Source organism: Asticcacaulis currens, from assembly GCF_028550395.1.
GTDB lineage: Bacteria > Pseudomonadota > Alphaproteobacteria > Caulobacterales > Caulobacteraceae > Asticcacaulis > Asticcacaulis currens.
This window is the reverse complement of the sequence record NZ_JAQQKW010000008.1, coordinates 57,672-113,227: the sequence shown is the minus strand read 5'-3', so window position 1 is coordinate 113,227 and position 55,556 is coordinate 57,672. Positions and strand designations below refer to the sequence as shown.

At 61.2% G+C, this 55,556-nt stretch carries 61 protein-coding genes, 2 tRNA genes and 1 pseudogene (1 of these 64 only partly in view); 15 read left to right on the top strand and 49 right to left on the bottom strand.

The window, feature by feature from the left end; genetic code table 11:
- Together PQU94_RS13905 and PQU94_RS13900 are read left to right on the top strand one after the other, a co-directional pair.
- Window positions 1–452 carry the 3' portion of a superoxide dismutase gene (locus PQU94_RS13905; RefSeq protein ID WP_272742037.1) on the top strand. Its footprint begins 160 nt before the window's first position, so only the last 452 of its 612 coding nucleotides appear in the window; its start codon lies off the left edge, out of view; it ends in the stop codon at window positions 450–452.
- A gap of 72 nt (window positions 453–524) precedes the next feature.
- Window positions 525–1,028, top strand: a complete 504-nt coding sequence (locus PQU94_RS13900; protein WP_272742036.1) for a CinA family protein — start codon at window positions 525–527, stop codon at window positions 1,026–1,028.
- Here the strand turns inward: PQU94_RS13900 and PQU94_RS13895 are convergent.
- Together PQU94_RS13895 and lipA are read right to left on the bottom strand one after the other, a co-directional pair.
- On the bottom strand, window positions 1,025–1,480 hold the full coding sequence (locus PQU94_RS13895) for a type II toxin-antitoxin system RatA family toxin (RefSeq protein WP_272742035.1): 456 nt from the start codon (window positions 1,478–1,480) through the stop codon (window positions 1,025–1,027). The genes PQU94_RS13900 and PQU94_RS13895 overlap by 4 nt on opposite strands.
- Before the next feature lie 3 nt (window positions 1,481–1,483).
- Window positions 1,484–2,461, bottom strand: coding sequence for a lipoyl synthase (gene lipA / locus PQU94_RS13890; RefSeq protein WP_272742034.1), 978 nt, complete (start codon window positions 2,459–2,461; stop codon window positions 1,484–1,486).
- Between the two features lie 137 nt (window positions 2,462–2,598).
- On the opposite strand from lipA, the gene PQU94_RS13885 reads away from it, so the two are divergent.
- From PQU94_RS13885 to PQU94_RS13865, 5 genes are all read left to right on the top strand, one after another.
- Window positions 2,599–3,525 carry an alpha/beta hydrolase gene (locus tag PQU94_RS13885; RefSeq protein WP_272742033.1) on the top strand — a complete coding sequence of 309 codons (927 nt, stop codon included), beginning with the start codon at window positions 2,599–2,601 and terminating at the stop codon, window positions 3,523–3,525.
- Between the two features lie 263 nt (window positions 3,526–3,788).
- Window positions 3,789–5,345 carry an AMP-binding protein gene (locus PQU94_RS13880; protein ID WP_272742032.1) on the top strand — a complete coding sequence of 519 codons (1,557 nt, stop codon included), beginning with the start codon at window positions 3,789–3,791 and terminating at the stop codon, window positions 5,343–5,345.
- 32 nt (window positions 5,346–5,377) lie between these two features.
- Entirely contained in the window at window positions 5,378–5,791 is a 414-nt protein-coding gene (locus PQU94_RS13875; RefSeq protein WP_272742031.1) for a hypothetical protein, read from the top strand.
- A gap of 63 nt (window positions 5,792–5,854) precedes the next feature.
- On the top strand, window positions 5,855–7,930 hold the full coding sequence (locus tag PQU94_RS13870; RefSeq protein ID WP_272742030.1) for a TonB-dependent receptor family protein: 2,076 nt from the start codon (window positions 5,855–5,857) through the stop codon (window positions 7,928–7,930).
- A 1-nt stretch (window position 7,931) separates the two neighbouring features.
- Window positions 7,932–9,263 (top strand): PepSY-associated TM helix domain-containing protein, encoded by a 1,332-nt coding sequence (locus tag PQU94_RS13865; RefSeq protein WP_272742029.1) that lies wholly within the window; start codon window positions 7,932–7,934, stop codon window positions 9,261–9,263.
- 203 nt (window positions 9,264–9,466) lie between these two features.
- Here the strand turns inward: PQU94_RS13865 and lpdA are convergent, their stop codons facing one another.
- The 8 genes from lpdA to rpmF all read right to left on the bottom strand — a co-directional run bounded on the left by lpdA (window position 9,467) and on the right by rpmF (window position 17,591).
- The gene (gene lpdA, locus PQU94_RS13860; RefSeq protein ID WP_272742028.1) at window positions 9,467–10,867 is read right to left on the bottom strand and encodes a dihydrolipoyl dehydrogenase; all 1,401 of its coding nucleotides are present in this window, start codon (window positions 10,865–10,867) and stop codon (window positions 9,467–9,469) included.
- 14 nt (window positions 10,868–10,881) lie between these two features.
- Window positions 10,882–12,168, bottom strand: a complete 1,287-nt coding sequence (locus PQU94_RS13855; RefSeq protein ID WP_272742027.1) for a pyruvate dehydrogenase complex dihydrolipoamide acetyltransferase — start codon at window positions 12,166–12,168, stop codon at window positions 10,882–10,884.
- 12 nt (window positions 12,169–12,180) lie between these two features.
- On the bottom strand, window positions 12,181–13,548 hold the full coding sequence (locus tag PQU94_RS13850; RefSeq protein ID WP_272742026.1) for a pyruvate dehydrogenase complex E1 component subunit beta: 1,368 nt from the start codon (window positions 13,546–13,548) through the stop codon (window positions 12,181–12,183).
- Window positions 13,549–13,554: 6 nt separating this feature from the next.
- Complete coding sequence (gene pdhA, locus PQU94_RS13845; protein ID WP_272742025.1) at window positions 13,555–14,571, bottom strand: pyruvate dehydrogenase (acetyl-transferring) E1 component subunit alpha; 1,017 nt, start codon at window positions 14,569–14,571, stop codon at window positions 13,555–13,557.
- Window positions 14,572–14,834: 263 nt separating this feature from the next.
- The gene (locus PQU94_RS13840; protein ID WP_126423803.1) at window positions 14,835–15,149 is read right to left on the bottom strand and encodes an FtsB family cell division protein; all 315 of its coding nucleotides are present in this window, start codon (window positions 15,147–15,149) and stop codon (window positions 14,835–14,837) included.
- 194 nt (window positions 15,150–15,343) lie between these two features.
- Entirely contained in the window at window positions 15,344–16,621 is a 1,278-nt protein-coding gene (eno, locus tag PQU94_RS13835; RefSeq protein WP_272742024.1) for a phosphopyruvate hydratase, read from the bottom strand.
- A gap of 85 nt (window positions 16,622–16,706) precedes the next feature.
- Window positions 16,707–17,336, bottom strand: coding sequence for an HAD-IA family hydrolase (locus PQU94_RS13830; RefSeq protein WP_272742023.1), 630 nt, complete (start codon window positions 17,334–17,336; stop codon window positions 16,707–16,709).
- Window positions 17,337–17,408: 72 nt separating this feature from the next.
- A complete protein-coding gene (gene rpmF, locus PQU94_RS13825; RefSeq protein WP_013480386.1) occupies window positions 17,409–17,591 on the bottom strand; it encodes a 50S ribosomal protein L32 in 183 nt (60 codons plus the stop codon).
- A 284-nt stretch (window positions 17,592–17,875) separates the two neighbouring features.
- Here rpmF and PQU94_RS13820 point away from each other — a divergent pair, with 284 nt between their 5' ends.
- Window positions 17,876–18,418, top strand: coding sequence for a YMGG-like glycine zipper-containing protein (locus PQU94_RS13820; protein ID WP_272742022.1), 543 nt, complete (start codon window positions 17,876–17,878; stop codon window positions 18,416–18,418).
- A gap of 259 nt (window positions 18,419–18,677) precedes the next feature.
- Here the strand turns inward: PQU94_RS13820 and PQU94_RS13815 are convergent.
- From PQU94_RS13815 to PQU94_RS13780, 8 genes are all read right to left on the bottom strand, one after another.
- Window positions 18,678–18,754: transfer RNA gene (locus tag PQU94_RS13815), tRNA-Pro, on the bottom strand.
- Window positions 18,755–19,122: 368 nt separating this feature from the next.
- Window positions 19,123–19,199 (bottom strand) — tRNA-Pro (locus PQU94_RS13810).
- A gap of 108 nt (window positions 19,200–19,307) precedes the next feature.
- Window positions 19,308–19,832: a MerR family transcriptional regulator gene (locus tag PQU94_RS18255; RefSeq protein WP_368407081.1), complete on the bottom strand. Its 525-nt coding sequence runs from the start codon at window positions 19,830–19,832 to the stop codon at window positions 19,308–19,310.
- Window positions 19,833–19,857: 25 nt separating this feature from the next.
- Entirely contained in the window at window positions 19,858–20,160 is a 303-nt protein-coding gene (locus tag PQU94_RS13800; RefSeq protein ID WP_126423809.1) for an integration host factor subunit alpha, read from the bottom strand.
- Between the two features lie 122 nt (window positions 20,161–20,282).
- Window positions 20,283–21,263 carry a beta-ketoacyl-ACP synthase III gene (locus PQU94_RS13795; protein WP_272742021.1) on the bottom strand — a complete coding sequence of 327 codons (981 nt, stop codon included), beginning with the start codon at window positions 21,261–21,263 and terminating at the stop codon, window positions 20,283–20,285.
- Between the two features lie 2 nt (window positions 21,264–21,265).
- Window positions 21,266–22,411: a phosphate acyltransferase PlsX gene (gene plsX, locus PQU94_RS13790; RefSeq protein WP_303651470.1), complete on the bottom strand. Its 1,146-nt coding sequence runs from the start codon at window positions 22,409–22,411 to the stop codon at window positions 21,266–21,268.
- Between the two features lie 149 nt (window positions 22,412–22,560).
- Window positions 22,561–23,097 (bottom strand): YceD family protein, encoded by a 537-nt coding sequence (locus tag PQU94_RS13785; protein ID WP_272742020.1) that lies wholly within the window; start codon window positions 23,095–23,097, stop codon window positions 22,561–22,563.
- Window positions 23,098–23,100: 3 nt separating this feature from the next.
- Window positions 23,101–23,700: a ubiquinol-cytochrome C chaperone family protein gene (locus tag PQU94_RS13780; protein WP_272742019.1), complete on the bottom strand. Its 600-nt coding sequence runs from the start codon at window positions 23,698–23,700 to the stop codon at window positions 23,101–23,103.
- 115 nt (window positions 23,701–23,815) lie between these two features.
- Here PQU94_RS13780 and PQU94_RS13775 point away from each other — a divergent pair, with 115 nt between their 5' ends.
- Window positions 23,816–24,307 carry an outer membrane protein assembly factor BamE gene (locus PQU94_RS13775; protein ID WP_272742018.1) on the top strand — a complete coding sequence of 164 codons (492 nt, stop codon included), beginning with the start codon at window positions 23,816–23,818 and terminating at the stop codon, window positions 24,305–24,307.
- A 311-nt stretch (window positions 24,308–24,618) separates the two neighbouring features.
- Here PQU94_RS13775 and PQU94_RS13770 read toward each other — a convergent pair whose 3' ends face one another.
- The 15 genes and pseudogenes from PQU94_RS13770 to hemA form a co-directional block, all read right to left on the bottom strand.
- The gene (locus tag PQU94_RS13770) at window positions 24,619–26,769 is read right to left on the bottom strand and encodes a sodium-translocating pyrophosphatase (RefSeq protein ID WP_272742017.1); all 2,151 of its coding nucleotides are present in this window, start codon (window positions 26,767–26,769) and stop codon (window positions 24,619–24,621) included.
- Between the two features lie 232 nt (window positions 26,770–27,001).
- Window positions 27,002–27,418: a hypothetical protein gene (locus PQU94_RS13765; protein ID WP_272742016.1), complete on the bottom strand. Its 417-nt coding sequence runs from the start codon at window positions 27,416–27,418 to the stop codon at window positions 27,002–27,004.
- Window positions 27,419–27,561: 143 nt separating this feature from the next.
- Window positions 27,562–28,524, bottom strand: coding sequence for a thiamine-phosphate kinase (thiL, locus tag PQU94_RS13760; protein ID WP_272742015.1), 963 nt, complete (start codon window positions 28,522–28,524; stop codon window positions 27,562–27,564).
- Between the two features lie 7 nt (window positions 28,525–28,531).
- On the bottom strand, window positions 28,532–29,065 hold the full coding sequence (nusB, locus tag PQU94_RS13755; RefSeq protein WP_126423818.1) for a transcription antitermination factor NusB: 534 nt from the start codon (window positions 29,063–29,065) through the stop codon (window positions 28,532–28,534).
- Window positions 29,058–29,528, bottom strand: coding sequence for a 6,7-dimethyl-8-ribityllumazine synthase (locus PQU94_RS13750; RefSeq protein ID WP_013480399.1), 471 nt, complete (start codon window positions 29,526–29,528; stop codon window positions 29,058–29,060). Before PQU94_RS13750 ends, nusB begins: the two co-directional genes overlap by 8 nt.
- Window positions 29,529–29,612: 84 nt before the next feature.
- Window positions 29,613–30,752 (bottom strand): 3,4-dihydroxy-2-butanone-4-phosphate synthase, encoded by a 1,140-nt coding sequence (gene ribB, locus PQU94_RS13745; protein WP_272742014.1) that lies wholly within the window; start codon window positions 30,750–30,752, stop codon window positions 29,613–29,615.
- A 56-nt stretch (window positions 30,753–30,808) separates the two neighbouring features.
- Window positions 30,809–31,399 (bottom strand): riboflavin synthase, encoded by a 591-nt coding sequence (locus PQU94_RS13740; protein ID WP_272742013.1) that lies wholly within the window; start codon window positions 31,397–31,399, stop codon window positions 30,809–30,811.
- 43 nt (window positions 31,400–31,442) lie between these two features.
- Window positions 31,443–32,093 carry a RibD family protein gene (locus tag PQU94_RS13735; protein ID WP_272742012.1) on the bottom strand — a complete coding sequence of 217 codons (651 nt, stop codon included), beginning with the start codon at window positions 32,091–32,093 and terminating at the stop codon, window positions 31,443–31,445.
- Window positions 32,094–32,201: 108 nt separating this feature from the next.
- Window positions 32,202–32,675 (bottom strand): annotated as a pseudogene (nrdR, locus tag PQU94_RS13730) (transcriptional regulator NrdR); the annotation flags it as partial.
- A 65-nt stretch (window positions 32,676–32,740) separates the two neighbouring features.
- The gene (glyA, locus tag PQU94_RS13725; RefSeq protein ID WP_272742011.1) at window positions 32,741–34,036 is read right to left on the bottom strand and encodes a serine hydroxymethyltransferase; all 1,296 of its coding nucleotides are present in this window, start codon (window positions 34,034–34,036) and stop codon (window positions 32,741–32,743) included.
- Between the two features lie 118 nt (window positions 34,037–34,154).
- A complete protein-coding gene (locus PQU94_RS13720; RefSeq protein WP_272742010.1) occupies window positions 34,155–34,364 on the bottom strand; it encodes a DUF6898 family protein in 210 nt (69 codons plus the stop codon).
- 3 nt (window positions 34,365–34,367) lie between these two features.
- Window positions 34,368–34,667, bottom strand: coding sequence for a type II toxin-antitoxin system RelE/ParE family toxin (locus PQU94_RS18250; RefSeq protein ID WP_368407080.1), 300 nt, complete (start codon window positions 34,665–34,667; stop codon window positions 34,368–34,370).
- On the bottom strand, window positions 34,667–34,882 hold the full coding sequence (locus PQU94_RS13715; protein WP_013480407.1) for an addiction module protein: 216 nt from the start codon (window positions 34,880–34,882) through the stop codon (window positions 34,667–34,669). Before PQU94_RS13715 ends, PQU94_RS18250 begins: the two co-directional genes overlap by 1 nt.
- Before the next feature lie 51 nt (window positions 34,883–34,933).
- A complete protein-coding gene (locus PQU94_RS13710) occupies window positions 34,934–35,272 on the bottom strand; it encodes a VOC family protein (protein WP_272742009.1) in 339 nt (112 codons plus the stop codon).
- 7 nt (window positions 35,273–35,279) lie between these two features.
- Complete coding sequence (hemA, locus tag PQU94_RS13705; protein WP_272742008.1) at window positions 35,280–36,503, bottom strand: 5-aminolevulinate synthase; 1,224 nt, start codon at window positions 36,501–36,503, stop codon at window positions 35,280–35,282.
- A 300-nt stretch (window positions 36,504–36,803) separates the two neighbouring features.
- On the opposite strand from hemA, the gene PQU94_RS13700 reads away from it, so the two are divergent.
- Complete coding sequence (locus tag PQU94_RS13700; protein ID WP_272742007.1) at window positions 36,804–37,349, top strand: hypothetical protein; 546 nt, start codon at window positions 36,804–36,806, stop codon at window positions 37,347–37,349.
- A 66-nt stretch (window positions 37,350–37,415) separates the two neighbouring features.
- On the top strand, window positions 37,416–38,417 hold the full coding sequence (gene hemB, locus PQU94_RS13695) for a porphobilinogen synthase (protein WP_272742006.1): 1,002 nt from the start codon (window positions 37,416–37,418) through the stop codon (window positions 38,415–38,417).
- A gap of 38 nt (window positions 38,418–38,455) precedes the next feature.
- Here hemB and PQU94_RS13690 read toward each other — a convergent pair whose 3' ends face one another.
- The 3 genes from PQU94_RS13690 to PQU94_RS13680 form a co-directional block, all read right to left on the bottom strand.
- Window positions 38,456–38,824 (bottom strand): GxxExxY protein, encoded by a 369-nt coding sequence (locus PQU94_RS13690; protein ID WP_272742005.1) that lies wholly within the window; start codon window positions 38,822–38,824, stop codon window positions 38,456–38,458.
- Between the two features lie 70 nt (window positions 38,825–38,894).
- The gene (locus tag PQU94_RS13685; RefSeq protein WP_272742004.1) at window positions 38,895–39,758 is read right to left on the bottom strand and encodes an NAD(P)-dependent oxidoreductase; all 864 of its coding nucleotides are present in this window, start codon (window positions 39,756–39,758) and stop codon (window positions 38,895–38,897) included.
- An 8-nt stretch (window positions 39,759–39,766) separates the two neighbouring features.
- Window positions 39,767–40,276 (bottom strand): flavin reductase family protein, encoded by a 510-nt coding sequence (locus tag PQU94_RS13680; protein ID WP_272742003.1) that lies wholly within the window; start codon window positions 40,274–40,276, stop codon window positions 39,767–39,769.
- A gap of 143 nt (window positions 40,277–40,419) precedes the next feature.
- Here PQU94_RS13680 and PQU94_RS13675 point away from each other — a divergent pair, with 143 nt between their 5' ends.
- On the top strand, window positions 40,420–41,322 hold the full coding sequence (locus PQU94_RS13675; RefSeq protein WP_272742002.1) for a flagellar motor protein MotB: 903 nt from the start codon (window positions 40,420–40,422) through the stop codon (window positions 41,320–41,322).
- Window positions 41,323–41,370: 48 nt separating this feature from the next.
- Window positions 41,371–42,120, top strand: coding sequence for an arginyltransferase (locus tag PQU94_RS13670; protein ID WP_272742001.1), 750 nt, complete (start codon window positions 41,371–41,373; stop codon window positions 42,118–42,120).
- On the opposite strand, the gene PQU94_RS13665 is transcribed toward PQU94_RS13670, so the two are convergent.
- The 11 genes from PQU94_RS13665 to pyrE form a co-directional block, all read right to left on the bottom strand.
- On the bottom strand, window positions 42,106–42,747 hold the full coding sequence (locus PQU94_RS13665; RefSeq protein ID WP_272742000.1) for an exopolysaccharide biosynthesis protein: 642 nt from the start codon (window positions 42,745–42,747) through the stop codon (window positions 42,106–42,108). The genes PQU94_RS13670 and PQU94_RS13665 overlap by 15 nt on opposite strands.
- A 250-nt stretch (window positions 42,748–42,997) precedes the next feature.
- Window positions 42,998–45,214 carry a DNA topoisomerase IV subunit A gene (gene parC, locus PQU94_RS13660; RefSeq protein ID WP_272741999.1) on the bottom strand — a complete coding sequence of 739 codons (2,217 nt, stop codon included), beginning with the start codon at window positions 45,212–45,214 and terminating at the stop codon, window positions 42,998–43,000.
- A 71-nt stretch (window positions 45,215–45,285) separates the two neighbouring features.
- Complete coding sequence (locus PQU94_RS13655) at window positions 45,286–45,684, bottom strand: GFA family protein (RefSeq protein ID WP_272741998.1); 399 nt, start codon at window positions 45,682–45,684, stop codon at window positions 45,286–45,288.
- Window positions 45,685–45,752: 68 nt separating this feature from the next.
- Window positions 45,753–46,220 (bottom strand): hypothetical protein, encoded by a 468-nt coding sequence (locus tag PQU94_RS13650; protein ID WP_272741997.1) that lies wholly within the window; start codon window positions 46,218–46,220, stop codon window positions 45,753–45,755.
- Window positions 46,221–46,325: 105 nt separating this feature from the next.
- Entirely contained in the window at window positions 46,326–47,048 is a 723-nt protein-coding gene (gene recO / locus PQU94_RS13645; RefSeq protein ID WP_272741996.1) for a DNA repair protein RecO, read from the bottom strand.
- Window positions 47,049–47,194: 146 nt separating this feature from the next.
- Window positions 47,195–48,166 (bottom strand): GTPase Era, encoded by a 972-nt coding sequence (gene era / locus PQU94_RS13640; RefSeq protein ID WP_272741995.1) that lies wholly within the window; start codon window positions 48,164–48,166, stop codon window positions 47,195–47,197.
- Entirely contained in the window at window positions 48,163–48,891 is a 729-nt protein-coding gene (gene rnc / locus PQU94_RS13635) for a ribonuclease III (protein ID WP_272741994.1), read from the bottom strand. The genes era and rnc overlap by 4 nt, the downstream gene beginning before the upstream one ends.
- Entirely contained in the window at window positions 48,891–49,706 is an 816-nt protein-coding gene (gene lepB / locus PQU94_RS13630; RefSeq protein ID WP_272741993.1) for a signal peptidase I, read from the bottom strand. The genes rnc and lepB overlap by 1 nt, the downstream gene beginning before the upstream one ends.
- A gap of 103 nt (window positions 49,707–49,809) precedes the next feature.
- A complete protein-coding gene (gene acpS / locus PQU94_RS13625) occupies window positions 49,810–50,205 on the bottom strand; it encodes a holo-ACP synthase (RefSeq protein ID WP_272741992.1) in 396 nt (131 codons plus the stop codon).
- Window positions 50,202–50,951 (bottom strand): pyridoxine 5'-phosphate synthase, encoded by a 750-nt coding sequence (locus tag PQU94_RS13620; protein ID WP_272741991.1) that lies wholly within the window; start codon window positions 50,949–50,951, stop codon window positions 50,202–50,204. Before PQU94_RS13620 ends, acpS begins: the two co-directional genes overlap by 4 nt.
- Window positions 50,952–50,956: 5 nt before the next feature.
- Entirely contained in the window at window positions 50,957–51,547 is a 591-nt protein-coding gene (gene pyrE, locus PQU94_RS13615; RefSeq protein WP_272741990.1) for an orotate phosphoribosyltransferase, read from the bottom strand.
- A 145-nt stretch (window positions 51,548–51,692) separates the two neighbouring features.
- Between pyrE and PQU94_RS13610 the strand changes: the two genes are divergently transcribed.
- Entirely contained in the window at window positions 51,693–51,932 is a 240-nt protein-coding gene (locus PQU94_RS13610) for an AbrB/MazE/SpoVT family DNA-binding domain-containing protein (RefSeq protein WP_272741989.1), read from the top strand.
- A complete protein-coding gene (locus PQU94_RS13605; RefSeq protein WP_272741988.1) occupies window positions 51,929–52,330 on the top strand; it encodes a type II toxin-antitoxin system VapC family toxin in 402 nt (133 codons plus the stop codon). Before PQU94_RS13610 ends, PQU94_RS13605 begins: the two co-directional genes overlap by 4 nt.
- Before the next feature lie 7 nt (window positions 52,331–52,337).
- Here PQU94_RS13605 and PQU94_RS13600 read toward each other — a convergent pair whose 3' ends face one another.
- The gene (locus PQU94_RS13600; protein WP_438263744.1) at window positions 52,338–54,581 is read right to left on the bottom strand and encodes a RelA/SpoT family protein; all 2,244 of its coding nucleotides are present in this window, start codon (window positions 54,579–54,581) and stop codon (window positions 52,338–52,340) included.
- 428 nt (window positions 54,582–55,009) lie between these two features.
- Window positions 55,010–55,369 carry a DNA-directed RNA polymerase subunit omega gene (gene rpoZ / locus PQU94_RS13595; protein WP_013480428.1) on the bottom strand — a complete coding sequence of 120 codons (360 nt, stop codon included), beginning with the start codon at window positions 55,367–55,369 and terminating at the stop codon, window positions 55,010–55,012.
- Window positions 55,370–55,556 lie beyond the last annotated feature (187 nt).

Genomic DNA, 55,556 nt, shown 5'->3' with positions numbered 1-55,556 from the left:
TTGAGATCGTCAAGGCCTCGGAAGGCACGAACCCCGGCGTGTTTAACAATGCCGCTCAGGTGTGGAACCACACCTTTTTCTGGCACTCGATGAAGCCGAACGGCGGCGGTCAGCCGACCGGTGCCATCGCTGACAAGATCAATGACGATTTCGGCTCGTTCGACGCCTTTGTCGAAGCCTTCAAGACCGCCGGTGCGACGCAGTTCGGTTCGGGCTGGGCGTGGCTGGTTCTGGGGCAGGACGGCAAGCTGAAGGTCGTGAAGACCGGCAATGCCGAAACGCCGTTCACCAAGGGCGACAAGCCGATCCTGACGCTCGACGTGTGGGAACACGCCTACTATCTCGACTATCAGAACCTGCGTCCGAAGTTCATCGAAACCTACCTCACCTCGCTGGTGAACTGGGACTTCGCCAACAGCAATCTGGACGCCCCGCTGCATCCGGGCGTGTAATTTCTGCTTGAATTAGCTAGTTTACGGGGCGTGGAGTCTGTGACTCCACGCCTTTTCTTTTGGGAGCTTCTCATGGACGCCTCTGATCTGGCGACAGACATTCTCGCCCTGGCGCGCGCGCAGGGGCGCACGCTGACGACGGCCGAAAGCTGCACCGGCGGGCTGATCGCTGCGGCCCTGACGCGCATTTCGGGCGCGTCCGAGGCGTTCCACGAAGGCTATGTCACCTATTCCAACGCCGCCAAGACGAAGCTTCTGGGCGTACCGGAGGCGGTTCTGGCCGAACACGGCGCGGTCAGCCTGCCCGTGGCCCACGCCATGGCCGAAGGGGCGCTGACCTCGGCCGGAGCCGATCTGGCCCTGAGCGTCACGGGGATCGCCGGACCGACCGGTGGTTCCGCTGAAAAGCCCGTCGGCATGGTCTGTTTCGGGCTGGCCTTCCGCCTGCCCGATGGCGAGGTCCGATCCCAGGCCAATGTGAATGTGTTTGAAAATCTGGGTCGCGACTATATCCGCGAACAGTCGGTCATGTACGCCCTGCACTGGGCGCGGGAGCATCTGAAGGCCGAGGCTTAAGCCTTGTGGCCATAAAGCTGCTTCGCACGGGCCTCGAAGACGCTCATCAGACGATTGACGGCAATGTTGAGATTGGCTTTCAGCATGGCATTGAGGATCGGGTTTCGGAAATCCATATCCATGTCGAAATCGACCCGCGTGCCGCCCGCGACCTCGGTAAAGTGCCAGCGGCCATTGAGTTTGCGCAGCGGCCCGCGCAGCAGCCCCATATGCAGGCTGAGGTCGTCGGCGCGGCGCGTGACGCGCGTCGAAAAGCGCTCGGACAGCATCTTATAGCCCACCGACACGTCGGCATCGAAGACGTGCACGCCCTCTGACGGCGTGGTGGCATTATAGGCGCGCAAGGCCGTAATCCACGGAATAAAGTCCGGATATTTCGTCACGTCGCTGACCATGTCCCACAGGTCCGACGCCGCGTAGGGCAGGACGCGCTCAAGGTGAAACTGCGCCACGTGTCAGGCCCGCTTGCCCGCCAGTTGCGCGTCACGCGCCGCCCGCAGACGCTCGAAATCTTCGCCCGCATGGTGCGAAGACCGGGTGAGCGGCGAAGACGACACCATCAGGAAGCCCTTCGCGCGCGCGATCGACTCATAGGCCTTGAATTCATCCGGCGTGACGAAGCGGTCAATGGCGGCGTGCTTGCGGGTCGGCTGAAGATACTGACCAATGGTTATGAAATCGACGCCGGCGGAGCGCATATCGTCCATCACCTGCATCACCTCTTCCTTGGTTTCGCCCAGACCGACCATGATGCCGGACTTGGTGAACTGCGAAGGGTCGCGCTCCTTGACGCGCTCCAGCAGGCGAAGCGAATGGTAATAGCGCGCGCCGGGACGGATCTTCAGATAGTTACGGGGGACAGTTTCGAGATTGTGGTTGAAGACGTCCGGCTTGGCGTCGATGACGACTTCCGCCGCCCCGTCCTTACGCAGGAAGTCCGGCGTCAGGATTTCAACGGTGGTCTTCGGCGATTGCAGGCGAATCTGACGGATCACCTCGGCGAAGTGTTCCGCCCCGCCATCGGCCAGATCGTCGCGGTCCACCGAGGTGATGACGACGTGCGACAGGCCCATCTTGGCGACGGTCATGCCGACGCGGTTCGGCTCATCGGCATCGAGCGGCTGTGGCAGGCCGGTCTTAACGTTACAGAAGGCGCAGGCCCGCGTGCAGGTGTCGCCCATGATCATCAGGGTGGCGTGGTTCTTGGTCCAGCATTCACCGATATTGGGGCAGGCGGCCTCTTCGCACACAGTCACCAGCTTGGCGTCGCGCACGGTCTGGCGCGTCGCATTATAGCCTTCGGAGCCCGGTGCCTTGACGCGCAGCCAGTCCGGCTTCTTCAGAATCGGGGTGTCCGGACGATTCTGCTTTTCAGGATGGCGCAGGTCAGGCTTGGAAACCGCGGCGTCGAGCCGGTTGATCAGGGTAACCATGGGGACACTTTAATAAGGAAACAGTCCGTCCCTAATTGGGCTTTTTGCCCGCCATTATCAAGCCAAAAGGCCTTGTACCCCATAACATAGGGTAACAGGGGATGGCCGAACACCGGAATCTGTCCTAAGCTGAGGCCATGCTCACCGCCCTGCCGTTGCCGCCTTCCCTGTCCCGCCGCCGGTTACTGGCCGGTGCGGCAGTCGGCATAGGCGGTATATTGGCGGGCTGTACGCGCAGTGACGGTCCGGACCAGACGGGTGCCGCCTTTACCGACTCGCAAATCCCGCCCGGCCTGTCGCCCGATGCCTATCCGCCCGCCGGGTTCGTGTGGAGCGGTTTCAAATTCGGCACCCTTCCCGAAGCGCGTTACGGCGTTGCCGCCCCACCGCTCAATCCGCGTGGGCATCTGCTGATCCTGGCCGATGCGCGCTACCCCGCCGAAGTCTATTTCGGACTGGCGCAACAGGCGGTGTTGGATAAGCTGAGCGTATGGCTTTTCGAAGCACCGGGTCAGGGCGGATCAGGCAAGTATCTGCTGCAAAATCAGGATATTGTCCTGCCCGACTTCAGACACCCCATCAAGGCCGCCGAGGCCTTCGTGACCGAGGTCATTCGCCCCTCACCCACCAAGCCTCTTTATCTCTTTGGGCACGGGTCCGGGGCGCTGACGGCACTGGCTATGGACGCGCGCAACTGGCCGCTGCGCGGTGTGCTGGCCTATGCGCCTTGGGACGCCTCGCATTCGGCCTCACCCGCCGAATGGCACCGCGAAGACGAGCCCGCCGATGCGTGGGGCAAGGTGGCGCATCGCTGGCGCATGGCCAATCCCGATCTGCGTCGCGTCCACCTGAGCGAAGGCTGGATCAAGCAGATGGGCGAGGCGCGCCGGGCGCTCAGCGGCTTCCGGCTGGAGTTGGGCCGCGCCGCCGCCCCCGTGATTCTGGCGGGTACAGGCGATCTCAAGGCGCTGTGTAGCGGACACACTTCCTGCGAGGTGAAATCCGTTGTCAGCGAAGACGAATTAGGGCCCGTTTTTGAGACCTTTTTGAGCCTTGGCGGCTGACATAATACCAACGGCCGAAGATGCTGACCGCATCCGGCCGTTGAAAACTCGAGAATGTCTCATATGTGTCAGCGACATGAGACATTCTCGAAAGGAATACCAAGAGTCATTTTCAATGACCCTTGGTAAAACAGCCACCTCTCAATTATTTGAACAATGTTCAATTGACTTGTGGCGCGTAGGCTCATAGGGTGTAACCAGAATTGATCGGCAGCCGCAGTACAATGACGGCCCCTCAAGCCGGTCAAAGGGAGTGATCGCGCATGGTGCGCCCTTTTGATGTCGAAGCCGAAACGAAATCCCTGTTCGACGCGCTGCTCGACGCCGCAGATAAACACGGCAAGTCCAAGCTCATTATCGAGGATCAGGACCGCCAGCCCATCAGTTACAACGAATTTGTCCTGCGCACCTTCGTACTGGCGCGCCTGTTCGACAAGGCGCTGAAGAAGGAAACGCGCATCGGCCTGATGCTGCCGACCTCAATGGGCGGGGCTCTGAGCTTCTTTGCCCTGCACGCCCACGGCCGCACGCCGGTAATGATCAATTTCACCGCCGGCCCGGCCAATATCAAGACGGGCTGCCTGACCGCGAAGGTCAAGACGGTTATAACCTCGAAGCGCTTCGTCCAACAGGCCAAGCTGGAAGACCTGGTTGAGGCCATGGGGCACTTCGTCCGCATCCTCTATCTCGAAGACCTGCGCAAATCCCTGTCCCTGCCGGACAAGCTGTACGGACTGGCGGCCTCCAAACTGCCGCGGCGTTTTGCCCACCGCGCCCAGCCGTCCGATATCGGCGTCATCCTGTTCACGTCGGGGAGCTTTGGTACCCCGCGCGGCGTGGTGCTCACTCAGGCCAATCTGGTGCTCAACTGCGCCCAGATCGCCGCCCATATCGAGCTGAAGCCGGAATGGGTGTGCTTTAACCCCATGCCGATCTTCCATTCGCTGGGCCTGACCGGCGGCCTGATCCTGCCGCTGTTGCAGGGGATGCGCAGCTTTCAGTATCCGTCGCCGCTGCACGTCAAGCAGATCCCCGGCCTGCTCAAGGAAACGAAAGCGTCGCTGCTGTTTTCGACCGACACCTTCCTCAACCAGTACGCCCGTCAGGCGCAGCCGGACGATTTCGCGACGCTCGCCTTCGTGGTCTGCGGGGCGGAAAAGGTGCGCGACGAAACGCACAAGCTGTTCAGCGAACAGTACGGCCTGACCGTTATCGAAGGCTATGGCGTCACCGAAACCTCACCGGTTCTGGCGGTCAATCTGCCGACCGACAATCATTACGGCACGGTGGGCCGCGCCCTGCCCGGTATGCAGTTGCGCCTTGAGGTCGTCGAAGGCATCCCCGAAGGCGGACGCCTGCACGTCAAGGGCCCGAACGTCATGGCCGGCTATATCAATCTCGAAACGCCCGACGTTATCGAAGCCCCTAAAGATGGCTGGCACGACACCGGCGATATCGTCTCAATCGACCGGCATGGCTGCATCCGCATCCTTGGCCGCGCCAAGCGCTTCGCCAAGATCGCCGGCGAGATGGTGTCGCTGACCGCCGTTGAGCGGCTGGCCGAAGAGGTGTGGCCGGACCATCGCCACGCCGTCGTGTCGCTGGCTGATGACAAGAAGGGTGAGCGTCTGGTGCTCCTGACCGATCACGCGGCGGCGGACCTGTCCACCCTGTCGGATCAGGCAAAGGAGAAGGGCGTTCCGGCGCTGGCCATCCCCAAAAAGCTGGTCAAGGTCGAGTCGATTCCCGTCCTCGGTTCGGGCAAGACGGACTATGTCACCCTGCAAAAGCTGGCCGAGGTGGTGGCCAACGCCGCTTGACAGCCGGCACACGCCAGGGTTAAGGCGGAAACATGGCCATAGCCCGCACCCCGTCTCACGGCACCAAGGCCGGAAGCGAAATCCGCTTCTGGACGCTGATCGCCGTGGTCATGGGCCTGCTGGTTCAGGTGCTGTTTCCGCCGCACCTTCTGGCGGCATCGCGCGACGGGTCTGGCTTTGTCCTGTGTAACAGTCCGGTGCCGGTGGTCGATACGACCCTCAGTCAGGCCGTCGCTAAGGACAAGGTGCAAAAGGCCACTCAGGGCCTCAAATGCGCCGATTGCGTGCTGGCGGGCCTGACCGGCCTGCCGCAGCCCGACCTGACCGTCGCACCCGTTGTCTATATGCAAACCCTTGCGCCGCTGACGCCTGCGTCGGATGTGGCGCAACCGAAGGCCCGCGCCCCGCCGCGTCCGCATTCCTGCGGCCCCCCACACCTCGTCTGATCGCTTTTCCGCTCAGCGTGCATCACGCGCGCTGATACGTCGTGCTTTCAGACAGGTTATTTCATGAAAACCCGTATATTCGCGCTGTGCCTCAGCGCTTCCGGCCTCGCCCTGTGCGCCGCCCTGCCCGCTTTTGCCGCCCCCATCGCCTCCGACGCGGATGACATCCCCACCGTCATCGTCACCGGCCGCCTCAATCCCGAAGACCCGTCCGCCGTGCGCGACACCCGCGCCAAATTGTCGCGGACACCGGGCGCAGTGTCGGTCGTCGCCTCCGAAACCTATAGCAACAGCTATGCGGTCGGGATGTACGACACGCTGAAAAACGTCTCCGGCGTCTTCGCCCAAAAGAAGTTCGGCGAAGACAGCCGCTTCTCTATTCGCGGCTCCGGCATCGGTAACTCCGCCCACAATCGCGGGTCGTGGCTGTCCATCGACGGCGTACCCGTCAATCAGGCCGACGGCTCCGGCGATTATCAGGAGATCGACCCGCTGTCGGCGCGCTATATCGAAGTCTATAAGGGCGGCAATGCCCTGCGCTTCGGCGGCGCGCAACTGGGCGGTGCGGTCAACTACGTCACGACCAGCGGCCGCAATGCCGGTTACCGCACGCTGGTGCGGCTGGAAGGCGGCAGCTTTGGCACCACCCGTGGACAGATCGCCTATGCCGATGTCATCGGCGATTACGACCTCTATCTGTCGGCCAGCACCGTCCATGCCGACGGCTGGCGCGACAATTCCGAACAGAACGGTAAACGTGTGACGCTGAATATCGGTCGCCGCTTCGGTGAAGGCCGCTCGCTGCGTTTCATTTTTCAGGGCAATGACCTTGATCAGCGCATCGCCGGGGCTCTGACTCTCCAACAGGCCCTGACGACACCCAGGGTGACGACCGCCGCCAACTATCCGCTGCTGCGCTACGGCCGCAACGTCAAATCCGCGCGCAGCACGGTGCAGGGCGACTGGCAGATCAACGACAACTGGCGCGTCGAAGGCGGCGTCTATGCCGCGTGGAAGCAGCTCATCCACCCCATCTCCATCTATATTGACCAGCAATATCAGAACTATGGCGCCTTTGCCCGCCTCGACGGTCAGGGCACAGTGGGCGGCAAGCGCTACGACGTCTTTGCCGGGGTCAATTACCGAAGCGGCAATATCGACGCCCACACCTTCGCCAACAGCAATGGCCTGCCCGGCACGATGTCGGGTAATGCGGTGCAGAACGCCCAGAGCTGGGATGTGTTTGCCGAAGGCCGCCTGTTCGTCACGGAGCAACTGGCCCTGATCGCCGGCGGCTCCTACGGCTGGACCCGCCGCGACTATGTCAACTATCTCAATACGGCCAACAATGCCGACAAGGATTTCGACTGGTTTGCGCCGCGCGTCGGGCTTCTGTGGCAAAACGCCGGCGGTCAGCAGGTCTTTGCCAATATTACCAAGTCGGTCGAAGCCCCGACCTATGGCGCTCTGGTGCAGACGCCCCTGCCGCAGTTCACCAGCGTGCGGCCTCAGGAGGCCGTGACGGCGGAAATCGGCACGCGCGGCCGCTCGCAACACCTGACCTGGGATGTGGCGCTCTATCGGGCCGAAATCGACGGAGAAATGCTCAACTTCATCGTGTCGCCCGACATTCCCGCCGCCACCTTCAACGCCCAGAACACGATCCATCAGGGCCTTGAAGCCGCGCTCGACTGGCGCATCGGCAGCATCGGTAACTGGGCCGTCATGGCGCGTCAGACCTATACCTGGTCGGATTTCAAATTCGACCATGACAAGACCTATGGCAATGGTCGCCTGCCCATCATCCCCGAACACTACTACCGCGGCGAACTGGCCTTCAGCTCAAAGAGCGGCTGGCGCATTACGCCGTCGGTGGAATGGACGCCGTCGGATGTGTGGGTCGATTACGCCAATACGCAAAAGGCACCGGGCTTCACCGTGTGGAACCTGTCAGCCTCCAAAAAGATCAATGACGGGCTGGAAGTCTTCGTCGAAGGGCGCAATCTGGACGACACGCGCTATGTGTCGAGCGTCACGGCGGTGACCGACTTCACCAGGGTCGCGGCCAGCTCGCGGTCGGCCTTCTGGCCCGGCGAAGGTCGCGCCGTGTTCATCGGCTTCAAGCTGACGGGGCAATAGCATGAACCAGGCGGCGAACGACACGGTTCGCCGCCAGATTATCGACTACCGGATGATCTGGCGGTGGCACTTCTATGCGGGGCTGGTGTGCATCCCCTTCATCGTGATCCTGTCCCTGACGGGGCCGATCTATCTGTTCAAGCCCCAGATCGAGGCGGCCATCGACCGCCCCTATGATCAGGTGGGTCGGGCGGGGCGGGTTCAGCCCCTGTCGGCGCAGGTCGAAGGCGCGCTGGCGGCCTTTCCCCACGCGCAGTTTCAGTCGGTCGAGGTCCGGCCGGACGTCACCGACGCGGCGCGCGTCACGTTGAGCGAAAAGGGCGAACGGCTGCGCGTCTATGTGCACCCGGAAACCCTGACCATGCTGAAATCCGTGCCCGAAGAGGCGCGGTTTATGAATGTCGTCAAAACCATCCATGGCGAGTTGTTTGCCGGGCTGTTCGGCACCCTGCTGGTCGAAACGGCAGCGTGCTGGGCCATAGTGATGATCCTTACCGGCCTCTATCTGTGGTGGCCGCGGGGCGCAAAGGGTCTGGCCGGAGTCCTGTGGCCGCGCCTTGAGGCCAAACTGTTCTGGCGCGATCTGCACGCGGTGACGGGCCTGTGGGTGTCGTTTTTTGCGCTCTGCCTGCTGCTGACCGGCCTGCCGTGGACGACCGTCTGGGGGGCCGGGTTCAAGGTGGTGCGTCAGGCGGTGATCGCTCAGTCGTCCAAACCGGACTGGTCCACCAGCCGCGCGGCCGACAAGGCCGGCGAGCACGAGGGCCACGGCCACGGCAGTGCGCAAGCCGGAGGCGCGGTCGATTTGACGCTTCTGGACCATATGGCGGGCGAATTGCGCGCCGCCGACCTGCCGCCGCCGGTCGTGCTGATGGCACCGGCCGGGGGCAAGCCGTGGCAGGGCGTCTCCCAGACCCAGAACCGGCCCAAGGGCGTTACCGTCACCTTCGATCACATGGGGGACGTGGCGCAGATCAAGACCTTTGGTGACAAGCCACTGATCGACCGGGTGTTCGGTGTGAGCATTGCCCTGCACGAAGGCCAGTTATTCGGCGCGTTCAATCAGGCGCTGGGCGTGCTAACCGCCGCAGGACTTTTAACGCTGTGCGTTTCGGCGGTGATGATGTGGTGGCGACGGCGACCGGACAAGGTGACACTGGGCGCGCCCAGTCGCCTGCCCGACGAACGGCTCGGCACGGGACTGGGCTTGCTGATACTGGGCCTTGCCCTTTTCCTGCCAATGATGGGGCTGTGCCTGATCCTTGTGGCCCTGATCGAGCGATGGGTACTGAGGCGTATCGCCCCTGTCCGCGACTGGCTGGGCCTGACGTAACGGAGAATAAATTGCAAAATAAAACTGAAATTTAAATTGCGTTTTGAAATTATAATTTTTCCAATAAAATCAAAAGCCCGCTCTGTTTCAGAGCGGGCTTTTTTACGCTTCAAAGCGAAAAATTTCGACGGGCCGCCCCAAGAAATTTTTCACAATACGGCGAAGGGGGTACATGGGGGAAACCTGTTTCCTCCATGGTGGTTCTACAGATTGATCATCCGTCCGTCGGCATCCAGCGACGCTTCGAGGATGGCCTCCGACATAGTCGGGTGCGGGAAGACGGTCCCTTGAAGGTCCTCTTCCGTCGCTTCCATGGTGATGGCCAGACAGAAGCCCTGCACCATTTCCGTTACATTGGCCCCGATCAGGTGGGCCCCCAGAAGCGCGCCGGTCTTCTTGTCGAAGATCACCTTGACGAAACCGCCCGGCTCACCGGCCGCAATCGCCTTGCCATTGGCCTTGAAGGGGAATCGGCCGATCTTGACGTCCAGACCCTTTTCCTTCGCGCCCTGCTCGGTGATACCGACCGAGGCCACTTCCGGCGTGGCGTAGGTGCAGCCCGGAATCGGCGGATTGAGGTTCGACAGCTTCTTGCCGGCCATATAGTCGGCGGCGTGGACGGCTTCGTGCGAAGCCTTGTGCGCCAGCCAGGGCGGCCCGGCGCAGTCGCCAATGGCGTAAAGGCCCTTCACATTGGTCTTGCCGTGGCTGTCGTTCTTGATGTGACCGCGGTCCATCTCAACGCCCAGCTTTTCCAGACCGAGGTTTTCGGTATTGGCCACGATGCCGACGGCCACGATGCAGCCTTCGGCCTCCAGCGTTTCGGCCTTGCCGCCGACCTCGACCGAAACCTTGACATTCGCAGCAGTCTTTTCGACCTTGGTCACCTTGGCCCCCAGACGGAACTTGAAGCCGCGCTTTTCAAAGGCCTTCTGAGCCTCAGCGGAAACTTCCTTGTCCTCGACCGGCAGGATGCGGTCCATGGCCTCGACCACGGTGACATCAGCGCCCAGCGAGCGATAGAAGGAGGCGAACTCAATGCCGATAGCGCCCGAACCGATCACCACCAGCGACTTCGGCATGGCCTTGGGCGTCAGGGCGTTACGATAGGTCCAGATGCGCTCGCCGTCCGAAACCGCGCCGATGGTCGGGATTTCGCGGGCGCGCGCCCCGACCGCCAGCATGACGTTCTTGGCCTCGATAACCTGTTCGCCGCCCTTATTGAGCTTAACGCGCACCTTGGGCGCATCCTTGCCCGGCTCAAGCGTGGCGAAGCCCTCGATCACGTCGATCTTGTTCTTCTTCATCAGATAGCCGACGCCGCCATTGAGCTGCTTGGCGACGGCGCGCGAGCGGGCGATGACCTTTTCAAAGTCGAAGCCCGGCTTTTCGCCTGTCAGACCGTAATCACCGAGGTGATTGATCTTGTCGAACACTTCGGCCGACTTGAGCAGCGCCTTGGTCGGGATGCAGCCCCAGTTGAGGCAGATGCCGCCAAGAAGTTCACGCTCGACGATGGCGACCTTCAGGCCGTTCTGAGAGGCGCGGATGGCCCCTTCATAACCGCCAGGACCGGAGCCGATAACAACCAGATCATAAGACATGTTGAATCAACTCCTTAAGCCAACATTTTAATCGGGTCTTCGAGAAGGCCCTTCAATGCGGTAATGTACTTGGCGCCGACCGACCCATCGACCACGCGGTGATCGCAGGTCAGGGTGACGGTCATGACGGTGGCGACCGCCAGCTGGCCGTTCTTGACGACCGGGCGTTGTTCACCGGCACCGACCGACAGGATGCAGCCCTGCGGTTCGTTGATGATGGAGGCGAACTGCTTGATGCCGAACATGCCGAGGTTGGACACCGAGAAGGTGCCGCCCTGGAACTCTTCGGGCTTCAGCTTCATGTCACGGGCGCGCGCCGCCAGATCCTTGGTTTCCTTGGCGATCTGGGCCAGAGACTTGGTCTCGGCCTTGCGGATGATCGGGGTGATCAGGCCACCGTCGATGGCCACGGCCATGGCGATATCGGCATTGTGGTGCAGAGCAATGCCTTCGGGGGTGAAGGAGGCATTGGCTTCCGGCACCTGCTTGAGCGCCAGCGCCACCGCCTTGATGACAATATCGTTCACCGAGACCTTGATACCCTGCGATTCCAGCGCCGTATTGATCTTGGTGCGCGCTGCCAGCAGGTTGTCGAGTTCGATATCGACGGTCAGCGGGAAGTGCGGGATGTCGCGGAAGGACTCGGTCAGGCGGCGGGCGATGACCTTGCGCATATTGTTGAGCGGAACGAGGTCGTAAGACCCCGCCGGAATGCCCAATTGCTCAAGGGTCTGCACCTTGCGCGGCTCAGCCGCAGCGGTGGTCGCCGCCGGGGCGGAACCGGCCTTGCCGGTGCCCGAAGCGAGAGCGGCTTCGATATCGCGCTTGATGATACGGCCGTGCGGGCCGGTGCCTTTCAGCAGCTTGAGATCGAGCTTGTTGATCTCGGCCAGACGACGCGCCAGAGGCGAAGCCGCCACGCGCGCCCCACCCGAAGCGGCCGGGGCTGCAACGGGGGCGGCGGCCACAGGGGCCGGAGCCGCGGCGGGCTTCGGCGCTTCGGCGGCTTTCGGGGCCTCCGCCTTGGGCGCGGGAGCGGCCGAACCGCCCTCACCCGCCCCATCTTCACTTTTTAGGCGGGCGATAGGGGTGTTCACCTTCACGCCTTCGGTCCCGGCTTCGATCAGGATGGCCTCAACCACGCCCTCATCGACGGCTTCGACTTCCATCGTCGCCTTGTCGGTTTCGATTTCGGCGATGACATCACCGGCGGAGACGGTGTCCCCGACCTTGACGTGCCACTTGGCCAGAATGCCCTCTTCCATGGTGGGCGAGAGCGCCGGCATCAGAATATCGGTCATATGTGGCCCCTCTTACTTGTACGAGACTTGCTTGACCGCGGCGATGATCTTCTCAACGCTGGGGACGGTCAGGGCTTCGAGGTTGGCGGCGTAAGGCATCGGCACGTCTTCCTGGTGCACGCGAGCGGGCGGCGCATCCAGATCGTCGAAGGCTTCGGCGGTGACGCGGGCGGCGACTTCGGCACCGATACCGCACGGGCCCCAGCCTTCTTCGACGGTGACCAGACGGTTGGTCTTCTTCACCGAGGCGACGACCGTGTCGGTGTCCAGCGGACGAAGTGTGCGCAGGTTGACGACTTCGGCGTCGATACCCTCTTCGGCCAGCTTCTCAGCCGCCTTGAGCGCAAAACCGACCATGCGCGAGTGGGCGACGATAGTGACATCCTTACCGGCGCGCTGGATTTTGGCCTTGCCGATGGGAAGGACGAAATCCTCAACATCAGGGATTTCAAACTCGTTGCCATACATCATCTCGTGTTCGAGGAAGACGATGGGGTTCGGATCGCGGATGGCGGCCTTCATCAGGCCCTTGGCGTCCGCGGCGTCGTAAGGCGCAATGACCTTCAGGCCCGGAACGTTGGCGTACCACGCCGAATAGTCCTGCGAGTGCTGGGCGGCGACGCGGGCCGCGGCACCGTTCGGGCCACGGAAAACGATCGACGACTTGATCTGACCACCCGACATGTACAGCGTCTTGGCCGACGAGTTCAGGATGTGGTCAATGGCCTGCATAGCGAAGTTGAAGGTCATGAACTCGATGATCGGCTTAAGACCGGCCATAGCCGCCCCCGAACCGATGCCGGCAAAGCCCATTTCGGTGATCGGCGTGTCGATCACGCGACGGTCGCCGAACTCTTCGAGCAGGCCGCGTGACACCTTATAAGCCCCCTGATACTGGGCGACTTCCTCACCCATCAGGAAGACGCGGTCGTCGCGACGCATTTCTTCGGCCATGGCGTCACGCAGCGCGTCGCGCACGGTGATCTTGACCATAGGCGTGCCTTCCGGGAATTCCGGATCGCTTTGCGGCTTAACCTGCGGCGCGACTGCCGAAGCGACCACAGCCGTCTTTTCGCCGCCCTCCTGAGCGGCGGTTTCGCCACCGGTGTTTTCCGCCGACTTGACCGGTGCCGGGGCCGACGCGCCACCGGCCAGACGCGCGATCGGCGTATTGACCTTGACGCCTTCGGTGCCGGCTTCGATCAGGATGGCCTCGACCACGCCTTCATCGACGGCTTCGACTTCCATCGTCGCCTTGTCGGTTTCGATTTCGGCGATCACCTGACCGGCGGAAATCTCGTCACCGGCCTTGATGTGCCACTTGGAAAGGGTGCCCTCCTCCATGGTCGGAGAGAGAGCGGGCATAAGAATGTCGGTCATCTGGGATCAGGCCTCAAGATAAACGTCGGTGTACAGTTCGGACGGATCGGGTTCGGGGCTGGTCTGAGCGAACTCGACGGCCTCCAGCACAATCGCCTTGATTTCATTGTCGATGGCCTTGATTTCGGCCTCTTCGACACCCGCCTGCTCCAGCATCGTCTTGATGTGGTCGATCGGGTCGCGGGTCGTCTTGACCTCATCGACCTCTTCCTTGGTGCGGTACTTGGCCGGGTCGGACATGGAGTGACCGCGATAGCGGTAGGTCTTCATTTCCAGAATGTACGGCCCCTTGCCCGAACGGGCGTATTCGGCGGCGCGTTCGGCGGCTTCCTTCACCGCGAACACGTCCATGCCGTCCACCGTCTCGCCGGGGATGCCGAACGACGCGCCGCGCTGCGACAGGTTCGTCGTCGCCGAGGCGCGGGCCAGTGAGGTGCCCATGGCGTATTCGTTGTTTTCGATCACATAGACGACCGGCAGGTTCCACAGCTTCGCCATGTTGAAGCTTTCATAGACCTGACCCTGGTTGGCCGCGCCGTCACCGAAATAGGTGAAGGAGACATTGCCATTGTTGCGGTACCAGTCGGCAAAGGCCAGACCCGTGCCCAGCGACACCTGAGCGCCGACGATGCCGTGACCGCCGAAGAAGCCGGTTTCGATGTCGAACATGTGCATCGACCCGCCCTTACCCTTCGACGAGCCGCCGATGCGACCGGTCAGCTCGGCCATAACGGCCTTGGGGTCCATACCGGCGGCCAGCATGTGGCCGTGGTCGCGGTAACCGGTGATGACCTGATCGCCGTCGATAGAGGCGGCCTCCATGCCCACGGCAACGGCTTCCTGACCAATATACAGGTGGCAGAAGCCCCCGATCAGACCCATACCGTAGAGCTGACCCGCCCGCTCTTCGAAGCGGCGGATGAGAACCATCTCACGGTAATATTTCAGGAGTTCGTCTTTTGAGACATTGCGTTTGGCGGAACCCGTCGTTCCGGTGTCAGTGGCCTTGGCGGCGCGCGCCATGGAAACCTCCCTGGGGTTAATCGTGCCGTTTGCGTAACGCCCGCAGGCGCTTAGGCTCACAGCCGGTCAAAAAGACGTTCGAGCGCGCACCGGCACAAGAGGGCCGGTCGCCCATAGAAGGGATGCAGTCAGTTCTGGTGATCCCGTGGGAAATATCCGGCGGCAGAGCGACCGGAATCTCAGGGTTCGTCAAAAACCGCCTGAATTCACGTCAGGACTTCTCTTAGGCAAAGCCCAGGCTGACGTAAAGTCCCCTTCCGGACTCAGGAATTGCGCGCGGGGGCGATGTGATCGCGGATCACGTATTCGTTAGGGGCATTGAGCCCCAGGAGAACGCGGGCACGTTCTTCCAACAATTCTTTGGAAAGATTATCGGTTCTCAAATAACGGGCGCGGGCCTCAAGGTCCTGCCGCTCAGCGGCAAGATCAGCCAGCAGCTTTTGCTTTTCGGCCAGCTCGACCTGACGGGTTTCCTGCGAAAAGAACCCTTTGTCGCCAGTCAAATACTGTACGCCGCAGTAGGTCAGAAATATAGCGATGATCGCGGTAGGCAAATAAGGCCTCAGTTTCTGAATCACGACTTTCGCCCCTTCTGGACGGACCACATTTACAGAGGGGATTTTTGGCTGCGTCGGTTTAACAAACTGTTACCGAACATGTCACTTCAACTGAAAGAATTTATCATAAAACGCGAGCGGCGCAGGTTTCCTGCGCCGCTCTTTTTGGCAGTTTTGTAAAAAACGTCCCAGCCGGTGAGAGGCCGGTTCCGGTTTTAGCTGCGGATCACCGAAAGGCCGGCATAGACGGCTTCGTCGTCGAGGATCGATTCGATGCGCAGGAGCTGGTTGTACTTGGCCAGCCGGTCCGAACGCGCCAGAGAGCCCGTCTTGATCTGACCGCAGTTCAGCGCCACCGCCAGGTCGGCAATGGTCGAATCTTCGGTTTCACCCGAACGGTGCGACATCACCGAGGTATAGCCCGAGCGGTGGGCCATATCGACGGCGTCCATGGTTTCCGACAGGGTGCCGATCTGGTTCACCTTGACGAGGATCGAGTTGGCGAGGCCTTCGACAATGCCGGTTTCCAGACGGTTCGGATTGGTGACGAACAGGTCGTCGCCGACCAGTTGCAGACGGTCGCCCAGACGCTCGGTCAGCAGCGCCCAGCCTTCGAAATCGTCTTCTGACATACCGTCTTCGATCGAGCAGATCGGGAACTTGTCGGCGAGGTTTTCGAGATAATCGACCATCTCTTCGCGGCTCAGGACCTTGCCCTCGCCTTCCAAATGATACTTTTCGTCCTTGAAGAACTCGGTCGAAGCCACGTCGAGCGCCAGCCAGAAGTCCTCACCGGCCTTGTAGCCCGCTGCCGCACCGGCATCGACGATGAATTGCAGCGCCACCTCGGCCGAGGACAGGTTCGGCGCAAAGCCGCCTTCGTCACCGACATTGGTGTTGTGGCCAGCGGCCTTGAGCGCCGATTTCAGGCTGTGGAAGATTTCCGCGCCCATGCGCAGGGCTTCGGAGAAGGTTTCAGCGCCGGCCGGAACGATCATGAATTCCTGAATGTCGATGGGGTTGTCGGCGTGCGCGCCGCCATTGATAATGTTCATCAGCGGCACGGGCAGGACACGGGCCGACAGGCCGCCGACATACTTATAGAGCGGCAGGTTGACCGAAGCCGCCGCCGCCTTGGCCACGGCCAGCGAGACGCCCAGAATGGCATTGGCCCCCAGGCGGCCCTTGTTCTCTGTGCCGTCGAGATTGATCAGGATCTGGTCGATGTGGCGCTGATCGCGGGCGTCGAGACCGCTCAGGGCTTCATAGATTTCGCCATTGACCGCGTCCACCGCCTGACGCACGCCCTTGCCCAGATAGCGGCTCTTGTCGCCATCGCGCTTTTCGACGGCTTCGTGCGCACCCGTGGAGGCGCCCGACGGCACGGCGGCCCGGCCAAAAGAGCCGTCTTCGAGGGTGACATCGACCTCAACGGTCGGATTGCCGCGCGAGTCGAGAATTTCGCGAGCGACGATATCAATAATGGCGGACATGGCAATCTTCCCTGAGGGGTTTGAAAAACAGGGGTTGCTTAGCAAGCGCGCCCAGGCCTGACAAGCCCGCCACGGGGAATGGGTCTCATATATTGAGTATATCGGCGGGCTTTGCGAAGATGTGATCCGGCTTTTCGCTCAGCAGGCTGTCTTCGTGGGCATAGCCCCAGGTCACGGCCCCCACGGCCATGCCCACCTTGCGCGCCGCTTCGATGTCACGCAGTTCATCACCGATGGACAGGGCCTCTTCCGGGCGGGCCTTGAAAGCCTTGAGGACCGCCTTGAACTTGGCCGCCTTGCCGAACAAGGAGGAGCCGCACGAAAAGTGATCAATCTGTCCACTCAGCTCAGCACCCAGCACAGTGCGGACGTTGTCGGCATCGTTTGAGGTCACCACCACCACGGTCACGCCGCGCGCTTTCAGATCGCGGATCACGTCGGCCATACCGTCGAAGAGCACGATTTTCTCGATCTGCTGGTTCTGAAGCTTCTGGGCATAGGTGGCAATGGCCGGCAGTTTGAGCAGCGGCACCTTGAGGCGCTTCAGCAACTCACGCGGCCCCAGCCGGCGCAGTTCGTCCAGATACGAGCGGTCCGGGTTCTCAAAGCCGAAGCGTTCCGCCAGATGGTCGAACACCTCAAGGAACCACGGAAACGAATCGGCCAGCGTGCCGTCGAAGTCGAAGATCACCAGTCGATAGGGGTATGCGGGCATGAGAGACTTTCGGAATCAAAAACGCGGCACCGGAGGGCGCCGCGTCTTTATATCTTCGGTCGATAAAGGCGGTTAGTCCTTTTTCGGCGTGATCACCTGACGGCCCTTGTAGATGCCGGTCTTCAGGTCGATGTGGTGCGGACGGCGCAGTTCGCCGGTGTCCTTGTCTTCCACAAACGAGTTGGCGCCGAGCGCGTGGTGCGAGCGACGCATGTTGCGCCGCGAGGGGGATACTTTCCGCTTAGGTACGGCCATGTCCGACTCTCTTTTTCAAGTGAGGCTCGATAAGCTTTTACCCAAGCCTTTCAAGCGTAGAATGATGTGCTGACCGGTTGTTCTTCCGGTCGGAAGGCGCGCCTTATGCCTCAAGAGCGCAAAAGGATCAAGGGGTCTGATGCAATAAATCTTGTATCGTCCGCGACCTGACCTAATGACGCTTATAAATGCGGCGCATTTCCGCCGCAATCCATTCAGATGCCGTTCAGTTTGGCGGGCGCTCAATAGGGTCATCCCACGCACATATATCCCCAGGTGGCATTATGAAACCCTCCTTTTTCCAACGGCATCTGCCGCTGGCCCTGATCGGGACCGGCCTTTTCGTTCTGGCCGCCCCTTCGTTTGCCGCAGCGCAAGGCTATGACGGCTATTGTTATCAGCGCAAATCCAACTCCACAGCCACGGGGGCGGTTCTCGGCGCTCTGGCCGGGGCCGCCATCGGCAACGGGTCCTCGCATCGCTATGACCGCGGCGGCAATACGGTCGCCGGGGCTGCCGTCGGCGCGGTAGTTGGCGGCGCGCTCGGCAATGCTTCGGTCGATTGCTACGACAGTCGCTACTATTCCTATGAAGACAGCGGCTACTATGATCCCCCGCCCCCGCCGCCGGGCTATGGCGTCGTCTATTACGAATCGCGGCCGCGCTATGATGGCTATTATGTCTATCGGGAGCGCTATTACGGACCGCGCTATTATCCGGCCCCGCGCAGCTATTATTACCGCGATCGCTATGACCGGTACGACCGCTATGATCGCTATGAGCGTCGCGAACGGGAATATTATCATCATCGCCGTGAGCGATGGTAAAAGCGTTCAGTGGAATGCGTAGGAGGAGACAGGATTGATGCGCCGCGTTTTAACGCGGCTTACCCTTCGGGCGCCTTCGGCGTCCATCGCCCTTTCGGGTCGATGTGGCTCCGCTACGCTACGCCGCGTCTGCGTGTGATCAAGAGGGCTGCGCCTCTTGATCATCACTTGCCGTCGAACCTCTCACGGTTCGAATGCATATCTTTGGCCCAAAAACAAAACAGACGGTCCCATAAGGGACCGTCTGTTTTGTTTTTGATGGTCGGGGAGACAGGATTCGAACCTGCGACCCCCTGCTCCCGAAGCAGGTGCGCTACCAGGCTGCGCCACTCCCCGACAAAGAAGGCATCCCTTTGAATAAGGGATACGCACACGCCCGAAACCGGTCGCCTGCGTCTGGAGGCCGCTCTATACGGAAACGCCGGAACTCACGCAAGCCTTTGCCGTCAAAAAAATGCAGTATGTTGGGGAGAAACCGGAGGAGAGCGGCGGAGAGTGGCGAGAAATCGGAAAGTTAAAATACCAAGTGATGCTGTGAACCGCGACAGAATTGGCTCCGCTACGCTCCGCCGCGTCTGCGTGTGATCAAGAGGGCTTCGCCTCTTGATCATCACTTGCCGTCGAACCTTCTACGGTTCAAATACATATCCTGCGACATTAAAACAAAAAGACGGCCCCCAAGGGGACCGTCTTTTTGTTTTAAATGGTCGGAGCGACAGGATTCGAACCTGCGACCCCTTGACCCCCAGTCAAGTGCGCTACCAGGCTGCGCCACGCTCCGACACCTCTTCGCAGAGGCCTCCCCTGGTAAGGAGAACGCGGCTTATAGAGAGGAATAAAGCGGCCTGCAATAGGCCACACACGTTTTCCACCGCTCACATGCAGCAGATCAGAGCCCCTTGAGGCTGCGCAGCATGGTTTTCTGCGCGTTTTCGAGACTTTGCGCGATGGCCAGAAGCCGCGTGCGCGTCTCTTCGCTGAGGCCGCGAACGACCGGCAGGGCCGACATTTCCTCAAAATCGAAGGCCGGTTCGGCACTGTCCGCCATGGCCTTACGCGGCAGGGGCGGCGCGGATACGACCTCCATCGGCGCATCCTCAGGCTCGGCGTAAATATCCGCCGCCGGTATAAAGGCCGTGCTGCCGCCCTGCCCGGCCGACAACAGCGCCTTTTGCCCCTCGTCCTTGTAGAGCTTCTGCACACCGCGAATCGTGTAGCCGCGATCGTGCAGCAGCACCTTAACCCCCATCAGCAGGTCGATATCCTGCGGACGGTAGAAGCGACGCCCCCCGGCGCGCTTGGTGGGACGGATAAAGGTGAACTTGGTTTCCCAGAACCGCAGCACATGCTGGGGCACGCCCACCGCGTCGGCGGTTTCGGAAATGGTACGAAAGGCGAGAGGCCCCTTGGACACGTGTACTGGCCTTTTATTTTACGACTTATTCGCCGACGCCGGCATCGACGCGTGCCTTCATGATCTGCGAGGCGCGGAAAGAGATGACCTTGCGCGGATCAATCGCCGCCGGCTTGCCGGTCTTGGGGTTACGGCCCACGCGCGCATTTTTTTCGCGGACCTGAAACACGCCGAAGCCCGACAGCTTGACCGTCTCGCCCTTTTCCAGCGAATCAATGACCAGATCGAGGGTGCGCTCGACGAGAGCAGCGCATTCCTGACGCGGCAGGCCCAGCTCATTGTGCACCGCTTCGAACAGTTCGGCGCGGGTCAGGGTCGTGGCTTTCATATCAAATCCCCTCCGGAATGATCCATCAGAGGGAACCATACGCATTTTCCCGTTCACGTCAAAGGGTTGGACGCGGCTTGTCATCAAATAAATGAGATTTTCATCTCAATATCCGGCAGGCCTTACAGGCGGATCGCCGCCGCCGCCCAGGTCAGGCCGCCGCCCAGCGCCTCAATCAGCACCAGATCGCCCTTTTTGACCCGTCCGTCCTGTATCCCGGCATACCAGGCCAGCGGAATAGAAGCTGCCGAGGTATTGGCGTGTTCGGCCACGGTCGAGATGACCTTCCCGCGATCCAGGCCCAGTCGGTCGGCCACGCCGTCGAGGATGCGCTGATTGGCCTGATGCGGGATGAACCAGTCCACGGCCTGATGGTCCAGCCCGGCCTTGTGGATGGCCGATTCGGCGGCTTCGGAGATCTTCTGTACAGCGTGTTTGAACACCTGATTGCCCTGCATGCGGATCTTGCCGACGTGCTGGCCCGAATCGAAGACCCCGCCATCGACATAAAGCAGGTCCGTCTTGGAGCCGTCGCATTGCAGGTCAAAGCTGAGGATACCCGTATCCTGTGCCGTACCCTGCCCTTCCGCGGGTTCCAGCACCACGGCCCCGGCCCCGTCACCAAACAGGATGCAGGTCGAACGGTCCGTATAGTCAAGGATGCGGCTCATCACCTCAGCCCCGATGACCAGCGCGCACTTCGACAGGCCACGGGCGACAAACCCGTCGGCCACGCTCAGGGCATAGACAAAGCCCGAACAGACCGCCTGCACGTCGAAGGCCGCCCCGCCCGGCACGCCCAGCTTGGCCTGAACTATGGAGGCGGTGGACGGAAAGGTCATGTCCGGCGTGGTGGTGGCGACGATGATGAGGTCGATATCCTCAATCGTGCGCCCGGCGGCTTCAAGCGCGATCTTCGCCGCCTCGACGGCCAGATCGCTGGTCAGTTGGGTACCGGCCGCCTTGTGACGTTTGCGAATACCGGTGCGCGCCACGATCCATTCATCCGTGGTATCCACCATGCGCGTGAAATCCGCGTTGGAGAGGATCGTCTCAGGCAGATAACCGCCGACGCCGGTTACCGCCGTACGTGTTACGCTCATGCTCAGGATACCTTTTCATCCGCCATTTGCGGGGGTTGCGGCGTTTCGGGCGATGCGACATGCGCCTTGCGAACGTGGGCCAGTGCCTTGCGGATGTCCGTCGCATAGGTGCTGGCGGCCAGGGAAATGGCGACGCTTACGGCATTGGAATAGGCCCAGGCCTCGGCCCCGCCGTGGCTTTTGACCACAATACCGTTGAGCCCCAGAAGCGGGCCGCCATTGGCCGCACCGGGATCGACCGTCCTGGCCATGGCCCTGAGCGCCGGCGCGGCGAGGAGCGCCCCCAGTTTGGACAGCAGCGAGGAGGTCAGCGCGTCCTTGAACAGGTTTTTGACGAACTTGGCGGTGCCTTCGGCGGTTTTCAGCGCGATATTGCCCGTAAAGCCATCGGTGACGACGACGTCCACCGTGCCCTTGCCAATATCGTCGCCTTCGACGAACCCGTAGTAAGTGATGCCGTCCACGCCTTCGCGCAGGAGACGGTGCGCCTCACGCACCTCTTCATGGCCTTTGACGTCTTCGGAGCCGACATTGAGGAGGCCGACCGTGGGTTTCTCCTTGCCGCGCACGGCGCGATGGAAGGCCGTGCCCATGACGGCGAATTCGATCAGCTGATTGGCGTCGGAGGTCACATTGGCCCCGACATCGAGCACGGTGCCCATGCCGCCCTTGGCGTTCGGCCATGAACAGGCGATCGGCGGACGCTCAAGGTCCTCAGTGATCATCTTCAGGATCATTTTCGACAGCGCCATCAGCGCGCCGGTATTGCCGGCCGAAACGACCGCGTGGGCTGCACCGCTCTTGACCGAGGAAATGGCCATAAACAGGCTGGTGCTCTTGCGCCGCAGGGCCTGAGTCGGCTTTTCGTCCATCGCCACCGACTGATCGGTGTGGACGATGGTGGCGACGGCCTTCAGTTCCGGGCATTTGGCCAGTTCGGGCGCAATCAGCGCCTCGTCGCCGTGGAGCAGAAAGCGCAACCGGCCCGAACCGTCGCGCTTCAACGCTTCTGCCGTACCCGGCACAGTCACGCGGGGGCCATGATCGCCGCCCATGGCATCGATTGCGATGACAACCGTGCCCTCAGGGGCGACGCCTATGCCTCCCACTGGCGTTTCGGACGGCGAAATAGGATCAGGGGAAGACAAGGGACGCTCTAAGACCTCACAGAGATGCCAGGGTCGCCCTTATAGACCCTCTGGCGCACGGCCGGAAGGTGGAAATAAAGCGAGTCCCCGAGGCGGCGGACGATAACGCCCCCGCCGAACTTATCAAGATGCTTTTTCAGTTCGCCCGTTCAGGCGTCATCGCCCTTCAGGCGCGACAGAACGGCAAAGGGCGACGGCTCCTCGGGCTGATCCGGTTCCTCGAGCACGGCACCGGGCTTGCGCGCAAAAGGATCATAGGCTTCACCCAGCGCTTCGATGATGTACTGACCGACATCAACCTGACCATTGACGGCCACGTCGGGCACGTCGAGGTCTTCGACGCTCAGCTCCGTCTCTTCGTCGTCGGTCTTGTTTTTGCGGGCCTGCGCCACCACCACGACGTCGATGCGCGCCGCGATCGGGTGACGGAAGGGATCGAGCGTCACGCCGCATTCCTGCGTCACCTCACCGCTCAGATCGACATCAACGATTACCTCGTCGCTGCCTGGCGACTTGCGGCCTCTGGTCGTGATCTTTGCCGTCAGGTCGTGCAGTTCGATCATGCCGAAGTTTTCGGCGATCAGCGTGCGGCGTGCCTCATCGGCCGTCAGGGTCAGATCGAGCCCGCGAAAGGCCTCGTCAAAGCGCACAGTGTGCGTCCACAGCGGGGCATCGGCTTCGGTCATGGCTCAGTTCTCCTTGGTATTTAAACGCATTACTTCCGGCCAGTTTACCTCACCGGCCAGCAATCTGTCTGCACGCACCTGCGTGCGGACCTCATCCATATAGGCGCTCAGGCCCGTCGCCCACAGAGGGGCCTGCGGGTCTTGGGCCTCATCCGTGGCATAGACGGTGCGCAGCAGGTAATCGGCCTGCGCGGCGGTCGCGCCCTCTGCCCCCGCCTCCTCCCAGATTTCGTTCCAGCGCACCAGCCGCGTATAGACCTGCTGGCTGAGCTTCTTCATCTTTTTCGGCACGGTCAGGTCGCCCACCCCCTGTTCGCGCAGCGTGTCGTCCAGCGCCAGCAACAGCGAATCGAACAGGGCCTGAGAGGTTTCGCGATAGTGTTCGTCGTCCGATTTCAGGCGGTTGATCAGCAGGACGACATGCAGCACCAGAAGCTCGAAACGCGCGCCGATTTCATCCTTCACGCCATAATCGGTATAGAAAACGACCTGACGCGACTGCGCCACAGCCGCCGCATAGAGGGCTTCGCCGGCTACGCGCGTCGGGCTGGGCTTTTTCAGACCCAGACTTTCGCCGAGCGAGCTGAGGAATTTGTCGAGCATTTACGTCCCAGTCTCCGTTTGCGTTCTTGCCAAGCCGGAATATTTATGGCCTTCATTCGGCCCCAAGATTGCACTAAACAGTCTGGCACCCAAGGTCAAACCCGAACGGAACCTGATGATCAAGCCGTCCACCCTTCTGGCCCTCGCCGCCGTTGCCGCCGCCGCTTCCACGCTTGGCGCCTGCGCCCCCAGCGTTTCGCGTCAGGGCTATCTCGCCATCGAAGCCAATCCCGCCACCGACATCAAGGTCGGTGAGGATACGCAGACCAGCGTGCGTACCAAGTTCGGCTCCCCGTCTCAGGTCGCGACCTTCGACCCCGGCGTGTGGTACTATATCACGCAGACGACTTCGAAAATGACCTATAAGCCCGCGACCCTGACCTCGCGCAGCGTCACCATTGTCGAATTCGACAAGGAGACGCAGGCGGTCAAGACCGTGAAGACCCTGTCGCTGGCCGACAGCCGCCAGATCGCGCTGAACCCCAACAAGACGCCAACACGCGGCCGCGAACTGACGGCGCTGGAGCAGATCCTCGGCAATGTCGGTCGCCAGACCCTCACCAACGAAGAAGACACCAATCCGGGCGGCCAGCGCCGCCGCGAATAGTCTTCTCCTGGTATGAACCTGAAAAACCCCTCCGGAGACCGTTCCGGAGGGGTTTTTGTTTCTCCACAGATAGACGGGATGTGGGGCGGCCCCTTTAGGGAAACCACAGATTACACAGATTTCGCAGATTATGCGTTTCAAATGGCTGCGACCGCTTCCAGAGGCTCCACGGCGCGGAGCGCCAATCTGTGAAATCTGTGTAATCTGTGGTTCTCAAAAAGTCGAAAATCCCGCAATCGCGTTACGGATGCGAACCTATCCGCGACCATCTGTGTCGAGAGCGGCGCTCACGCGAACGCCGCCCCCAGTGATCAGGCTATATGCGCCAGCACAGCCAGCAGCAGCAGCGCGACGATATTGGTGATCTTGATCATCGGATTGACCGCCGGACCGGCCGTGTCCTTATACGGATCGCCCACCGTATCGCCGGTTACCGAGGCTTTGTGCGCCTCAGAGCCCTTAAGGTGACGCACGCCGTCCTTATCGACAAAGCCATCCTCAAACGACTTTTTGGCATTGTCCCAGGCCCCGCCGCCCGAGGTCATCGAAATGGCGACGAACAAGCCGGTGACGATCACGCCCAGCAGCATGGCCCCCAGCGCCTCAAACGCCGGAACCGCGCCGCCTATGGCATAGACGATCCCGAAGAGGGCCAGCGGCGACAGGACGGGCAGCAGAGACGGCACGACCATTTCGCGGATGGCCGCCTTGGTCAGCATATCCACAGCACGGCCATAGTTGGGCTTTGACGTCCCGGCCATGATGCCGGAATCTTCGCGGAACTGACGCCGCACCTCTTCGACCACGGCCTGCGCCGCCTTGCCGACCGCCGTCATGCCCATGCCGCCAAAGAGATAGGGCAAAAGGCCGCCGATCAGCAGGCCGACCACCACCCACGGCGAGGACAGGGAGAAGGTCAACTCCCCCAGCCCCTCGAAGAAGGAGCCCGGCGCTGCATTGGCGGCGAAATATTTGAGGTCCGACGTATAGGCGGCAAACAGTACCAGCGCCCCCAGACCCGCCGAACCGATGGCATAGCCCTTGGTGACGGCCTTGGTGGTATTGCCCACGGCGTCCAGCGCGTCGGTGGTATGGCGCACCGCCTTGTCGAGGCCCGCCATTTCGGCGATCCCCCCCGCATTGTCGGTGACCGGCCCGAAGGCATCGAGCGCCACGATCATCCCGGCGAGGGCCAGCATGGTGGTGGTGGCGATCGCAATGCCATAGAGCCCGGCCAGCAGGTAACAGCCAACGATGCCGCCGACGATAATCAGGGCCGGAATGGCCGTGGCTTCCATCGAAACGGCCAGCCCCTGAATGACATTGGTGCCGTGCCCGGTGACCGAGGCCTGGGCGATCGACACCACGGGCCGCTTGCCCGTGCCGGTATAGTATTCGGTGACGACAATGAAGCCCGCCGTAACCGCCAGCCCGATCAGGCCGCACCAGAACAGGGTCAGGCCGGTAAAGCCCGTCGGCGCGCCGGCATAGGTGATGGGCGTATCGAAGCCGATCACCAGTTCAATCACCGCCGCCAGCGCGCCGATGGACAGGACGCCGGTAACGATCAGGCCCTTATACAGGGCATTCATGATGTGGTTGTCCTTGCCCAGACGGACAAAGAAGGTGCCGATGATAGAGGTGATAATGCACGCGCCGCAGATCACCAGCGGCAACAGCATCATCGGCCCGACCAGAGCCGTGCCCGCAAAAAAGATCGCCCCCAGCACCATGGTGGCGACCGTCGTCACCGCATAGGTTTCAAACAGGTCCGCCGCCATACCGGCGCAGTCGCCGACATTGTCGCCCACATTGTCGGCAATGGTGGCCGGGTTGCGCGGGTCGTCTTCGGGGATGCCCGCCTCGACCTTGCCCACCATGTCGCCGCCGACATCCGCGCCCTTGGTGAAGATACCGCCGCCCAGACGCGCGAAAATCGAGATCAGCGACGCGCCGAAGCCCAAGGCCACAAGGGCGTCAATTACCGGACGGCTGGTTGCCTCAAGGCCCAGCACATCGGTCAGGATGAAATAATAGCCCGCGACCCCCAGAAGCGCCCCCGACGCGACGAACAGGCCGGTGACCGCACCGGCTCCGAAGGCGAGGTTCAGCCCCTGTTGCAGGCTGTGCGAGGCGGCTTCGGCAGTACGCACATTGGCGCGCACCGAAATCAGCATCCCGGCAAAGCCCGCCGCCCCGGACAGGACCGCGCCGATCAGGAAACCCGCCGCCGCATAGGGGCCGAGCACCAGAAAGGCCGCGATAAAAATGACGATGCCGACAAGGGCGATGGTCGTATATTGCCGCTTGAGATAGGCCCCCGCCCCTTCCTGAATCGCCGCAGCGATTTCCTGCATCCGGGCATTGCCCTGTGGTTTTTTAAGCAGACTGAGGGTCTGAACGACCCCGTACACCAATCCTAACACGCCAGCCGCTATGACCAGCCCTATCCATGACGTCATACCAAACCCCTGTCGTTCTTTGTTGTGGCACGCCGGGTGACGTGCGCGCCGGGAAGGCACGTCCATACCCTCCCCGCAAGGTCAGGAGAGTGCCGCAACTTTCAGACAGGTGCAAGTTAGGTAATTACGAAAGTAATCAACGCAAAATGTCGCAGATTTTATTGCGCCGCAACCGGTAATCGGCTTTCACGAACCCGTGAACACTTAACGGATTCGCGGTGGCGACACACCGTCAGTTCATCGACTTCTTGGGGTTCTGAGCCAGTATTTCCAAGGCGGCGATATTGCCCGCGCCGGCGATCTTGGTGAATTCCGGGATCATCACCTGTTTGAAACGCGCCTCATCCAGCTTGTCGCGTTTGTTCGGCAGCGCGAAACTTTGCTTGTGCGCCGCACGGATAAGCGCATCGCGGAAATAGGGTTCCTTGAGTCGCAGGGCGTTGACGTCGGCCTTGGGCGTCAGGTTTATGCGCAGGGTCACAAACAGATAGTTGATCAGCCGGCCGTTGTCGGTCACCGGCAGGGCGACGGGGGCCAGCTTGACATAGGGCTCCCCCCCCTCCTTCTTCTCGCCCCCTTCGGAAGCAAAAGCGGGCGCGGCAAGGGCGCAGAGCAACAGGCTGAGCAAAAGGCGTCGGGTCTGGGTCATGGCCTGAATTTAGGCGAAAACGGTTTAGAAGCCGTTTAGGGGGCCGGTTTCATGAGGAACGCCCTCAGAAACGCTTTTGTGAAGATGGTTTTCTAACAAAGCGCGGCACACATGCGGTGCACCTGATGAGACTTTTTCCTGCCTCAGACGTGGACCCAGCCCTTGTCCTCGATCTCGATGACCTTGCCGCCGCTGATGACCGAGACCTCGCCGGTTCCGGCTTCGCAATGGCCGATCTCATAGAAACCGGCGGCCTTCAAAGCCTCAGCCCCGGCGGCATCGGCCGTGCACAGGATCTGGTAATCGTCGCCGCCGGTGATCAGATCGGTCACATCGGCCCCCTGCGCGATGGCGGCGCGGGCAGCCGCTGAGGTCGGTACGCGGTCGAGGTCGATCACAAGCGCCACCTCAGAGGCTCTGGCCATATGCAGGGCGTCGGCGATCAGGCCATCCGAGACATCCATCGAGGCATGAGCGTGATCGAGCACCACCTCAGCCAGATCGTCGCGCGGTTGTGGCAGGCGATAGGCCTGCACCAGATGCGCCTTATGCGCCTCAGACAGTTCGTCGAACTCCCCGCGCAGCACGCGCAGGCCCAGATGGGCGTCGCCGATAAAGCCGCCGACCAGCACATGATCCCCCGCCCGCGCGCCGGCGCGCGACAGGGCGCGGCCCACGGGGGCATGACCAAAGGCGGTAATGCTGAGCAACAGCGGACCTTCGGTCGAAACCGTATCCCCGCCGAACAGGTCGAAATCAAATTCATCCTGATCGAGGCGCAAACCCGCCGCAAAGGCCGCCTTGCCCTCATAGGCCATGCCCTTGGGCCAGGCGGTCAGGAGTTGATAGCCATAGGGGTCGGCCCCCTTAGCCACCAGGTCGGAAATATTGACCCGCAACAGCTTGCGCGCCACCTGATCGAGCGGATCGGTCGAAAGGAAGTGGACCCCTTCGACCATGGCATCCGTGGTGACCACAAGGTCATAGCCTTCGCGCGCGCCCAGAACGGCCACATCGTCGATCAGGCCGCGCGCCTCGGCAGTCAGTCCGGCCAAGGGCTTGAACAACCGGTCGATGACGCTGAATTCGCTGTTGTCGCCGGTCATGGGAGGATTACCTTGCGTCCTTGGCGATGCCGTCCAGAGCGCCGTTGACGAAACGCGCCTCTTCATTGCCGAAGAAGGCCTTGGCGATCTCGACATATTCGTTGATCACCACCTCGACGGCGACATCGGGGCGGAATTTCAGCTCCCACGCCCCGGCGCGCAGAATGGCGCGCAGCGTGGTGTCGATGCGGTCGAGACGCCAGTTGGAGGCCAGCCGCTCAGCGATCAGTACGTCGATTTCGGCCTGAGCCTTGACGATGGTGCGCAGACCGTCGGCGAAAAAGGCCTCATCGGCCGTGCCCAGACGCTGTTCCTCGCCGCCCTCGCCTTCGATGTGGCCATCAAAGCGGAAGTCGGCAAATTCGCGGATGACCGACTCAACGCCCGTCCCGGCAATTTCCATCTGATAGAGGGCCTGCACCAGCACCAGACGCGCCACAGTGCGGGCGCGCTTTTCCTTCAGCGACAGACGCCCGGACTCGGCGGCCTCATTGGCGTTCAGTTGCTCGATGACCGATTTCAGGCTCAGCGGATCAACCATGGTTGCCTCCGCGCAGGGCCTTCTTCAGGGCAATCATGTCGAGCGCCACCTTGGCGACCGTGCCGCCCTTGTCGCCTTCCGATCGGCGGGCGCGGGCCCAGGCCTGATCCTCGTCCTCGACGGTCAGGATGCCGTAGCCGATGCACAGAAGCTGTTTCAGAGTCAGGTCCATCAGACCGCGCGCCGATTCTTCGCACACATAATCGTAGTGGGTCGTCTCACCACGGATGACGCAGCCCAGCGCGACATAGCCGTCATATTTGCGCCCGGCGGGCCCCTGAGAGGCGTCTTCGGCCATGGCGATAGCGCCCGGCACCTCAAATGCCCCCGGCACGGTGATCACATCATATTCCGCGCCATAGGCTTCCAGCGCCGCCTTGGCACCGGCCAGAAGCTCATCGGAAATATCCTCATAAAAACGGCTTTCGACGATGAGGATGCGCAGGGGGGTATCAATGGTCAAGAGTTCAATCCTTGAGGACAGGTTCAGTCCGTACTTACTGGCTTATCGAGAACATAAAAAGCCAAATCTGACGACAGGATGCGTTTAGCTGAGCGGCTTCCAGTCGATGATCTGAAGCCCGTAGCCTTCCAGCGCGGCGGGTTTCGGCTTGGAATCCGACAGGGCGATCATGTCACGCACCCCCAGATCGAGGAGGATTTGCGCGCCGACGCCATAGTCGCGCAGGCCGCGCGGCTGAGGCGTTTCGGTGTCATCGGCGGCAAAGCGGTTGGAAATCACCTTGGGGTCGAGGTCGCGCAGCATGACCATTACCGCCGGGCCGTCATAGGCCGCCAGCGCCGTCATCGCCTGTTCGACCAGACCGGCACGACCGTCCGAGGCCCCCAGCACGTCGGCGGCGACATCGAGCTGGTGCATCCGCACCAGGGTCGCCTTGTTGGGTACCGGCTGATGCTTGACCAATGCGATATGTTCGCCCTGATCGAGGCGGTTACGATAGACAAACAGGCGAAACTGACCGCCCCACTGGCTCTCGAACGGCTTTTCCAGCACGCGATCGACGAAGCGCTCGGTGCGGCGGCGATAGGCGATCAGGTCGGCAATGGTGCCGATCTTCAAGCCGTGTGTCTGGGCGAATTTGATGAGGTCGGGCAGGCGCGCCATCGTCCCGTCGTCGTTCATCACCTCACAGATGACGCCCGCCGGGTAAAGGCCCGCCATGCGCGAAATATCGACCACGGCCTCGGTATGACCGGCGCGCACCAGCACGCCGCCATCACGCGCCACCAGCGGGAAGACGTGGCCGGGGCTGACGATATCGTCATAGCCCTTGGTCTGGTCGATGGCCACGGCGATGGTACGGGCGCGGTCGTGCGCCGAAATGCCGGTGGTGATGCCGTCCTTGGCCTCGATGGCGACCGTGAAGGCCGTGCCGTTGCGCGCGCCGTTTTCAGCGGCCATCGGCGGCAGGCGCAACTGACGCGAACGCTCCCCCGTAATGGCCAGACAAATCAGGCCGCGCCCGAAGCGCGCCATGAAGTTAACCACGTCCGGCGTCGCCATCTGGGCCGGGATGCAGATGTCGCCCTCGTTTTCGCGGTCCTCGGCATCGACGAGGATGTAGGGGCGGCCATTGCGGGCGTCCTCCAGAATATCCTCGATGGTCGAGATGGGGCTTTCGGAGCTGACCGGATTGAGGTCGGTGGCGATACGGTTGAAGGTCATGGATGTCTCTTACGAGTACGCTCCCTCACAGGAGCGCAGGAACAGGGGGCGCGAGTTTAGATCGTTTCGCGCCAGCGCGCGGCATAGCGTGCCATCAGGTCGATCTCAAGGTTTAACTTGTCGCCCACCTTGCGGTCGGACAGAGTGGTATGCGTCCAGGTGTGCGGGATGATGGCCACGCCGAACACATCGTCCTCGACCTCGTTGACGGTCAGCGAAATGCCATCCAGCGCAATCGAGCCCTTATGCGCGATGTAACGATGCAGCGGGCGCGGCACCCGCACCTTCAGGCGGTAGGCGTCACCGTCTTCGGTCAGCGTGATCAGCTCCCCTACCCCATCGACGTGACCCGATACGATATGCCCGCCCAGCTCGTCGCCGACCTTCAGCGCCCGCTCAAGGTTGACGCGGTCGCCCACACGCCAGTGATCGAGCGTGGTAACGGCCAGAGTTTCGTTCGACAGGTCGAGCGTGTAACGGTCACCGCGCTTTTCCACCACGGTCAGACAGCAGCCGGAATGGGCGATCGAGGCCCCGATATCGACGGTTGAAAGGTCATAGGCGGTCTGCACCTCAAATCGGGCCCCGCCCTCGTGGCGGTCAATGGCGGTCAGGGTGCCTATATCGGTGATGATGCCTGTAAACATACTGCGTCCTTACTTGCCGTCTCTGCGTCAAACGGAGACGGCGCTACTCCAGCTCGTAGCTTTCCCATAAATCGTCGCCTACCGCTTGAACGCCCACGCGGGTGAAACGGATCACCCGGTTGATGTCCGCAATGTCGAGAAACCCGATCACAGCGCGACCGTCACCGCCCAATATAGTGGGCGCGCGGAACCATTCCAGTCGGTCCACCGCCCCCAGCTTGACAAAGGCCGTGGCGATTTGCCCGCCACCTTCGACAAACAGGCGGTCGATCCCGGCCTCATTGAGTGCTTCCAGCGCCGCGATCAGGTCCACGCGCTGATGCCGTGAAGCGACTTTTAACGCTCGCACGCCCAGCGAGACCAGTTCCGGATTAAGGTCGTGCGTCGTCACCACATAGGTCGGGATGACGCGCGCCGTCTGCACCAGCTTGGAATGCAATGGGATGCGCCCGCGCGAATCCAGAACGACGCGCGCCGGCTGATAGCCCTCATAGCCCTGCAAACGCACAGTCAGTTCGGGATCATCTTTTAAAACAGTTTCGATACCGACCAGCACAGCATCGTGCGAGGCCCGCAGTTCGTGCACGGCACGGCGGGCAGGCTCACCGGTGATCCAGCGGCTTTCGCCCGTGTGGGTGGCGATGCGCCCGTCGAGGGTGGTGGCCAGTTTGAGCGTGACGAACGGACGGATCATAATGCCCCGGTTTCACGCATCGTCTGTGGCGGACAGGTCCTGTTCGCCCAGACCCTGACGGATAGGCGACGGGTCGGTCGGTTCGGGATTGCCGGCCGGGGCGGGCGTGAGCGGGGCATCCATACCGTCGCTGTCAAAGCCTTCGGCCCCCAGAAACTTCGCGAAATCAGAGGTTTCCTGAAAATCCCGATAGACCGAGGCATAGCGCACATAGGCCACGGAATCGAGCGAGCGCAGGGCCTTCATGATCAGTTCGCCGACCACTTCTGACCCGATTTCGGTTTCGCCCAGGCTTTCGAGCTGACGCACAATGCCCGACACCATGCGGTCGATACGCTCCGGGTCAATTTGACGCTTGCGCGTTGCAAGCGAAATCGAGCGTTCCAGCTTTTCGCGGTCGAACGGCGTGCGGCGGCCCGAGCGCTTGACGATAAGCAGTTCGCGCAACTGCACCCGTTCAAAGGTGGTAAAGCGCCCGCCACATTCGCTGCATGAGCGGCGACGGCGAATGGCTGCCCCATCCTCGGAGGGACGGGAGTCCTTGACCTGGGTTTCCGGGTTTCCGCAGAAGGGGCAGCGCATTCAGGGCTCCAAGCGCAATCCGAAACGTGGACACCGGTTTCGGATGAATTGCGCGACAAAAATAACTACGCGTAGATCGGGAAGCGCTGGGTCAGGGTCTTGACCTGCGCGCGCACCTTCGCCGTCACGGCCTCATCCGGCGCGCCGGAGTTAGAGGCCATGCCATCGACCACATCAGCAATCAGGTTGCCGATCAGGCGGAACTCTTCCTCGCGGAAGCCGCGGGTCGTACCCGCCGGGGTGCCCAGACGCACGCCGGAGGTGATGGTGAAGGGCTGCGGGTCGAACGGGATACCGTTCTTGTTACAGGTGATGAAGGCCTCTTCCAGCGCGTGCTCGGTCGCCTTGCCGGTCTGGCCCTTGGGGCGCAGATCGACCGACATGACGTGGCTGTCGGTGCCGCCGGAAACGACCCCCAGACCACGCGCCATCAGGGTTTCGGCCAGCACCCGGGCATTGGCCACGACCTGCGCCGCATAGGCCTTGAATTCCGGTTGCAGCGCCTCACCAAAGGCCACGGCCTTGGCCGCTATGACGTGCATCAGCGGGCCGCCCTGAAGGCCGGGGAAGACCGCCGAATTGATCTTCTTGCCCAGCGCTTCATCGTTGGAGAGGATCAGGCCGCCGCGCGGACCGCGCAGGGTCTTGTGCGTGGTGGTGGTGACGACGTGGGCGTGCGGCAGCGGGTCCGGATAGACGCCGCCCGCGACCAGACCGGCATAGTGGGCCATATCGACAAACAAATAGGCCCCGACGCTGTCGGCGATCTGACGGAAGCGGGCAAAGTCGATGTGACGGCTGTAGTTGGAGGCCCCGGCGATGATCAGCTTGGGCTGATGTTCCTTGGCCAGCGCTTCGACCTGATCATAGTCGATCAGGTGGTTGTCCTCGCGCACGCCGTAGGGGACGACCTTGAACCACTTGCCCGACTGGTTGGCAGGCGAACCGTGCGTCAGGTGACCGCCACAGGCCAGATCCATGCCCATATAGGTATCACCCGGTTGCAGCAGCGAGAAGAAGACCGCCTGATTGGCATTGGCCCCCGAATGCGGCTGCACATTGGCAAAGGCGCAGTTGAACAGTTGCTTGGCGCGCTCAATGGCCAGCTTTTCAACTTCGTCGGCATATTCACAACCGCCATAGTAGCGGCGGCCCGGATAGCCTTCGGCGTATTTGTTGGTCAGGACCGAACCCTGCGCCTCCAGCACGGCCTTCGAGACGATGTTTTCCGAAGCGATCAGCTCGATCTGGTCCTGCTGACGGGTCAGCTCGCCCTTGATCGCCGCCAGAACGGCCGGGTCGGCATGGGCCAGGTCGCTGTTGAAATAGCCTTGCGGGATGAAGGAAGCGGGAGCGTTCACGAGCTTTATCCTGTCGTCTGGAGGAAGGTCGGCACTATATATAGCGCATCGTCCGAAATTGCGCGTCTGTTAAACCTTTGAGACAATGAATCCAAGCGAAAACGTCTGGTCTTGAGGTTTAGCAGATAATGCCGCCGCGCCCGCCGTTCAGCGGTGGCGGCTTAAGCGCTTCGAGGCGGTTTTTCAGCTTCTGCACGGCCAGCCGCTTGACCGCCTCCGGGTCCGTGGCGGGCCCCAGGGTTGAGACCTCTTCGCCCGACACCGGATCGACCGCCGTGACCTTCAGATAGGCGCCGTTGCGCTGAAGTTCGAGGAGAAATTCGGACATGGGTTAGCCCCTTTTCTTCCAAAGGCTAGGGTTGCGGCGTGTATGCAGCACCGCCACTACATACAGAGTACGATCCTCCAGCCTGTAATACAGTTGATAAGGAAAATCAGCCAGCCGGGCGCGTCTAAGCCCGGACTGCACTTCTGCATTTCTGAAGGGAGAGCGACAGATGTTTGCCAGTACGTCGGTTACCTGCTGGTTGAAACGGCGACCAAGCTGCGGATTTTTCGATGCGTACCATCTTGACGCCTCCATGACCTCACGCCGGGCAACGGGTGTGAACTCAAAAAGATATTCGGCCACTACAGGTCGCGCTCAAGCTCGGCCCGGATCACGTCCCAACTTACGGAGCGGGCCTTGTCCTGCTCGAAGGTCTGCATCCGTCGCTCAAGCTCGGCCATATGCCACGCCGGAACAGGGACATCCTTTTCCTCAAGACTATCCCACAACGCCTCGATCAGTTCGAGGCGCTCCTCTACCGTCAGATCAGAGATCGCAATTTTGGACAGAGCGTTCATACAGAAAGGGTACGTCCAATTGCCGCTTTCGGCAAGTCTTAGCCTTAGCCCTCAGCGGCTCGAAATATTGAAGGCATTGCCGTCGGGATCGGCCCCCTGACAGAAGGTGATCTCCGGCGTCACCCACAGCTTGCCCATGGGCACACCCTGCGTGATCAGCGACTCGCGCAGCGCCACTACATCATCCACGTGAAAAGCGATCTTGGGCGTATGGCCGTTGGGTTCGCCCTTGGCCCCGGCGTGAAGGGCGATGCGACAGGCGCCGGCATCCAGTTCGCGCCAGCCGTCTTCATCCTTCACCACAGGCAGCCCCAGAACATCCCGATAGAAGACGGTCATGCCGTCCATATTATCCGTGAAATAGATGATATGCGACAGGCGAAAGGTCATACCCTTGTCAGGCCACCGCCGGCATACGGGCCACGTTGCAGTGGCTCCACAGCTTGTCCATCGCCTTGACCAGCTCATCCATCATATCGTCGTCATGGTCCGGTGACGGCGTGAAACGCAGGCGCTCGGTGCCCTTTGGCACGGTCGGGTAGTTGATCGGCTGCACATAGATATTGAAATCATTGAGCAGCATGTCCGAAATCATCTTGCAATGTACCGGATTGCCGACCAGCACTGGCACGATATGGCTGACCGACGGCAGGACCGGGATACCCAGTTCACGGAACCGACGCATCAAGGTCTGAGCGCGTTCCTGATGGGCGATGCGGCGCTCATTGTGCGCTTTCAGCCAGCGCACACTGGCCGCCGCACCCGCCATCACCGCCGGGGGCAGCGAGGTGGTGAAGATGAAGCCCGAGGCCCACAGGCGGATAGCGTCGCACATGGCGGCCTTACCGGCAATATAGCCACCCATCATGCCAAAGGCCTTACCGAGCGTGCCTTCGATAATGTCGATCTGATCCATCACGCCGTCGCGTTCGGCCACACCGGCCCCGCGCTCCCCGTAGAGGCCCACGGCGTGCACTTCGTCAATATAGGTCAGGGCATTGTATTTCTTGGCCAGCGCGATGGTGCCGGCGATGTCGGCAATATCGCCATCCATCGAATAGACCGACTCAAAGGCGATGAGCTTCGGAGCATTGACCGGCGCGGCCGCCAGCAGTTCTTCGAGGTGCGCCAGATCGTTGTGACGGAAGACGTGACGCGCCCCGCCGCCATTGCGGATACCCGCAATCATCGAGGCGTGGTTCAGCGCATCCGAAAAGATGATCAGACCCGGCAAAATTTTGTAGAGGGTCGTCAGGGTCGCCTCGTTGGCGACATAGCCCGACGAGAAGACCAGAGCGGCCTCCTTATGGTGCAGATCGGCCAGTTCGGCCTCAAGTTCGTTATGATACCAGGTCGTGCCGGAGATATTGCGCGTGCCGCCGGAGCCCGAACCGGCTTCGTCAATGGCGCGTTGCATGGCGTCGATCACCACGGGGTTCTGCCCCTGCCCCAGATAGTCATTGGAACACCAGACCGTGACGTCGCGCTCGCTCCCGTCCTCGCGCTGCCAGGTGGCACGCGGGAAGGCGCCGCGATGACGCTTCAGATTGGCAAAAACGCGGTAACGGCCCTCCTTGCGGACGGCGTCAATGGCGGCCTCGAATGCGGCGGTGTAATCCATGTACTTATCTTAACCCTGTTTCCGCACGAGAAACGGGGCCCTCGGTGGGTTGTTGTCAGGGTCTCAACGCCCTGTTTGACCATAGCCGGTATAGTGGGTTGTACCGCCTGTGACCAGTGTCAATATGCCATAGGTTCAGACCCGTGGCGCATCAAATCTGCACAAGAGGCTGGCGCATAATGACGCACCTGTTTTTCGCCCGCATACCCGCACAATCGAACTGTGTTTGCATTATAATGAATTTTTTGCAAATATAGGCGTTCTTGAGCTCTGTTAAATACAGCCAGCAAAGGTCCGGTCATGAATGCTTCGCCGTCCAAAGCCGTCGCCGATACTGCCTTTAGCGGCCCCTCCGGCAGCGTCGCCTGCGAGGAAGATGAGCGCAATCTGGCCTATGTCGTCTATGGCCTGTTGTTCGTCAGCCCGTTTTCACTGGGCATCACAGCCCTGATCGGTGCGGCGCTGGCCTATCTGCGCAAGAACAACTGCACCTCCTATATTCAGACGCATTTTCGCTATCAGATCAAACACTTCTGGGCGGTTTTTGCACTCTGGGGCATGGCGACCTTTATCGCGGTCATCTGTACTGTGGTGCTGACCTGGACGCTGGCCAATCTCATCTGGTCGCAATACGACATCTCCGACTGGCGACGAATCGACCTCGATCTCAGCGACCTCGATATTTCCAGCATCCCGGTTTCGACCATACTCGGCGTCTCTTCGGGCTATGTGATTTCGGCTCTGCTGACTTTCATGGCCACCGTATGGATTCTGGCCACGTCTGTGAACGGCGTTCTGAAGCTCAACAATCACAAGCCGATTGGCAAACGCTTCAGAACGGCGTAAGCCCCTGCCCCGTTGATCTGGTAATTACGCGTCGCGCCGGGCGATGCGTTTGAACGGGGTGCTTCCATGACCTTCTCCCCCCTTGTCGGTGCCTACCCTTTGTCCCGCCCACGCCGTCTGCGCCAATCGGCCTGGGTGCGGGATCTGGTGGCCGAACACCGCCTAACCGTGGCGGACCTGATCTGGCCGATCTTTGTGCACGACAAGGACATGGCGCGTGACCCCATCCGCTCGCTCGAAGGCGTCGATCGACTGAGCATTGCCGAAGCGGTCAGGGAAGCCAGGGAAGCCCATGCGCTGGGTATACCGGCTCTGGCCCTGTTTCCCAATATCGACCCGTCGCTGCGCAATGATGACGCGACGGCCGCCTATGACACCGACGGCCTGATCGCCCGCACCTGTCGCGCCATCAAATCGGCCGTGCCGGAGATAGGCCTGATCGTCGATGTGGCGCTCGATCCCTTCACCTCGCATGGCCACGACGGCATTCTCTGCGACGGCAAAATTCACAACGAGAAAACCATCGAGATTCTCACCCGGCAGGCGCTCGTGCAGGCCGAGGCCGGCGCCGATGTGCTCGCCCCCTCGGACATGATGGACGGACGAATCGGCGAGATTCGCAAGGCGCTGGAGGCACAGGGCCTGACCGACAAGCTGATCCTGTCCTACGCCGCCAAATACGCCTCGGCCTTCTACGGCCCGTTCCGCGACGCGGTCGGCACCTCGGCGCTGAAAGGCGACAAGAAGACCTATCAGATGGACAGCGCCAATACGGATGAGGCCTTGCGCGAAGTCGCCATGGACCTTCAGGAAAGCGCCGACATGGTTATGGTGAAGCCCGGCCTGCCCTATCTCGACATCGTGCAGCGCGTGTCGGAGACCTTCCGCGTGCCGACTTTCGTCTATCAGGTGTCGGGCGAATACGCGATGATCAAGGCGGCGGTGAATGCCGGCTTCATGGACCACGACAAGGGCGTGTTCGAGACGCTGCTGGCCTTCAAACGGGCCGGCGCATCGGGGGTGCTGACCTATTTTGCCAAATACGTGGCGGAGAAGCTGAAGGGATAGGTTCTCCACAGATGGCCACAGATGAACACAGATAAACGTTACAAAATAAGGCGTCTGTGTTCCAACCGGATTCCCCCAAAATTTAACAGCAACGCCTTTTTCAGATTCGACGCACGCAGATAGTTGAGGACCTGCGCTTCATCAACCTTACCTATGGCTGCGGTTGCTTTCAGCTCAACAAGCACGCTTTCAAAGCAGATAAAATCAACGCGGAATCCACAGGATAGAACGGTGGTTTTGTAACGAACTGGCAAATGCGCTTCACGCAGCGCAGCTATATTCCGGTCTGCAAATTCCAAAGCCAAGGCTTCCTGATAAACCGATTCCAGAAAGCCATGGCCAAGGGTGCTATGCACCTCCATCGCGGCTCCAATGATTGTATAGGTTTGTGCGTCCCTGTCTGTCATAATCCCCCCTTCCCCAACCACAGGCACGACCTATCTGTGTTCATCTGTGGCCATCTGTGGAGACACTGCCTTACTTCCGCCGCGCCTCCAGACGCGCGTGCAGCGATGAGGTGTCCCAGCGCTGGCCGCCCATGGCCTGCACTTCGGAATAGAACTGATCGACCAGGGCGGCGACGCTTAAGTGTGCGCCGTTTGAGCGCGCCTCATCAAGCGCAATCCCCAGATCCTTGCGCATCCAGTCCACGGCAAAGCCGAAGTCGTATTTGCCCTCAGCCATGGTCGCCCAGCGGTTCGACATCTGCCACGACCCCGCCGCACCCTGCGAAATGGCCTGAAACACCAGCTCCGGGTCAATATCGGCGCATTTGGCAAAATGCAGCGCCTCGGCAATGCCCTGCACCGCCCCGGCAATGGCGATCTGGTTGCACATCTTGGCCGTCTGGCCGGCACCCGCCTCGCCGATCCGGGTCAGAGATTTGGTATAGGGCAGGGTCACCGCGCGCACGCGGGCCAGTTGCGACTCTTCGCACCCGACCATGACCGACAAGGCCCCATTGACAGCCCCCGCCTGTCCTCCGGACACTGGCGCATCGGCAAAATACAAACCTTTCCCAGCACATAGGACCGAAAGCTCACGTGCCAGTCGGGCCGAAGTCGTCGTGTGGTCGATGATCAGACTACCCGCCGCCATGCGCTCCGCCGCCCGCGTCACCAGATCGCGCACATCGTCATCGCGCCCGACGCAGAGGACCAGCACCTCGGCATTTTCCACGGCCTCTTCAAAGTCGGTGGCAAAGGCCGCACGGTGCGCCTCGCCCCACGCCATCGCCTTATCCACCGAGCGGTTGAAGCCCACAACTTCGAAACCGGCCTTCAACAGATGACCGGCCATAGGGGCACCCATGACGCCCAGACCTGCAAATACGATACGCATGAAATGCCTCAAACGGGTAAAGGGTGGGTCTGGCCATAGCGGCCACGGAAATAGGTCAGGCCGTGGTCGCCAAAATGGGTTTCCGACTGATCGAAGGCTTCGACCTCACCCACGATCACCAGATGATCGCCCAGCACCTGTGTCTGGTACTGACGGCATTTCAGCCACGCCAGCGCCGCTTTCAAACGCAGCGGTTCGTCGGCAAACGACAGGTCATCGGCTTCGCGGCAATAGGGGTTTTCACGGAAGAAGCGGTCGGACAGATCACGCTGCGCCGCGCTGAGGATATTGATCCCAAAACTCTGCGCTTCGGCAAACAGGGCATAGCGCTCCGATTTGAGGTCCAGCGACCACAGAATCAGCTTCGGCTCCAGCGACACCGAGGCGAACGAGTTGATGGTCAGCCCCATGACGCACGGGTGGCTTTCGCGGTCCACCACGGGAATGGTGACGACTGCCACGCCGGTGGCAAAGGTGCCCAGGGCGTGACGATAGGCCAGACGATCAGGGTCGCTCAACGGAACCTCATGGCAACAGGAATACCCCCTCCTTTGACCCCAAAAGCCTGCGGGGGTCAATCGCGGAAACCGCTTCAAAACGGGCGGCTTCAACCGCCTGTTAAGATTAATGACCGATAGATTGATGAACTACCGGAGTTCGTATGGCCAGTCGCGACGCCCCCGTTGTCATCAAGAAAGTCAAGAAGGTCGTCGGCGGCGGACACCACGGCGGCGCGTGGAAGGTCGCCTATGCCGACTTCGTGACCGCCATGATGGCCTTCTTCCTGCTGATGTGGCTGATCAACACCACATCCCCCGAACAGAAGAAGGGCGTTGCCGACTATTTCGCCCCGGCCAGCGTGTCTCAGACCACCTCCGGCTCCGGCGGGATTCTGGCGGGCACCGCGATTGGGCGCGACGGCGTCAAACAGGAAGGCGCAATGGCCTTTATCGAGCAGATGGCCCCCGAAGCCCCGGATGTACAGGACCGCGACGGTTCCTCCAAAAAAGCCGCCGACCTGTCGCAGAACACCGAAGAGGAACTGCGCGAAGAATTGCAAAAGCGCGAAGAGGCCTCGTTCCGCTCGGCCGCCGAATCGCTGCGTCAGGCGCTTCAGGACATGCCCGAACTGGCCGAACTGTCGAAAAACATCCTTGTCGATCAGACGCCGGAAGGGTTGCGCATCCAGTTGATTGATCAGGAGGGGCGCGCCATGTTCAACGCCAACTCCACCCAGCCCAATGACCGGGCCCGCCTGCTGCTGCGCGCCGTGGCCAAGGTCGTCAATCAGTTGCCAAATCGTATCTCCATCACCGGCCACACGACCGGCACCCCCGGCGCGGGGCAATCCGACAAGGACTGGAAACTGTCGGCAGATCGCGCCGATGCCTCGCGTCAGGTGCTGCAAGGGGCCGGCGTCGATCAGGACCGCATCGCGCAGGTTTCGGGCAAGGCGGCAAAGGAACCTCTGTATCCGGATGACCCCACCCTGGCCGGAAATCGCCGCATCGCCATTATTCTGCTGCGCGAAGCCCCTGTTCTCCCAGAAAACCCTTCTCTTTGAGGTAAAAATGGGGTCTGATAAGCCGGTAATCAGATCAGGCACCCTCCCATGAGCGAGCATTTTCCGGGACGAAAGCTCAGATACTATCTGACCATTCCTGGCCCCTGCCCGTATCTGGAGGGTCAGGAGGAGCGGAAGGTGTTTGTGCACCTGCCCCCCCTCGAAGCCATCAATGTCAATGATCAGTTGTCGGCCATCGGCTTCCGTCGCTCTCAGAACATCGCCTACCGCCCGGCCTGCCCCGCCTGCCGCGCCTGTCAGTCGGTGCGCATCCCCGTACATGACTATCAGCACAACCGCACGGACAAGCGCATCCTGAAGCGCAATGCCGGTCTGACGCGGCATTTCCGCGAGGCCGAGGCGACGCGCGAGCAGTACGACCTGCTACAGAAATATCTCAAGGTGCGCCACCCCGACGGCGGCATGATGGACATGACCTGGCCCGATCTGGTGGCCATGGTCGAAGACACGCTGGTGCGTACCCACATCATCGAATACCGGCTGGACGGGCAACTGATCGGCTGCGTGCTGGTCGATGCGCTCAACGACGGCCTGTCGCTGGTCTATAGCTTCTACGATCCGGACCTGATGAACCGCTCGCTGGGCCGCTTTGTCATTCTGGACCACATAGATCAGGCGCAGCGCGCGGGCTATGCCTATGTCTATCTCGGCTACTGGGTGAAGGGCTCGCCCAAGATGGACTATAAGGCGCGCTACAAGCCGCTGGAGGCCCTGACCGATTTCGGCTGGACCGAGATTGATCCCGATCTGACGGATGCAGGGTCAGCCGAGGACTGAGTTAAGGCCGCGCCCGGCAGCAAAGGCGCCATAGACAATGCCGCCAACATACAGCGTGGCCGCCAGCGCAAACACCTGCCCCAGCAGCACAAACAGGCCATCGCGCTGGATCATGCCGACCGCCGTCAGCAGAATTGCCACCGCCGGCAAGGTGTTGGAAAAGGGGATAATCCCCAGAGGCAGCATCATGATCCCCGCCGCATGAATCAGAACCAGCGCATTGACGCGGTTCGACACCGCCCCGCTGGTCAGCCTCAAAAGGCGGGGTTTGACGAAGCGGTCGATCTTCGACACCACACCCACGCCGCGTTGCAGCACCGGCACCAGCTTCGCCGTCTCGATCTCACGGTCCAGTATCTTTTCCGGCAGCCACGGCAGGCGGTTGAAAAGGATGGCCACCGCAATCAGGATGATGGCGGCGCTGAACGGGATGGAAATGCCCGGTACGGACACGGGGATCAGAAACGGCAGGCACAGCAGCACACACAGCAGCAGCAGCCCCTGCTCGCCCATCATGTCGATCAGTTCCCGCAGCGTCGTATGCTGCCCCTCAATGCGGCCCACCGTGTGGGTCAGCATGGCACTGAGGGTTTCCGAGGTGTCGTGAAAGCCGAAAATCTTGCGCATACCGCATTGCAACGAAAGGCGCATAAGGACGCAAGTGGAAAATCGTTTGCGTGGCTGGAGGTTTTTAGAGAAAGAGAGAACCACAGATTACACAGATTGCACAGACGACGTGCGCCGTGACTATCGGGGGTTTCCGCCACACACTGTGCCTGCAAAACCGGACAGTATGGGGCTGCGTGGCCAGCTCTGCCAAAAAAAGAGACGCGCCGGAGCGCGTCCCAATCTGTGTAACCTGTAGTTCTTTGAAGTCTTAGGTTGGACGCAGCTTGCGCAGACCACGCGGGGCCATCTTGCCGACGCTGGCGCGCTTGCCCACAAAGTCTTTCCAGTCCTTGAAGTCGCGCGCCTTGCCCGATCCGTCGTACCACTGCACCGGCCCGGCCTGATCGAAGATCGCGATGTCCTTCACGCCGCCGTCCTTATAGCCTTGCAGCTTGACGCCCTTGCCCCGCGCCATTTCCGGCAGTTCTGCGACCGGATAGACCAGCACCTTGTTATTCTCGCCCAAGATGACCACGTGGTCGCCCGTCACCGGCAAAGCCGCAAAGGCCTCGGTGCCATCCGCATTGAGCACCGACTTACCGGCCTTCTTGTTGCCGACGGCGTCCTCTTCGTTCATCACGAAGCCATAGCCGTTCTTCGACACCATCAGGCGTTTGGCCCCCGGCGTGAACATGAAGACGTTGACGATGCGCGTGTTTTCTTCCATCTCCAGCATCAGTTGGAGCGGTTCGCCGTGCCCACGGCCAGACGGCAGCTTGTCGCAGCCCAGCGTAAAGAAACGCCCGTCAGAGGTCATGATCAGCAGCTTGTCGGTATTGTAGCCGGGCACCAGGAAGCCAAGATTGTCGCCTTCCTTGAACTTCAGCTCCGACGGATCATCGATGCGGCCCTTGGTGGCGCGAATCCAGCCGCGTTCGGACAGGATAACGGTCAGGGCCTCCTTGGGCAGATAGGACTCGATGGCCGCCACCTCGACGCCCTGCGGCGCTTCGGCAAAGGTAGTGCGGCGCGCCGACAGAAGTTGCTTGCGGACCTCGGTCAGTTGTTCGTCGATCCGCTTCCACTGCTTCTTTTCGGAGCCCAGCAGCGACAACAGGCCGTCGCGTTCCTTCGACAGCTTGTCGTGCTCGCCCTTGATGGCCATTTCTTCGAGACGCGCAAGCTGCCGAAGCCGCGTATCGAGGATGTAATCGACCTGCACCTCGGTCAGCTCGAAACGCGCCATCAGGGTCTGCTTCGGCGTCTCGTCCTCACGGATAATGCGGATCACCTCATCCAGATTGAGGAAGGCGATCATCAGGCCGTCGAGGACGTGCAGACGCTTCTCGATCTTGTCCAGACGCCATTGCGACTGCCGGATCAGCACTTCGCGGCGGTGGTCGAGGAACGAGGTCAGGATGGTCTTCAGACCCATGACGCGCGGCGTGCCGGTCTTGTCCAGCACGTTCATGTTGAAGGCAAAGCGCGTTTCCAGATCGGAGATCTTGAACAGGCTTTCCATCAGCACTTCGGGGTCGATATTGCGCGTCTTGGGCTCAAGGATCAGGCGCACCTCTTCGTCGGATTCGTCGCGCACATCGCCTAGCAGCGGGGCCTTCTTGGCCTCGATCAGGTCGGCCAGTTGCTCGATCAGGCGCGACTTCTGCACCTGATACGGGATTTCGGAGACAAGGATGCGCCAGGCCCCACGCCCCAGATCCTCGACCTCATAGCGGGCGCGCACCCGCACGCTGCCGCGCCCCGTCTCATAGGCCTCATAGATGGCTTCGCGGCGCTCGACGCAGATCCCGCCGGTCGGGAAGTCGGGCCCCGGAATGATGGCCATCAGGCCGTTGGTATCGGTATCGGGTTCGGCGATCAGCAGCTTACAGGCGTCGATAAGCTCCGCGACATTGTGCGGCGGGATGGAGGTCGCCATGCCGACAGCGATGCCCGTCGCCCCATTGGCCAGCAGGTTCGGAAACGCCGCCGGCAGGACGACCGGCTCCTCGTCCTGACCGTCATAGGTCGGGCGGAAATCGACGGCGTTCTCGTCTATGCCGTCCAGCAGCAGCATGGCCGCCGTGGTCATCTTACATTCGGTGTAACGCATGGCGGCGGCGGAATCGCCGTCGATATTGCCGAAATTCCCCTGCCCATCGACCATGGGATAGCGTTGGGCGAACCATTGCGCCATCCGCACCAGCGCGTCATAGATCGACTGATCGCCGTGCGGGTGGAAGTTACCCATGACTTCCCCGACGACCTTGGCCGATTTGCGCGCCGCCGCCTGCGGGTTCAGCCGCATATTGTGCATGGCGTACAAGACGCGCCGGTGCACCGGCTTCAGGCCGTCGCGCACGTCCGGCAGGGCGCGGTGCATGATGGTGGACAGCGCATAGGCCAGATAGCGCCGCGACAGGGCCTCGCCCATCGGTTCGCTGAGGATACGGCCACCTTCGTCAGGAATCACATCGTTGCTCATGCCTTATGCGTAAGGCTTTCGCGCTTTTCGCACAAGCACATATGCAGAACAGGTTGTGGAGGGAGAGACCCTCACCAATTGTTGCGGCCATCCAGCGCTTCGACCGGCAGGCTGTTCAGATCAAAGCCATCCACCATGCGCATATTGATGGCGACGATGCGCTGTTCCGGCACGACGCCCGCCTCCCCCTTGGGTGTACCGTCGGCATTATAGGCCGAGGCCCAGTCCGGGCTGTCACCGTGCGTATTGCCGCCGCAATGGCCGCAGAAATGATGCTGATTGAGGCCGCGACTGGCCGAATAGGTGCGATCGTGCGTCGCACTGTGGATCGTCACCTCACCTGGCGCAAAATAGGCCCACACGGCCCCGACGCGATGGCAGTAGGTGCAGTTACAGGTCCGCCCGCCTTCGGGGGCTTTTAAGATGTCGATGCGGGTCGCGCCGCAATGGCAGGTGGCGGTGAGGGTCATGGTTCGCTCCTTTGAAGGCGCGAACGTCGCAGACCGTGATGACAAAATCTGTCAGCAAGGATCAGGGATCAGAACAGGGCGTCCACGGCGTTTTGCAGATCGTTTTCGAGGCGCTCGGCCCGCCCGTGAATATGGGCGTCCATTTCAACGACGCGCGCCTTCAGGCTGTCCAGACGCGCCGCGAGGTCTTCGCGCGCCACTTCGTCTTCAAGATTCGAGCTGAGCAGAATCTGGATGCCGGATTCGAACTCTTCGAGCGCCTTTTCACAAGCCGCATCGAAAGGTTTACGCACAGCCTCCGGCGAGGCCTTATAGGCGGCAATCACCACGTCTTTCTGCTCGAAGCCGGAATTTTCGAAATGCTCGACATAGCCGCGGCGACGCCAGTCCATCAGCTCCTCGGCCATGTCCGGCATGTCGAGGCCCATTTCGAACAGCATGATCGCTTCGTTGAACAGGTTGAGGTAATCCGTCGCCAAACCCGTCTCCGGATTGACGTTCGCCGCCCGCAGTTCCTGTTCGCTATACCCTGACATACCCGCCAAACTACCCGCCCGAATCGAGCCCATCGGCCCAACCTAGTGAAAACACGTTACCAAAGCATGGAGAACAGTGTTTTCGCGCACATTTTAAAAACGGAATCACCCGTCGCGTACACTGTCGATAAGGCGCGTGCGGATTTCGGGCAAGGGCTGATTGAGCGGGTGAAAGATATGCCGTTCCAGAAAATAGCCGGTCAGGTCCAGCCCCCGGCGCAGATCGTCCGCGTGAACGCCACCTTGTGACGACAGCAGAAATCCCGGTAAAGGCAACAGCTTATCCTTATAGGGCTCGCCTTCGCGGCGGCTGACGGCGCGGGCCGAACGCGGCGAGACGTAGATCAGATCGTCGCGGCTGCCGCTCACGGCACAGGCCGACAGGTCGAGACCGAACCCTACCGCCTCCAGCAGGCCCATCTCGAAACGCACATAGACGTAGGGCCAGACGCCGGGCAGGCCAAAGGCATTGATCAACGCTTCAAAGGCATAGAAGGCCCCCGGATAGGCCTCGCGTTCGGGCAGGACGGCGCGCGTCATGACACAGGCGCACTGCACCCCGATCAGGGCCATAGGGTCATCGAAGATGTCCGCCGAGGCATCGCCTTCCGGTTCCAGCGTGGCCGACCCCAGTTGGTCGGCGGTGCGCGCCCGATAGGACAGGCGCACACGGCTGGCCGGTTGCAGATAGGGCTTGAGCCGGCGTGACGCGCCGCCGGGCACATGGGCGGCGATATGGCCGTGTTCCAGAGTCAGAAAATGCACCACCGCACCGGTTTCCCCGTGCGGCCTGGCGCTTAAAACAAAGGCATCGTCTTCGAAGGTCACGACGATCCCCCCTTCACGACGCAAGAAAATTTCACGTCAGGCTGAGACGAAACGTGCGCTTTTCGAGAACCGGCGCGCAGCGTACTTAAGTACGTGAGCACCGGAAGCGCAGAAAAGTGCCCGTTGCAGGCCAGCCTCACGTGAAATTACTCCCCGAACTCCAGACCGAACTGCGCATATAAGGCCCGGTCGTCGCTCCAGCGTTCATTGACCTGCACGTGCAGGAAGAGGTGCACCTTGCGGTCGAGAATCTCCATCAGCTCCTGACGGGCACGCTGACCGATCCATTTCAGGGTCTGACCGTTTTTGCCCAGCACGATGGCGCGCTGACCGTCGCGTTCGACGAAGATGGTCTGTTCGATGCGCGCCGCGCCGTCCGGCATGTCCTTGAAGTCGGTCGTCACGACGGCGCAGGCATAGGGCAGTTCCTCATGCACGCGCAGGAACAGCTTTTCGCGGGTGATTTCGGCGGCCAGAATACGCACCGGCGCATCGGCCGCCTGATCTTCCGGATAAAGCCACGGCCCCGAAGGCATTTTATCGGCAAGCGCCTCCATGAGGTCGGCAATGCCATTGCCCTTTTCGGCCGAGATCATGAAGACCTGATCGAAAACGCCTTCCTTGAACAGGCTGTCGGCCAGGGCCAGCAGGTTGTCACGGCGCAGAAGGTCGATCTTGTTGAGCACCAGAATGGCGCGGCGATTATTGGCCTTCAGGCCCGCCATGATGGTCTCGGCGTCTTCGACCGCCAGCTTGTCGGCACCGGTCGGCTTGGTGTCGGGGGCCGGGAAATGCACGGCCAGATGCGCCGGAGCGTCAATCAGCATGACCACGATGTCAGCATCTTCGGCCCCGCCCCACGCCGATTTGACCATGGCACGGTCGAGACGCCGGCGCGGCTTGAAGATTCCCGGCGTATCGACCAGCACGATCTGCGCCTCACCATGAATGGCGATGCCGCGCACCGGAAAGCGCGTCGTCTGCACTTTTTGGGTGACGATGGAGACCTTGGAGCCGACCAGAGCGTTGACAAGGGTGGATTTGCCCGCATTGGGCGCGCCGATGATGGCGGCGAAACCCGCGCGCGTCGTCGCGGGAGAAGAAGAGGTGATCGTCAATTAAGACCTGCGTATTCGATAAAGCTGAGGGCCGCCGCCTTTTCGGCCTCCTGACGGGACTTGCCGCTGGCGACGACGGGATCATAGCCTTCTAGCGTGAGCGCGACCTTAAAGATAGGGGCATGATCGGGACCGGTGCGCTCCACGATCTCATATTTCGGTGAAGCCAGCTTCTGCTGCGCGGCCCATTCCTGAAGGTGCGACTTGGGGTTCAGGTGCGAACGGGAGTGGCTTGCGCGGATATGCGGTTGCCACAGGGGGGCGAAGATGCGCCGCGCCGTCTCAAAGCCGCCGTCGAGATAGACCGCCGCGATCAGGGCTTCGCAGGCATCGCCCAGAATGGTCAGGTTGGAGCGCCCGCCGCTTTTGGTTTCACCAGGGGCCAGACGCATGGCGGCCCCTACGCCCAGCGATGTGGCCACCGCCGCACAGGTTTCGCGGCTGACCAGCCCGTGCAGGCGCTGCGACATCTCGCCTTCGGCGGCCTGCGGAAAGGCCTGCATCAGGGCTTCGGCCACCAGCAGGCCCAGCACGCGATCCCCAAGAAACTCCAGCCGCTCATTATCGCCGGAGACGGTCTTTTTGGGGCGCCCGTCGCTGACACTGGCGTGGGTAAGCGCGCTGTCGAGCAGTTGGCGGTCCACAAAACGGTATCCGAGTTTCGCCTCCAGTTCATCCAGCACCTTCTGCCGATGACCGGAGGCATCCCTTTGCATACGTGTCATTATTTCAGGGACTTGAAGAAACGGTCCCAGCGCAGGTCGAGCCAAGTCCACGGCTTGAACAGCGACGCGCCCTTGTTCCACGAGATCAGCACCATGACCGCCTTGCCCTCAAGGTTTTCGGCAGGCACGAAGCCGACGCCCGGCTGGAACGGATCGGCAGGCGAGAAACGGCTGTCGAGCGAGTTGTCGCGGTTGTCGCCCATCACAAAATATTGGCCTTCGGGCACGGTAAAGACCTGCGTGTCGTCGGCCTCAGGCTTATAACCCATGTCCTGCGTCAGGTGGGTCGCGCCGTCAGGCAGGTCTTCCTGCATGACCTCGACGCCCTGCGTCGCATAGGTAATGCCGGCGGAAATCGGCCCCTTGTCGATAGTGGTCACCGGCTGGTCGTTGATAAAGACCTGACCATTCTTCACCTGAACGCGGTCGCCGGGCAGGCCGATGACGCGCTTGATGTAATCGACCTTGGTGTTGCTGGGCAGCTTGAACACCACGATGTCGCCGCGTTTGGCCTGCTTTTCGAAGACACGGCCCGAAATCACCGGCGGCGAAAACTGGATGGAGTGCTTCGAATAGCCATAGTCCCACTTGCGCACCACGATGTAGTCACCCTCGTAGAGGTTGGGCTCCATCGACGCCGAGGGGATGGTAAAGGGCTGGAAAAACAGCGTGCGGAAGACCAAAGTGATGATCAGGGCGATCGCGACGGTCTTGATAATATCCGACCATTCGTCCTTGATCGCCGACTTTTCGTCGCCTTCCACGGTTGCTTTTTCGGTCACCGCGTCCTCAACGACCTTGTCTTCAGCGCTCATCACTCAGCCCCATATCCTTTAGCGCTATTAGCTTTAAGCGCATTCCTTCGACCTGTCTATTTTTAGATTTCGGCCAAAAATAGACGTTACATTTTATTCAGGGTTAGTCCGGCACGGCCTCGATAATCACATAGGCCCCGGCCAGATCGCCCTCATCCGTCAGGCTGAGGTGGATGCGTGCCGCACTGCGCTGCGGCAGCAGCGCCTGAAGCCGGTCAAGCGCGCCGTTTTTAAGCGTCACCTCAGGCTTGCCCAGCGCATCATTGCGCACCTCTATGTCGGTGAAATGAAAGCCGCGCAAACCGGTGCCCAGCGCCTTCATCACCGCCTCCTTGGCGGCAAAACGCTTGGCCAGAGCGGCATGAACCGGCGTTTTCGACAGGGCATAGGCCTGCTCGGCGGGCGTGAACACGCGGTCTAGGAATTTCTGACCGAAGCGTTCGACCGACTGCCGGATGCGCCGCGCGTCGGTCAGGTCCATGCCAACGCCAAGGATCATAGGCGCGCAGCGTCCATCAGGTGCCGCATACGGCTGACCGAAGCCTCAAGCCCCACAAAGATGGCTTCACCGATCAGGAAGTGGCCGATATTCAGTTCTTTGATCTGAGGCACACGCGAAATAAAGGTCACGGTATCATAGTCGATGCCGTGGCCCGCATGGACCTCGATGCCGACCTCGGCCGCCATATGCGCCGCCCATTCGAGCTTCTTCATCTCGGACTCAACGATGGAGCGTTCGCCTTCGCGCCAGGCGTCGCACAGGGCGCCCGTGTGAAATTCGACGACGGGCGCGCCGATATTCGACGCTGCCGAAAGCTGTACCGGATCGGTGGCAATAAACAGCGAGGTACGGATGCCCGCCGCATTGAGTCGCGCGACCGCGGGCCCAACGACGTCTATATTACCCGCCACATCCAGACCGCCTTCGGTGGTACGCTCCTGACGGCGTTCGGGCACCAGACAGCAGGCGTGCGGCTTGAGATCGAGCGCAATGCCCATCATCTCATCGGTCACCGCCATCTCAAAGTTTAGCGGCTTACCAAACTCATCACAGACGGCCTTCAATGCCCAGATATCCTTATCGAGCACATGGCGGCGATCTTCGCGCAGATGCGCCGTGATGCCATCGACTCCGGCCTCCAGCACCTGACGGGCGCCGCGCACCGGGTCAGGCGCATGGCCGCCGCGCGCATTACGCACCGTGGCGATGTGATCAATATTGATCCCCAGACGAATGCGATTCATGGACGTCAGGCCTTTTGCGACAGACGGCGGCTGCCGGGGTCCTGCACCGGAATGGCGGCCAGTTCCGGCGGCAGGGCATCGGCGGGATAGGCGGGCACTTCCAGGCTGGCCAGCGAGATCAGCGGCACGCCGACATCCGCCTTGCCCCCCGACCGATCCACGATGCAGGCCGCCGCGACGACTTTGCCGCCCAGCGCCTGAATGGCGGCAATGCATTCGCGCGACGACAGGCCGGTGGTGACGATGTCTTCGACCATGACCACCTTCGCGCCGGGTTCGATGTGAAAGCCGCGACGCAGCTTGAACTCACCCTCGACACGCTCAACATACATGGACGGGACCTTCAGGTGACGCGCCGTCTCATAACCGGGGATGATGCCGCCCACGGCCGGTGAAATCGCCACATCGACCTGCCCGGCCTGCGCCACGATCTTTTCGGCCAGCGCCTTGCACAGGCGCTCACAACGATCCGCATTCATGAAGACGAGGTTTTTTTGCAGGAACAGCGGCGAATGCAGCCCGCTCGACAACACAAAATGCCCCTCTCTCAGGGCATTGGCGTCACGAAATTCATTGATCACGTCTTCAGAAGTCATGGGAGGTCCCGGCCGTATGGGTTTTGCCGCTACATAGGCCAAATCGCCGCCGAACCCAATAAATATTTAGACCGCATCGTGTGACTTTGTGATTTGCCTGCATTTCCACCTTACTTTAAAGTAAGGCAGTAAAGGAGCGTCAAAAATGAGCACTGCCACCCTCACCACTAAAGGTCAGATCACGATACCCGCTGAGGTGCGCAAAGCCATGGCTGTGGGTCAGGGCGACCGGGTGGAATTTGTGGAGGTGGAACCCGGCAAGTTTCTGCTGTTTGCTGCCACGCGCTCTATGACAGAACTGAAAGGCCGCTTCGGCAAGCCGGACCGCCCCGTCCGTATCGAAGAGATGAATGACGCCATTGCGAGGGCGGCATCCGGCAAATGATCGGGCTCGATACCAACGTCATCGTTCGCTACATCATGCAGGACGATCCGGATCAGGCGGCTTTAGCCTCAGCGGTTATCGAAAGCCTGACCGACGATCAGCCGGGTTTTGTATCCGTGGTGACCTGTGTCGAAACCGTGTGGGTGCTGACGCGCAGTTATAAACTCACACGCGACGCCATCATTGAGACGCTGGAGATTTTACTGGGGGCCTATCAGCTCCGTTTTGAGCACAAGCCAGACCTCTATCGCGCGCTTGCCGATTACAAAGCCGGCAAGGCGGACTTTGCCGACGCCCTGATCCACCGGCTAAATCTGAGCGCCGGATGCGAAAGGACCCTGACCTTTGATGTGGCGGCGGCAGATCACGCAGGCATGACCCTCATCACGCCGGAATAAACCCGGCTCAGCCTCTGATCCGCTCAACCCCCTCGACCGAGGGATTGGTGCGGATGGCGGCCGTGATATTGGTCAGGTGGCGGGCATCCAGCACCTCGACCTCGAATTCAGCATCGAGAAAATCGACCTGCTGATTGGACAGGCGGATATTGACGATATTGCCCTTTGCCTCGCCGATCAGGGTGCAGACCTGCCCCAGCACGCCCGGCTTGTTGCGCATATTGGCGCGGATGCGGGCGGGCGAGACGGTGTTCTTTTCGGCGTTGAGCGTCCATTGCAGGTCGATCCACACCTCCTTACGGCCCTCATAGGCCTCAAGTTGCTCGCATTCGATGGAATGGACGTGGACCTCTGCGCCTTCAACAATGCCGACGATACGGTCGCCCGGCACCGGGGTGCAGCAGCGCGAAAAGACGATCTTCTGCTGCGGCCGCAGGGCGTGGCCGCGCACAAAGGCTGTGGCGTCTTCGCCGTCCTTGATGCGACTGAACGAATCGGTGGTCAGGGTGGCGGGCAGTTTCAGGCCGGGGAACAGGGCCTCCAGCACCTTGGCCGGCGCGATCTTGCCGCGGCCACAGAGTTCAAACAGTTCGTCCTCGCTCTGCACCTGAAAGCGCTCGAAGGCCGGACGCCAGGACATGTCGGTCAGGGTCTTTTCGACCTGGGCAGCCCCGCGTTCCAGCGCCGAGCGCCCCAGACGGATGAAGTCGTCGCGCTGGGTCTGACGGATACTGCGGCGGATGGCGGCGCGCGCCCGACCGGTAATGGTCAGGGACTGCCAGTCCGGGTTCACGCGCGCTTCGACGCCGGTGATGATTTCGACCTGATCGCCATTCTGCAAGGGCGTGCGCAGCGGCTTGTGCTCGCCATTGATGACCGCGCCAATGGCCTTATCGCCCACCTCGGTATGGACGGCATAGGCGAAGTCGAGCGGCATGGCCCCGCGCGGCAAGGAGATCAGGCGGCCCTTGGGTGAGAAGCAAAAGACCTGATCGAGGAACATTTCGAGCTTGGCGTGTTCGACCCATTCTTCGGAATCGCCGCCGTTTTCCGCGATCTGCACGATGGCGCGCAGATTGGCGATGGGGTTGCGCTCGGCCCACTGGGTCGCCGCCGCCTCATCGAAGCCATAGGACTGGTTCTTATAGCCCCAGTGCGCCGCCAGCCCCTCTTCGGCCACCCGGTCCATCACCTCGGTGCGGATCTGCATTTCGATGCGCGCGCCCTTGTGGCCGATGACGGTGGTGTGCAGGGACTGATAGTTGTTGGATTTCGGCGTCGAGATAAAGTCCTTGAAGCGGTCCTGCACGCAGGGCCACTTACGATGCAGCACGCCCAGCGACAGGTAGCAGTCGTCCGGGCTATCGACGATGACGCGAAACGCCACAATATCCGACAGTTGCGAGAAGCCGATCGACTTGCGTTGCAGCTTGCGCCAGATCGAATAGGGCGATTTCTCCCGCCCCGACACCCGCGCCCGGATACCAGCCACCGACAGGGTGTCCTGAATGTCGCGGGCGATATCGGCGACCGCCGCGCCCTTCTGATCGCGCAGATCGGCCAGTCTTTGCAGGATGGCCGCCCTCCCGCGCGGATTGATGAAGGTAAAGGCCAGGTCTTCCAGCTCAGTGGCGAAGCGGTTGCAGCCGATCTGACGGGCCAGCGGCGCATAGACCTCCAGCGTCTCGCGCGAGATGCGCTCACGCTTGTGCTCCGGCACGTATTGCAGGGTGCGCATATTGTGCAGCCGGTCGGCCAGCTTGACCAGCAGCACGCGCACGTCCTTGGAAATGGCCAGAATGAATTTGCGCAGGTTTTCCGACTGCTTGGTATATTCGGACTTCAGCTCCAGCCGCGTCAGCTTGGTGACGCCTTCGACCAGTTGCGCGATCTCTTCGCCAAACAGCGACGCGATTTCCTCGCGCGTGGCGGGCGTGTCCTCAATAGTGTCGTGCAGCAGCGCCGTAACAATGGCGGCCGAGTCCAGCTTGTAGTCGGTGAGAATCCCCGCCACCTCGATCGGATGAGCGAAATAGGGGTCGCCGGAGGCGCGCAACTGCGCCCCGTGCATCCGCATGGCATAGACATAGGCGCGGTTGAGCAGCGCCTCATCGACGGTCGGATCATAGGCCGCCACCCGGTCGATCAGTTCCATCTGACGCAGGAAACGACGCTTGGGAGCCGGTTTAGCCTCGGAGGTCTGCGAAGACGCAGGCTTTTCAGCCTGCGTCTTCTCCGTCAGAGACGGCATTTCAGGGGGTGTCTGGATCGGAGGGGCTTCCGCCGGCGGATCGAGCGGCGGGGTTTCCGCCGGATCGACGGGGGGCGTTTCGGGAGGGGGGATAACATCCCCTTCCTCAGGCTCACCCGGCGGGACTTCCGGCGGCGTTTCTTCCGGGAAACCGGGCGGCACAGCAGGCGGTTCGCTTTCAGACGAAACCCGTGCCGTGATTACCGATTGCCCTTCTGCCGACATTTCCAGAACCGTACTCTCTTCATACATGCAGGCTCCTTAGATAAGAGCCCCGCCACGCGAGTCAAAGAGTAACCCCGCAAGCCCTTAATCGCCAATAAAAAAGGACGGTTTACAGGCAAAGTTACGGGCACGGTGGCGCACAGATAAAAACACCGGCCTGAGCGTCAGACCGGTGTTTTAAAAACGCTTTGAATAGCAGAGGCTTAGTAGCGTTCTTCCTGACCGCCATCGCGGTCGGACTGAAGCGCGCGGATCAGCTCGCTTTCCGACATCTGCTGGTGCTGCGGATCAGCCAGCAGGGCCAGGGTCTCGGCCTCTTCCTCAGCCTCGGTACGCTCATCGACGCGTTGCAGCGAGGCGATCAGGCTTTCGGTCAGGCTTTCCGGCGGCAGCTTGTCCTCGGCGATCTCACGCAGGGCTACGACCGGGTTCTTGTCGTTGTCGCGGTCAAGCAGGATCGAAGCACCCGAAGAGATGGCGCGGGCGCGATGCGCCGCCAGCAGCACCAGATTGAAACGGTTATCGACCTTCTCGACGCAATCTTCGACGGTAACGCGAGCCATGCAGAACCCTTTGCAAATAATGACAAAAACGCCGCCGTCAAGACGTATCTCGCCTTGACCGACAGCGTGAGCCGTGTTCGTTCGCCCCGTCTTTACCCAGTGTCGCTGCAAAAGACAAGAATTACTTGTCATTTGCGTTCAAGCCGCCGTGCAGCGGTTGCACCCCCGCCCCGCCTCGCCTAAGAGA

Bases quoted from the DNA above. Each gene is read 5' to 3' on its own strand.
- nusB (WP_126423818.1), bottom strand. From the start codon at position 29,065: ATGGTTGATCCGCTGAGCCTGAAATCGGTCATCGAGCAACTGAACGCC.
- PQU94_RS13775 (WP_272742018.1), top strand. From the start codon at position 23,816: ATGATCAAGCCGTCCACCCTTCTGGCCCTCGCCGCCGTTGCCGCCGCC.
- PQU94_RS13880 (WP_272742032.1), top strand. From the start codon at position 3,789: ATGGTGCGCCCTTTTGATGTCGAAGCCGAAACGAAATCCCTGTTCGAC.
- hemA (WP_272742008.1), bottom strand. From the start codon at position 36,503: ATGGATTACACCGCCGCATTCGAGGCCGCCATTGACGCCGTCCGCAAG.
- ribB (WP_272742014.1), bottom strand. From the start codon at position 30,752: ATGACCTTCAACCGTATCGCCACCGACCTCAATCCGGTCAGCTCCGAA.
- hemB (WP_272742006.1), top strand. From the start codon at position 37,416: ATGACCTTCTCCCCCCTTGTCGGTGCCTACCCTTTGTCCCGCCCACGC.
- PQU94_RS13605 (WP_272741988.1), top strand. From the start codon at position 51,929: ATGATCGGGCTCGATACCAACGTCATCGTTCGCTACATCATGCAGGAC.
- PQU94_RS13765 (WP_272742016.1), bottom strand. From the start codon at position 27,418: ATGACCCAGACCCGACGCCTTTTGCTCAGCCTGTTGCTCTGCGCCCTT.
- PQU94_RS13900 (WP_272742036.1), top strand. From the start codon at position 525: ATGGACGCCTCTGATCTGGCGACAGACATTCTCGCCCTGGCGCGCGCG.
- PQU94_RS13885 (WP_272742033.1), top strand. From the start codon at position 2,599: ATGCTCACCGCCCTGCCGTTGCCGCCTTCCCTGTCCCGCCGCCGGTTA.
- lpdA (WP_272742028.1), bottom strand. From the start codon at position 10,867: ATGTCTTATGATCTGGTTGTTATCGGCTCCGGTCCTGGCGGTTATGAA.
- PQU94_RS13735 (WP_272742012.1), bottom strand. From the start codon at position 32,093: ATGATCCGTCCGTTCGTCACGCTCAAACTGGCCACCACCCTCGACGGG.
- PQU94_RS13780 (WP_272742019.1), bottom strand. From the start codon at position 23,700: ATGCTCGACAAATTCCTCAGCTCGCTCGGCGAAAGTCTGGGTCTGAAA.
- lepB (WP_272741993.1), bottom strand. From the start codon at position 49,706: ATGAGCGCTGAAGACAAGGTCGTTGAGGACGCGGTGACCGAAAAAGCA.
- PQU94_RS13820 (WP_272742022.1), top strand. From the start codon at position 17,876: ATGAAACCCTCCTTTTTCCAACGGCATCTGCCGCTGGCCCTGATCGGG.
- rpoZ (WP_013480428.1), bottom strand. From the start codon at position 55,369: ATGGCTCGCGTTACCGTCGAAGATTGCGTCGAGAAGGTCGATAACCGT.
- PQU94_RS13620 (WP_272741991.1), bottom strand. From the start codon at position 50,951: ATGAATCGCATTCGTCTGGGGATCAATATTGATCACATCGCCACGGTG.
- rnc (WP_272741994.1), bottom strand. From the start codon at position 48,891: ATGACACGTATGCAAAGGGATGCCTCCGGTCATCGGCAGAAGGTGCTG.
- PQU94_RS13720 (WP_272742010.1), bottom strand. From the start codon at position 34,364: ATGTCCGAATTTCTCCTCGAACTTCAGCGCAACGGCGCCTATCTGAAG.
- PQU94_RS13665 (WP_272742000.1), bottom strand. From the start codon at position 42,747: ATGCGCAAGATTTTCGGCTTTCACGACACCTCGGAAACCCTCAGTGCC.
- PQU94_RS13670 (WP_272742001.1), top strand. From the start codon at position 41,371: ATGAGCGAGCATTTTCCGGGACGAAAGCTCAGATACTATCTGACCATT.
- PQU94_RS13650 (WP_272741997.1), bottom strand. From the start codon at position 46,220: ATGTCAGGGTATAGCGAACAGGAACTGCGGGCGGCGAACGTCAATCCG.
- PQU94_RS13690 (WP_272742005.1), bottom strand. From the start codon at position 38,824: ATGACAGACAGGGACGCACAAACCTATACAATCATTGGAGCCGCGATG.
- PQU94_RS13600 (WP_438263744.1), bottom strand. From the start codon at position 54,581: ATGCCGTCTCTGACGGAGAAGACGCAGGCTGAAAAGCCTGCGTCTTCG.
- acpS (WP_272741992.1), bottom strand. From the start codon at position 50,205: ATGATCCTTGGCGTTGGCATGGACCTGACCGACGCGCGGCGCATCCGG.
- rpmF (WP_013480386.1), bottom strand. From the start codon at position 17,591: ATGGCCGTACCTAAGCGGAAAGTATCCCCCTCGCGGCGCAACATGCGT.
- PQU94_RS13875 (WP_272742031.1), top strand. From the start codon at position 5,378: ATGGCCATAGCCCGCACCCCGTCTCACGGCACCAAGGCCGGAAGCGAA.
- PQU94_RS13610 (WP_272741989.1), top strand. From the start codon at position 51,693: ATGAGCACTGCCACCCTCACCACTAAAGGTCAGATCACGATACCCGCT.
- PQU94_RS13830 (WP_272742023.1), bottom strand. From the start codon at position 17,336: ATGCCCGCATACCCCTATCGACTGGTGATCTTCGACTTCGACGGCACG.
- PQU94_RS13715 (WP_013480407.1), bottom strand. From the start codon at position 34,882: ATGAACGCTCTGTCCAAAATTGCGATCTCTGATCTGACGGTAGAGGAG.
- PQU94_RS13740 (WP_272742013.1), bottom strand. From the start codon at position 31,399: ATGTTTACAGGCATCATCACCGATATAGGCACCCTGACCGCCATTGAC.
- pdhA (WP_272742025.1), bottom strand. From the start codon at position 14,571: ATGGCGCGCGCCGCCAAGGCCACTGACACCGGAACGACGGGTTCCGCC.
- PQU94_RS13850 (WP_272742026.1), bottom strand. From the start codon at position 13,548: ATGACCGACATTCTTATGCCCGCTCTCTCTCCGACCATGGAGGAGGGC.
- PQU94_RS13865 (WP_272742029.1), top strand. From the start codon at position 7,932: ATGAACCAGGCGGCGAACGACACGGTTCGCCGCCAGATTATCGACTAC.
- PQU94_RS13870 (WP_272742030.1), top strand. From the start codon at position 5,855: ATGAAAACCCGTATATTCGCGCTGTGCCTCAGCGCTTCCGGCCTCGCC.
- eno (WP_272742024.1), bottom strand. From the start codon at position 16,621: ATGTCCGCCATTATTGATATCGTCGCTCGCGAAATTCTCGACTCGCGC.
- lipA (WP_272742034.1), bottom strand. From the start codon at position 2,461: ATGGTTACCCTGATCAACCGGCTCGACGCCGCGGTTTCCAAGCCTGAC.
- PQU94_RS13770 (WP_272742017.1), bottom strand. From the start codon at position 26,769: ATGACGTCATGGATAGGGCTGGTCATAGCGGCTGGCGTGTTAGGATTG.
- pyrE (WP_272741990.1), bottom strand. From the start codon at position 51,547: ATGACTTCTGAAGACGTGATCAATGAATTTCGTGACGCCAATGCCCTG.
- PQU94_RS13710 (WP_272742009.1), bottom strand. From the start codon at position 35,272: ATGACCTTTCGCCTGTCGCATATCATCTATTTCACGGATAATATGGAC.
- PQU94_RS13795 (WP_272742021.1), bottom strand. From the start codon at position 21,263: ATGAGCGTAACACGTACGGCGGTAACCGGCGTCGGCGGTTATCTGCCT.
- PQU94_RS13675 (WP_272742002.1), top strand. From the start codon at position 40,420: ATGGCCAGTCGCGACGCCCCCGTTGTCATCAAGAAAGTCAAGAAGGTC.
- PQU94_RS13655 (WP_272741998.1), bottom strand. From the start codon at position 45,684: ATGACCCTCACCGCCACCTGCCATTGCGGCGCGACCCGCATCGACATC.
- thiL (WP_272742015.1), bottom strand. From the start codon at position 28,524: ATGACCGGCGACAACAGCGAATTCAGCGTCATCGACCGGTTGTTCAAG.
- PQU94_RS13785 (WP_272742020.1), bottom strand. From the start codon at position 23,097: ATGACCGAAGCCGATGCCCCGCTGTGGACGCACACTGTGCGCTTTGAC.
- PQU94_RS13700 (WP_272742007.1), top strand. From the start codon at position 36,804: ATGAATGCTTCGCCGTCCAAAGCCGTCGCCGATACTGCCTTTAGCGGC.
- parC (WP_272741999.1), bottom strand. From the start codon at position 45,214: ATGAGCAACGATGTGATTCCTGACGAAGGTGGCCGTATCCTCAGCGAA.
- PQU94_RS13685 (WP_272742004.1), bottom strand. From the start codon at position 39,758: ATGCGTATCGTATTTGCAGGTCTGGGCGTCATGGGTGCCCCTATGGCC.
- PQU94_RS13800 (WP_126423809.1), bottom strand. From the start codon at position 20,160: ATGAAAGCCACGACCCTGACCCGCGCCGAACTGTTCGAAGCGGTGCAC.
- PQU94_RS13855 (WP_272742027.1), bottom strand. From the start codon at position 12,168: ATGACCGATATTCTGATGCCGGCGCTCTCGCCCACCATGGAAGAGGGC.